The sequence below is a fragment of the Streptomyces yaizuensis genome, from assembly GCF_034961445.1.
In the GTDB taxonomy this organism is placed as follows: Bacteria; Actinomycetota; Actinomycetes; order Streptomycetales; family Streptomycetaceae; genus Streptomyces; species Streptomyces yaizuensis.
In genome coordinates, this window is sequence record NZ_BSBI01000002.1 from 458046 (window position 1) to 514569 (window position 56524).

At 72.9% G+C, this 56524-nt stretch carries 49 protein-coding genes and 2 pseudogenes (2 of these 51 only partly in view); 35 read left to right on the top strand and 16 right to left on the bottom strand.

Features of this window, described 5'->3' with window-relative positions:
• Positions 1-60, top strand: a pseudogene (locus SYYSPA8_RS05760) (ComEC/Rec2 family competence protein) (its annotated part extends 2277 nt beyond the left edge of the window); the annotation flags it as partial.
• Positions 61-213: 153 nt separating this feature from the next.
• On the opposite strand, the gene SYYSPA8_RS05765 reads toward SYYSPA8_RS05760, so the two are convergent.
• Together SYYSPA8_RS05765 and SYYSPA8_RS05770 are read right to left on the bottom strand one after the other, a co-directional pair.
• On the bottom strand, positions 214-684 hold the full coding sequence (locus SYYSPA8_RS05765; RefSeq protein ID WP_323445843.1) for a pyridoxamine 5'-phosphate oxidase family protein: 471 nt from the start codon (positions 682-684) through the stop codon (positions 214-216).
• 105 nt (positions 685-789) lie between these two features.
• Complete coding sequence (locus tag SYYSPA8_RS05770) at positions 790-1035, bottom strand: hypothetical protein (RefSeq protein ID WP_323445844.1); 246 nt, start codon at positions 1033-1035, stop codon at positions 790-792.
• Between the two features lie 56 nt (positions 1036-1091).
• Between SYYSPA8_RS05770 and holA the strand changes: the two genes are divergently transcribed.
• Entirely contained in the window at positions 1092-2078 is a 987-nt protein-coding gene (gene holA, locus SYYSPA8_RS05775) for a DNA polymerase III subunit delta (RefSeq protein ID WP_323445845.1), read from the top strand.
• An 847-nt stretch (positions 2079-2925) separates the two neighbouring features.
• Here the strand turns inward: holA and rpsT are convergent.
• Positions 2926-3192, bottom strand: coding sequence for a 30S ribosomal protein S20 (rpsT, locus tag SYYSPA8_RS05780; protein ID WP_323445846.1), 267 nt, complete (start codon positions 3190-3192; stop codon positions 2926-2928).
• 212 nt (positions 3193-3404) lie between these two features.
• Between rpsT and lepA the strand changes: the two genes are divergently transcribed.
• The 3 genes from lepA (at position 3405) to hemW (ending at position 8905) form a co-directional block, all read left to right on the top strand.
• Complete coding sequence (gene lepA, locus SYYSPA8_RS05785) at positions 3405-5270, top strand: translation elongation factor 4 (protein WP_323445847.1); 1866 nt, start codon at positions 3405-3407, stop codon at positions 5268-5270.
• 251 nt (positions 5271-5521) lie between these two features.
• A complete protein-coding gene (locus SYYSPA8_RS05790; RefSeq protein ID WP_323445848.1) occupies positions 5522-7411 on the top strand; it encodes an AMP-dependent synthetase/ligase in 1890 nt (629 codons plus the stop codon).
• A gap of 252 nt (positions 7412-7663) precedes the next feature.
• Positions 7664-8905 (top strand): radical SAM family heme chaperone HemW, encoded by a 1242-nt coding sequence (gene hemW, locus SYYSPA8_RS05795; RefSeq protein WP_323445849.1) that lies wholly within the window; start codon positions 7664-7666, stop codon positions 8903-8905.
• Between the two features lie 42 nt (positions 8906-8947).
• On the opposite strand, the gene SYYSPA8_RS05800 is transcribed toward hemW, so the two are convergent.
• Entirely contained in the window at positions 8948-9769 is an 822-nt protein-coding gene (locus tag SYYSPA8_RS05800; RefSeq protein WP_323445850.1) for a DUF3097 domain-containing protein, read from the bottom strand.
• Between the two features lie 210 nt (positions 9770-9979).
• Between SYYSPA8_RS05800 and SYYSPA8_RS05805 the strand changes: the two are divergent.
• Positions 9980-10417, top strand: a pseudogene (locus SYYSPA8_RS05805) (RNA-guided endonuclease InsQ/TnpB family protein); the annotation flags it as partial.
• Positions 10418-10432: 15 nt separating this feature from the next.
• Here SYYSPA8_RS05805 and SYYSPA8_RS05810 read toward each other — a convergent pair.
• Positions 10433-11158, bottom strand: a complete 726-nt coding sequence (locus SYYSPA8_RS05810; protein ID WP_323445851.1) for an MBL fold metallo-hydrolase — start codon at positions 11156-11158, stop codon at positions 10433-10435.
• Positions 11159-11341: 183 nt separating this feature from the next.
• Here SYYSPA8_RS05810 and hrcA point away from each other — a divergent pair, with 183 nt between their 5' ends.
• The 21 genes from hrcA to era all read left to right on the top strand — a co-directional run bounded on the left by hrcA (position 11342) and on the right by era (position 34285).
• Positions 11342-12367: a heat-inducible transcriptional repressor HrcA gene (gene hrcA / locus SYYSPA8_RS05815; RefSeq protein ID WP_323445852.1), complete on the top strand. Its 1026-nt coding sequence runs from the start codon at positions 11342-11344 to the stop codon at positions 12365-12367.
• The gene (gene dnaJ / locus SYYSPA8_RS05820; RefSeq protein ID WP_323445853.1) at positions 12368-13504 is read left to right on the top strand and encodes a molecular chaperone DnaJ; all 1137 of its coding nucleotides are present in this window, start codon (positions 12368-12370) and stop codon (positions 13502-13504) included.
• Positions 13505-13612: 108 nt separating this feature from the next.
• On the top strand, positions 13613-14833 hold the full coding sequence (locus tag SYYSPA8_RS05825) for a nitronate monooxygenase (protein ID WP_323445854.1): 1221 nt from the start codon (positions 13613-13615) through the stop codon (positions 14831-14833).
• A complete protein-coding gene (locus SYYSPA8_RS05830) occupies positions 14830-15579 on the top strand; it encodes a 16S rRNA (uracil(1498)-N(3))-methyltransferase (RefSeq protein WP_323445855.1) in 750 nt (249 codons plus the stop codon). Before SYYSPA8_RS05825 ends, SYYSPA8_RS05830 begins: the two co-directional genes overlap by 4 nt.
• Positions 15580-15681: 102 nt before the next feature.
• On the top strand, positions 15682-16389 hold the full coding sequence (locus tag SYYSPA8_RS05835) for a hypothetical protein (RefSeq protein ID WP_323445856.1): 708 nt from the start codon (positions 15682-15684) through the stop codon (positions 16387-16389).
• A gap of 145 nt (positions 16390-16534) precedes the next feature.
• Complete coding sequence (locus tag SYYSPA8_RS05840; RefSeq protein ID WP_323445857.1) at positions 16535-19768, top strand: S41 family peptidase; 3234 nt, start codon at positions 16535-16537, stop codon at positions 19766-19768.
• Between the two features lie 125 nt (positions 19769-19893).
• Positions 19894-20253, top strand: a complete 360-nt coding sequence (locus SYYSPA8_RS05845) for a histidine triad nucleotide-binding protein (RefSeq protein WP_323445858.1) — start codon at positions 19894-19896, stop codon at positions 20251-20253.
• A 12-nt stretch (positions 20254-20265) separates the two neighbouring features.
• Positions 20266-21177, top strand: coding sequence for a ribonuclease Z (locus SYYSPA8_RS05850; RefSeq protein ID WP_323445859.1), 912 nt, complete (start codon positions 20266-20268; stop codon positions 21175-21177).
• Positions 21178-21232: 55 nt separating this feature from the next.
• Positions 21233-22240 carry an adenosine deaminase gene (locus tag SYYSPA8_RS05855; protein ID WP_323445860.1) on the top strand — a complete coding sequence of 336 codons (1008 nt, stop codon included), beginning with the start codon at positions 21233-21235 and terminating at the stop codon, positions 22238-22240.
• A gap of 129 nt (positions 22241-22369) precedes the next feature.
• Entirely contained in the window at positions 22370-23728 is a 1359-nt protein-coding gene (locus tag SYYSPA8_RS05860) for an enolase C-terminal domain-like protein (RefSeq protein ID WP_323445861.1), read from the top strand.
• A 249-nt stretch (positions 23729-23977) separates the two neighbouring features.
• Positions 23978-25126 carry a carbohydrate kinase family protein gene (locus SYYSPA8_RS05865; protein ID WP_323445862.1) on the top strand — a complete coding sequence of 383 codons (1149 nt, stop codon included), beginning with the start codon at positions 23978-23980 and terminating at the stop codon, positions 25124-25126.
• 149 nt (positions 25127-25275) lie between these two features.
• On the top strand, positions 25276-26394 hold the full coding sequence (locus SYYSPA8_RS05870) for a PhoH family protein (RefSeq protein ID WP_323445863.1): 1119 nt from the start codon (positions 25276-25278) through the stop codon (positions 26392-26394).
• Between the two features lie 24 nt (positions 26395-26418).
• Positions 26419-26916 carry an rRNA maturation RNase YbeY gene (gene ybeY / locus SYYSPA8_RS05875; protein WP_323445864.1) on the top strand — a complete coding sequence of 166 codons (498 nt, stop codon included), beginning with the start codon at positions 26419-26421 and terminating at the stop codon, positions 26914-26916.
• Positions 26913-28217 carry a hemolysin family protein gene (locus SYYSPA8_RS05880; protein WP_323445865.1) on the top strand — a complete coding sequence of 435 codons (1305 nt, stop codon included), beginning with the start codon at positions 26913-26915 and terminating at the stop codon, positions 28215-28217. The genes ybeY and SYYSPA8_RS05880 overlap by 4 nt, the downstream gene beginning before the upstream one ends.
• Entirely contained in the window at positions 28214-28561 is a 348-nt protein-coding gene (locus SYYSPA8_RS05885) for an MmcQ/YjbR family DNA-binding protein (protein ID WP_323445866.1), read from the top strand. The genes SYYSPA8_RS05880 and SYYSPA8_RS05885 overlap by 4 nt, the downstream gene beginning before the upstream one ends.
• Positions 28562-28666: 105 nt before the next feature.
• A complete protein-coding gene (locus tag SYYSPA8_RS05890) occupies positions 28667-29350 on the top strand; it encodes a hypothetical protein (protein ID WP_323445867.1) in 684 nt (227 codons plus the stop codon).
• Between the two features lie 80 nt (positions 29351-29430).
• Positions 29431-29790 carry a cytidine deaminase gene (locus SYYSPA8_RS05895; protein ID WP_323445868.1) on the top strand — a complete coding sequence of 120 codons (360 nt, stop codon included), beginning with the start codon at positions 29431-29433 and terminating at the stop codon, positions 29788-29790.
• Positions 29791-30187: 397 nt separating this feature from the next.
• Positions 30188-30667, top strand: coding sequence for a hypothetical protein (locus SYYSPA8_RS05900; RefSeq protein ID WP_323445869.1), 480 nt, complete (start codon positions 30188-30190; stop codon positions 30665-30667).
• Between the two features lie 158 nt (positions 30668-30825).
• Positions 30826-32187, top strand: a complete 1362-nt coding sequence (locus tag SYYSPA8_RS05905; RefSeq protein ID WP_323445870.1) for a beta-xylosidase — start codon at positions 30826-30828, stop codon at positions 32185-32187.
• Between the two features lie 72 nt (positions 32188-32259).
• On the top strand, positions 32260-33261 hold the full coding sequence (locus SYYSPA8_RS05910) for a COG1470 family protein (RefSeq protein WP_323445871.1): 1002 nt from the start codon (positions 32260-32262) through the stop codon (positions 33259-33261).
• A gap of 70 nt (positions 33262-33331) precedes the next feature.
• Positions 33332-34285 carry a GTPase Era gene (gene era / locus SYYSPA8_RS05915; RefSeq protein WP_323445872.1) on the top strand — a complete coding sequence of 318 codons (954 nt, stop codon included), beginning with the start codon at positions 33332-33334 and terminating at the stop codon, positions 34283-34285.
• A 19-nt stretch (positions 34286-34304) separates the two neighbouring features.
• Here era and SYYSPA8_RS05920 read toward each other — a convergent pair whose 3' ends face one another.
• Entirely contained in the window at positions 34305-34580 is a 276-nt protein-coding gene (locus SYYSPA8_RS05920) for a protealysin inhibitor emfourin (RefSeq protein ID WP_323445873.1), read from the bottom strand.
• Between the two features lie 111 nt (positions 34581-34691).
• Complete coding sequence (locus tag SYYSPA8_RS05925; RefSeq protein WP_323445874.1) at positions 34692-35759, bottom strand: M4 family metallopeptidase; 1068 nt, start codon at positions 35757-35759, stop codon at positions 34692-34694.
• A 504-nt stretch (positions 35760-36263) separates the two neighbouring features.
• Here SYYSPA8_RS05925 and leuA point away from each other — a divergent pair.
• Both leuA and SYYSPA8_RS05935 read left to right on the top strand, forming a co-directional pair.
• Positions 36264-38093 carry a 2-isopropylmalate synthase gene (leuA, locus tag SYYSPA8_RS05930; RefSeq protein WP_407705910.1) on the top strand — a complete coding sequence of 610 codons (1830 nt, stop codon included), beginning with the start codon at positions 36264-36266 and terminating at the stop codon, positions 38091-38093.
• 257 nt (positions 38094-38350) lie between these two features.
• Entirely contained in the window at positions 38351-39028 is a 678-nt protein-coding gene (locus SYYSPA8_RS05935) for a tellurite resistance TerB family protein (protein ID WP_323445875.1), read from the top strand.
• A 62-nt stretch (positions 39029-39090) separates the two neighbouring features.
• On the opposite strand, the gene SYYSPA8_RS05940 is transcribed toward SYYSPA8_RS05935, so the two are convergent.
• Complete coding sequence (locus SYYSPA8_RS05940) at positions 39091-40551, bottom strand: S28 family serine protease (protein WP_323445876.1); 1461 nt, start codon at positions 40549-40551, stop codon at positions 39091-39093.
• Between the two features lie 301 nt (positions 40552-40852).
• Between SYYSPA8_RS05940 and recO the strand changes: the two genes are divergently transcribed.
• Both recO and SYYSPA8_RS05950 read left to right on the top strand, forming a co-directional pair.
• The gene (gene recO, locus SYYSPA8_RS05945) at positions 40853-41599 is read left to right on the top strand and encodes a DNA repair protein RecO (RefSeq protein ID WP_323445877.1); all 747 of its coding nucleotides are present in this window, start codon (positions 40853-40855) and stop codon (positions 41597-41599) included.
• 27 nt (positions 41600-41626) lie between these two features.
• The gene (locus tag SYYSPA8_RS05950; RefSeq protein ID WP_323445878.1) at positions 41627-42439 is read left to right on the top strand and encodes an isoprenyl transferase; all 813 of its coding nucleotides are present in this window, start codon (positions 41627-41629) and stop codon (positions 42437-42439) included.
• Between the two features lie 149 nt (positions 42440-42588).
• Here SYYSPA8_RS05950 and SYYSPA8_RS05955 read toward each other — a convergent pair whose 3' ends face one another.
• The 4 genes from SYYSPA8_RS05955 to SYYSPA8_RS05970 form a co-directional block, all read right to left on the bottom strand.
• On the bottom strand, positions 42589-43017 hold the full coding sequence (locus tag SYYSPA8_RS05955) for a Fur family transcriptional regulator (protein WP_323445879.1): 429 nt from the start codon (positions 43015-43017) through the stop codon (positions 42589-42591).
• Positions 43018-43080: 63 nt separating this feature from the next.
• Complete coding sequence (locus tag SYYSPA8_RS05960) at positions 43081-43992, bottom strand: metal ABC transporter permease (protein ID WP_323445880.1); 912 nt, start codon at positions 43990-43992, stop codon at positions 43081-43083.
• 55 nt (positions 43993-44047) lie between these two features.
• A complete protein-coding gene (locus tag SYYSPA8_RS05965) occupies positions 44048-44809 on the bottom strand; it encodes a metal ABC transporter ATP-binding protein (RefSeq protein ID WP_323446324.1) in 762 nt (253 codons plus the stop codon).
• Between the two features lie 50 nt (positions 44810-44859).
• Entirely contained in the window at positions 44860-46095 is a 1236-nt protein-coding gene (locus tag SYYSPA8_RS05970) for a metal ABC transporter substrate-binding protein (RefSeq protein ID WP_323445881.1), read from the bottom strand.
• 218 nt (positions 46096-46313) lie between these two features.
• Here SYYSPA8_RS05970 and SYYSPA8_RS05975 point away from each other — a divergent pair, with 218 nt between their 5' ends.
• The 3 genes from SYYSPA8_RS05975 (at position 46314) to SYYSPA8_RS05985 (ending at position 49534) form a co-directional block, all read left to right on the top strand.
• A complete protein-coding gene (locus tag SYYSPA8_RS05975) occupies positions 46314-47699 on the top strand; it encodes a glycine--tRNA ligase (protein ID WP_323445882.1) in 1386 nt (461 codons plus the stop codon).
• A gap of 241 nt (positions 47700-47940) precedes the next feature.
• Complete coding sequence (locus tag SYYSPA8_RS05980; protein ID WP_323445883.1) at positions 47941-48141, top strand: DUF6243 family protein; 201 nt, start codon at positions 47941-47943, stop codon at positions 48139-48141.
• 187 nt (positions 48142-48328) lie between these two features.
• Positions 48329-49534 carry an RNA-guided endonuclease InsQ/TnpB family protein gene (locus tag SYYSPA8_RS05985; RefSeq protein ID WP_323445884.1) on the top strand — a complete coding sequence of 402 codons (1206 nt, stop codon included), beginning with the start codon at positions 48329-48331 and terminating at the stop codon, positions 49532-49534.
• 119 nt (positions 49535-49653) lie between these two features.
• On the opposite strand, the gene SYYSPA8_RS05990 is transcribed toward SYYSPA8_RS05985, so the two are convergent.
• The 4 genes from SYYSPA8_RS05990 to SYYSPA8_RS06005 all read right to left on the bottom strand — a co-directional run bounded on the left by SYYSPA8_RS05990 (position 49654) and on the right by SYYSPA8_RS06005 (position 56100).
• Complete coding sequence (locus SYYSPA8_RS05990) at positions 49654-50865, bottom strand: hypothetical protein (RefSeq protein ID WP_323445885.1); 1212 nt, start codon at positions 50863-50865, stop codon at positions 49654-49656.
• 26 nt (positions 50866-50891) lie between these two features.
• The gene (locus SYYSPA8_RS05995) at positions 50892-51632 is read right to left on the bottom strand and encodes a dioxygenase family protein (protein WP_323445886.1); all 741 of its coding nucleotides are present in this window, start codon (positions 51630-51632) and stop codon (positions 50892-50894) included.
• A gap of 411 nt (positions 51633-52043) precedes the next feature.
• Positions 52044-53183: a tectonin domain-containing protein gene (locus SYYSPA8_RS06000; protein ID WP_323445887.1), complete on the bottom strand. Its 1140-nt coding sequence runs from the start codon at positions 53181-53183 to the stop codon at positions 52044-52046.
• Positions 53184-53415: 232 nt separating this feature from the next.
• Positions 53416-56100: an ATP-binding protein gene (locus SYYSPA8_RS06005; protein WP_323445888.1), complete on the bottom strand. Its 2685-nt coding sequence runs from the start codon at positions 56098-56100 to the stop codon at positions 53416-53418.
• A gap of 224 nt (positions 56101-56324) precedes the next feature.
• Between SYYSPA8_RS06005 and SYYSPA8_RS06010 the strand changes: the two genes are divergently transcribed.
• Positions 56325-56524, top strand: partial view of a hypothetical protein gene (locus tag SYYSPA8_RS06010; RefSeq protein WP_323445889.1) — the beginning only. 691 nt of this gene lie beyond the right edge of the window; the window shows 200 of its 891 coding nt (coding positions 1-200); its start codon is at positions 56325-56327; its stop codon lies beyond the right edge, outside the window.

Below are 56524 nucleotides of genomic sequence, written 5' to 3' on the forward strand. Positions count from 1 at the left end.
CTCCGCACGGACCGGCACGGGCCGATCGCGGTCACCGGGACGGGCCCGGGGCTGCGGGCGCATGTCCGCCGGGGCGACCCGCGCGCGGACCGGAGCCGTCGGAACGCCGACGGCGACCCGGCCGCCCGGAGCGCCCACAGCTCACACAATGACCGGAGCGCACGGAGCGACCGGACCTCCGCCTCCCCGGGGACAGGCGGAGGCGGGCCACCGTCAGACGAGCCAGGCCCCGGCACGCATCAGCTGCCGCGTCCCCAGCTCGTTCTCCTCCCGCCACGCCTTCATGGAGTCGGGGGTGAGCCGGATGAACACCCAGGGCGGGGTGGTACGCGGGTCCCAGCCGTCCATCTTCGCGACGAAGGCCTCGCCGGCCTCCCGGTCCAGGGCGGCGCTCTCCACCACCTCCGCCGTGCCCTCGATCAGCACCACGTCCCGGGTCTGCCCCAGCGAGACCACCATGGGCCCGGACGGGGCCACGTTGCGCGCGGTCGGGTTCGTCCGGCGGGTGGACATCAGCAGGGCGCCCCCGTGCCACAGGAACGACAGCGGCACCATGGTCGGCGCACCGGTGGAGGAGGCGGTCGCCACCCAGAGGTCCACATCGCCGTCGAGCCGGGCCAGGACGTCCCGCTTGCGCTGCTCCGGTGTCCGGGACGGCGCGGGGTTCGGATTCGGGTCACTCATGATCGCCACGGTAGGTGGTGGACGCCCGCGGCCGCACCCGTTCCGGGAGACAGGGCCCGCGGCCCGATCCGGGGGAGAGGGGCACCGGCGGCCGGACCGAGGGGGCTACGGCGTCTCCAGCCAGCCGTCGAACTCGGCCGCGAAGCCGTCGAGCGCGGCGGGGTCCAGACGCTCCGCCGGGTCCTCCACGACGACCAGCCACTGGGCGTCCTCGGCATCGTCCTCGCCCGCCAGCGCGTCCCGGAGGAGCTGGGGCTCGTCGGTGACCCCGAAGCGGTCCGCCAGCTCCCGCGCCACGTCCTCGGCGGCGTCGCGGTCGGGCAGTACCAGTACATGACGTCCTTCACTCATCCGCTCATTCTCCGGCACGGACGGGAGTGTCCGTGGCCCGTGGGATGCTGGACGCGATGGCCACCAGGAAGAATTCGACCGACGATCCGCTCGCCCCCGTCACCCTCGCCGTGGGCCAGGAGGATCTGCTTCTCGACCGCGCGGTCCGGCAGGTGGTGGCGGCCGCGCGGGCCGCCGACCCCGACACGGACATCCGCGACCTCACCGCCGACCAGTTGCAGCCCGGCACCCTCGCGGAGCTGACGAGCCCCTCGCTCTTCGCGGAGCGCAAGGTCGTCATCGTGCGGAACGCGCAGGATCTGTCCGCCGACACGATCAAGGACGTCAAGGGGTATCTCACGGCACCGGCCGAGGAGATCACGCTCGTCTTCGTCCACCCCGGCGGGGCGAAGGGCAAGGGGCTGCTGGACGCCGCGCGCAAGGCGGGGGCCCGGGAGGTCGCCTGTCCCAAGACGACGAAGCCGGCGGAGCGGCTGACCTTCGTCCGGTCCGAGTTCCGGGCGCTGAGCCGGTCCGCGACGCCCGAGGCCTGCCAGGCGCTCGTGGACTCGATCGGCAGCGATCTGCGGGAGCTGGCGAGCGCGGTCTCGCAGCTGACGGCCGACGTCGAGGGCACGATCGACGAGGCCGTCGTGGGGCGCTACTACACGGGCCGCGCCGAGGCGTCCAGCTTCACCGTCGCCGACCGGGCGGTGGAGGGCCGGGCCGCCGAGGCACTGGAGGCGCTGCGATGGTCGCTGTCCACGGGGGTCGCCCCCGTGCTGATCACCAGCGCGCTGGCGCAGGCGGTGCGGGCGATCGGCAAGCTCTCCTCCGCGCGGGGCGGCCGTCCGGCCGATCTGGCGCGTGAGCTGGGGATGCCCCCCTGGAAGATCGACCGGGTGCGGCAGCAGATGCGGGGCTGGACCCCGGACGGGGTCGCGGTCGCGCTGCGGGCGGTCGCCGAGGCCGACGCGGGTGTGAAGGGGAGAGGGGACGATCCGGAGTACACGCTGGAGAAGGCCGTCGTCACCATCGCCCGCGCGGCCCGTTCCCGCCGCTGAGCCGTCCGGGACGGTTCCGGCCGGGCCGGGTGGCCCTGACCCGAGCCGGGTGCTCCTGACCAGGGTCGGGTGGCCCTGACCTGGGTCGTACGGCCTGCGCCCCCTGCGGTGCAGCCCGTGGCCGACGCGGGATGCTCCGCTCCGGGGCCGGGTCCCTGCCGGTGCCGAGCCGGAGCGGTCCGTACCGGCCGGTTCCTGGGTTTCCGGGCAGTCCGCCCTGCCCGGCTCCTGCCCGGCGGCGGCCGGAGGCTCGGGCCGGGCCGTTCCCGGTCTGCGTCTGCCCGGGTCCGGGCCCTTCCGCAGCCGTTGCACGGCCGGTGCGGCCGTCTTCGTGTCCGGCGGCGGGGGCAGGTCGGATCCGGGCAGGTCGGGCCGGGTCCGGTTCGGTGTGTTCGGCCCCGGGCCCCGGGAGTCGTCGTGCGCCGCCCTTGAGCCGTTCGGGGCGGGCCGGGGCCGCCGGGCGCGGTCTCCGTCTCCGTCTCCGGCGGGCAGGGATCCGGTCCGGTCGGGCCCGGTCGGGTGCGTCCGGAAGCGGAGTGCCCCGCCGCAGCCCCGGGCGTCGCCGCCCGTGTCCGTCCGGACATACCGAAGGCCCCGGTCGCCGCTTCCCGCTCGCCCTGGGGAAGGGCGGACGGGGAACGGGGCCGGGGCCTCGGAGAGGTACCGCTGGGTGGGCTCGCACCCGCGTGGCGAACGCAGGTCCAAGTGCGAGTCCGGTCATGCCGGACGGGGAGCGGATGAGAGAGGGCCCGCTCGGATCCGTACGGCGATCAAGTGGCCCGGCGGGCCGGTCCTCGCGGACCGTCGCCGGATTCCGGGGTCACCCCCGGAGCCACCGCGGAAGTGCTCAGCCCTGCAGGGTGGCGACCTTGGAGGCCAGCGCCGACTTCTTGTTGGCGGCGGCGTTCTTGTGGATGACACCCTTCGAGACGGCCTTGTCGAGCTTGCGGGTGGCCTCGCGAGTGGCCGCGGTGGCCTTCTCGACGTCACCGGCTGCGACGGCCTCACGGGCCTTGCGGATCGCGGTCTTGAGCGACGACTTGACGGCCTTGTTGCGCAGGCGCGCCTTCTCGTTCGTCTTGTTCCGCTTGATCTGGGACTTGATGTTCGCCACGAAAGAGCCTTTTCAGCTTCGAATGATCTCTGAGGTATGTCCCGTGCACCTGGCAGGTACCACGACACGAGACACAGCTGTCTACGCTACCAGCAGCTCTCCCGACGGCCCAAACCGGTCGCAGTCCCGCGCCCGTGGGACGATGGAGGCTACGTATCGATCCGCCATCGCCCGAGACGAGACGCCCCGCGTCTCAAGAATCAGGACCCTGCGTGCCCGCGACTCCTCTCAACGTGCCCGAGCCGAGCCGTACCGACCCGGCTCTGATCCGCAATTTCTGCATCATCGCGCACATCGACCACGGCAAGTCGACGCTTGCCGACCGGATGCTCCAGCTGACCGGTGTGGTCGAGCAGCGGCAGATGCGCGCGCAGTACCTCGACCGGATGGACATCGAGCGCGAGCGTGGCATCACGATCAAGTCTCAGGCCGTCCGGCTGCCCTGGGCCCCCACCGAGGGGGAAGGCCAGGGCCGGACCCACATCCTGAACATGATCGACACCCCTGGGCACGTGGACTTCACCTATGAGGTCTCCCGTTCCCTGGCCGCCTGCGAGGGCACGGTCCTGCTGGTGGACGCGGCCCAGGGCATCGAGGCCCAGACCCTCGCCAACCTCTACCTGGCGATGGAGAACGACCTCACCATCGTCCCGGTGCTCAACAAGATCGACCTTCCGGCCGCCCAGCCGGAGAAGTTCGCCGAGGAGCTGGCGAACCTGGTCGGCTGCGAGCCCGAGGACGTGCTGCGGGTCTCCGCCAAGACCGGCCTCGGCGTCGAGGCGCTGCTCGACCGGGTGGTCCGCGAGGTGCCCGCGCCCGTCGGCGTCGCCGACGCGCCCGCCCGCGCCATGATCTTCGACTCGGTCTACGACTCCTACCGGGGCGTCGTGACCTATGTCCGGGTCGTCGACGGCACCCTCGGCAAGCGCGAGCGGATCCGGATGATGTCCACCGGCGCCACGCACGAGCTGCTGGAGATCGGCACCAACTCGCCCGAGATGCTGGCGGCCGACGGGCTGGGCGTGGGCGAGGTCGGCTATCTGATCACCGGTGTGAAGGACGTCCGCCAGTCCAAGGTCGGCGACACCATCACCCAGCAGAGCAAGGGCGCCACCGAGGCGCTGGGCGGCTACAAGGACCCGAAGCCGATGGTGTTCTCGGGCCTGTACCCGCTGGACGGCTCGGACTACCCCGAGCTGCGGGAGGCCCTGGACAAGCTCCAGCTCAACGACGCCGCGCTGGTGTACGAGCCGGAGACCTCGGCCGCGCTCGGCTTCGGTTTCCGCGTCGGCTTCCTCGGCCTGCTCCACCTGGACGTGGTCCGGGAGCGGCTGGAGCGCGAGTTCGGTCTCGACCTGATCGCCACCGCCCCCAACGTGGTCTACCGCGTGATCATGGAGGACGGCACCGAGCACACGGTGACCAACCCGAGCGAGTTCCCCGAGGGGAAGATCGCGGAGGTGTACGAGCCGGTGGTCCGCGCGACCGTCCTGGCGCCCAGCGAGTTCATCGGCTCGATCATGGAGCTGTGCCAGAGCCGCCGGGGCACCATGCTCGGCATGGACTACCTCTCCGAGGACCGGGTCGAGATCCGCTACACCCTGCCCCTCGCGGAGATCGTCTTCGACTTCTTCGACCAGCTGAAGTCGAAGACCCGCGGTTACGCGTCCCTCGACTACGAGCCCACCGGCGAGCAGGCGTCCAGCCTGGTCAAGGTGGACATCCTGCTCCACGGCGACAAGGTCGACGCCTTCTCCGCGATCACGCACAAGGACGCCGCGTACGCCTACGGTGTCCGGCTCGTCGCCAAGCTGCGGGAACTCATCCCCCGGCAGGCGTTCGAGGTGCCGATCCAGGCCGCCATCGGCTCCCGGGTGATCGCCCGCGAGACCATCCGCGCCATCCGCAAGGACGTCCTCGCCAAGTGCTACGGCGGTGACATCTCCCGTAAGCGGAAGCTGCTGGAGAAGCAGAAGGAAGGCAAGAAGCGGATGAAGATGGTCGGCAGCGTCGAGGTGCCGCAGGAGGCGTTCATCGCGGTGCTCTCCAGCGACGAGGACGGCAAGAGCAAGAAGTAACGAGAAGTGACGAGAAGTAATAAGTAGTAACAAGTAGTAAGTCGGGTACGAGGGAGCGGCGCCGGGAAGGCGCCGCTCCGCCGGGTGTCGGCGCCCGGCTCCCGGCGGGAAGCCGTCCCCCGTTTCCGAAGCGGGGGTCCACAGACCCTTACGCACCGGGACAGGGCCCTCTACCCTGATCACGGCTCGATGGTTACTCGCCAGTTTTAAACCGCCAGTCGTGCAGTGCTGCCGCAGGCCCGGAGGATGTCGTGACCGACACACAGACCCTGATCGAGAACCGCCCGCCCTCCGTGGCGGCCCTCTTCACCGAGCGCGTGTCGGCCACCCCGGACGCCGAGGCGTTCCGCTATCCGGTGCCGTCCGCCTCCGGCCAGGGTCCGGACGAGTGGAAGTCACTGAGCTGGGGCGGGACCGCGGAGCGGGTCTACGCCATCGCCGCCGGTCTGATCGGCCTCGGGATCGGCCCCGAGGACCGGGTCGCGCTCCTGGCCGCCACCCGCGTCGAGTGGATCCTCAGCGATCTCGGGGTGATGTGCGCGGGCGGTGCCACCACCACCATCTACCCCTCGACCAATGCCGAGGAGTCCGCGTTCATCCTCTCCGACTCGGCCAGCAAGGTGCTGATCGCGGAGGACGCGGTGCAGCTCGCGAAGGCGCGGGAGCACCGCACCGAGCTGCCCGAGCTGCAACACGTCGTCGTCATCGACGCCACGGGTGTCGAGCCCGCCGAGGGCGACCCCGAGGGCTGGGTGCTCACCCTGGCCGAGCTGGAGAAGCGCGGCGCCGCGCACCTGGAGACCCGCCCGGCTGCCGTCAAGGAGCGGATCGGGGCGATCACCGCCGACCAGCTGGCGACCCTGATCTACACCTCGGGCACCACCGGCCGCCCCAAGGGCGTACGGCTGCCCCACGACAACTGGTCTTACATGGCCAAGGCGATCGCCCAGACCGGGCTGGTCGGCAAGGACGACGTGCAGTACCTGTGGCTGCCGCTCGCCCACGTCTTCGGCAAGGTGCTGACGTCCGGGCAGATCGAGGTCGGCCATGTGACCGCCGTCGACGGCCGCATCGACAAGATCATCGAGAATCTGCCGGTCGTCCAGCCCACCTACATGGCCGCCGTGCCCCGGATCTTCGAGAAGGTCTACAACGGGGTGGCCGCCAAGGCGCGGGCCGGCGGCGGCGCCAAGTACAAGATCTTCCGCTGGGCGGCCGGGGTGGCGCGCGAGTACGCCAAGGTCAGCCAGGACAACTTCCGCCGTACGGGCAGCCGCACCGTGCCGTTCCGGCTGGGCGCCCAGCACAAGATCGCCGACGCGCTCGTCTACTCCAAGCTGCGGGAGGCGTTCGGCGGCCGGCTGCGGGCGGCCGTCTCCGGTTCCGCCGCCCTCTCGCCCGAGATCGGCTACTTCTTCTCCGGCGCGGGGATCCACATCCTGGAGGGGTACGGGCTGACCGAGTCGAGCGCCGCGTCCTTCGTCAACCCGGGCGAGGCGTACCGCACCGGCACGGTCGGCAAGCCCCTCCCCGGCACGGAGGTGCGGATCGCCGACGACGGCGAGGTCCTGCTCCGCGGCCCCGGGATCATGCAGGGGTACCACGGACAGCCCGAGAAGACCGCCGAGGTGCTGGAGGAGGACGGCTGGCTGCACACGGGGGACATCGGCGAACTCTCCCCCGACGGCTATCTGCGGATCACCGACCGCAAGAAGGACCTGATCAAGACCTCGGGCGGCAAGTACATCGCCCCCACGGAGGTCGAGATCCAGTTCAAGGCGGCCTGCCCCTTCGCCTCGAACATCGTCGTCATCGGCGCGGACCGCAACTTCTGCACGGCGCTGATCGCGCTGGACGGGCCCACCCTGCTCGGCTGGGCCGAGGAGCAGGGCATGGGCGGCAAGCCGTACGCGGAGGTGGTGGCCGCCCCCGCCACCCGTGAGCTGATCCAGGGCTATGTGGACCGGGTCAACGGCGGGCTCCAGCGCTGGCAGACGATCAAGAAGTTCCGGCTGCTCCCCCGCGATCTGGACGTGGAGCACGGCGATCTCACCCCGAGCCTCAAGCTGAAGCGGCCGGCGGTGGAGCGGCAGTTCCGGCACCTCATCGACGAGATGTACGAGGGCACGCGCGAGGCGTGAGTGCCCGGGGCGGCCGGGGCGCCGGGACATACCTGTAACGGTTACCGGTACGTCCCGGTGGCAGGGCCCGGCCCGGCGGGTACGGCAGCGGCGGGGCCGCACGGCTCCGCCGCGTACCGCTCCGGCCCCGTCACAGGCCGGTGCCCCGCCACCGTACGTCCGCGCCCGTGACCCCGCGCGCCGGCCCCGGGCCGGACCCGCGCCGGAGCCGTGCACGGCGGGCGGCCGAGGACACCGCGCCGGTGACGGACAATGGAGGACATGCCTTCCGTACTGCCCGACGGCGAGCCCGTGCCCGCGGACGGGTCGCTCCCGGCCTCCGCGCTCGACGGAGCCGGCGACCGGCCCCTCGCCTTCTATCTGCATGTGCCGTACTGCGCGACCCGCTGCGGCTACTGCGACTTCAACACCTACACCGCCAGTGAGCTGCGCGGTTCCGGCGGTGTCCTCGCCTCGCGGGACAACTACGCGGCCACCCTCGCCGACGAGGTCCGCCTCGCCCGCCGGGTCCTCGGCGACGACCCCCGCCCGGTGCGCACCCTCTTCGTCGGCGGCGGCACGCCCACCCTGCTGCCCGCACGCGACCTGGTGGCGATGATCACGGCGGTACGGGAGGAGTTCGGCTTCGCCGACGGCGCCGAGATCACCACCGAGGCCAACCCGGAGTCCGTCGACCCCGAGTACCTGGCCGAGCTGCGGGCCGGCGGCTTCAACCGGATCTCCTTCGGCATGCAGAGCGCCCGGCAGCACGTCCTGAAGGTGCTCGACCGCACCCACACCCTCGGCCGCCCCGAAGCCTGTGTGGCCGAGGCGCGCGCGGCGGGCTTCGACCACGTCAACCTGGACCTGATCTACGGCACCCCGGGCGAGAGCGACGACGACTGGCGCGCCTCCCTGGCCGCCGCCGTCGGCGCGGGCCCGGACCACGTCTCCGCGTACGCCCTGATCGTCGAGGAGGGCACCCAGCTCGCCCGCCGCATCCGCCGCGGCGAGGTCCCGATGACCGACGACGACGTGCACGCCGACCGCTATCTGATCGCCGAGTCCGTCCTCACGGAGGCCGGCTACTCCTGGTACGAGGTCTCCAACTGGGCCACGTCCGAGGCGGGCCGCTGCCTCCACAACGAGCTGTACTGGCGGGGCGCCGACTGGTGGGGCGCGGGCCCCGGGGCCCACAGCCACGTCGGCGGGGTGCGCTGGTGGAACGTGAAGCACCCGGGCGCGTACGCCGCCGCGCTCGCCGAGGGCCGCTCCCCGGGCGCCGGCCGGGAACTGCTCTCCCACGACGACCGCCGGGTGGAGCGGATCCTGCTGGAGCTGCGGCTCCTGGACGGCGTCCCGCTGTCGCTGCTGCGCACCGCGGGGCTCACGGCCGCGCGCCGGGCGCTGGACGACGGCCTGCTGGACGAGGCGGCGTACGGGAAGGGGCGCGCGGCGCTGACCCTGCGGGGCCGGCTGCTCGCGGACGCGGTGGTACGCGACCTCGTCGACTAGCCGGCGAGGGCCTGTCCGACGGGAACACCCGGCCGGGGGCGCTCAGCCGCCCTCGGCCGGCCCCGGCGCGGTCACGAAGTCGATCAGCTCCTCGACCCGTCCCAGCAGCTCCGGCTCCAGATCCCGGTACGAGCCCACCCGGGACAGGATGTGCCGCCAGGCCTCGCCCGTCCGCTCCGGCCAGCCCAGCGCCCGGCACACGCCCGTCTTCCAGTCCTCGCCGCGCGGCACCCGGGGCCAGGCCGCGATCCCCAGCGACGACGGCTTCACCGCCTCCCAGACGTCGATGTACGGATGTCCCACCACGAGCACGTCCGCGCCCGTCACCGCCGCCGCGATCCGGGACTCCTTCGACCCCGGCACCAGATGGTCGACCAGCACCCCGAGCCGCGCGTCGGGGCCGGGGCCGAACTCCGCGACCACCGCCGGCAGGTCGTCGATCCCCGCCAGGTACTCCACCACCACGCCCTCGATCCGCAGATCGTCGCCCCAGACCCGCTCCACCAGCTCGGCGTCGTGGCGGCCCTCCACGTAGATCCGGCCCGCCCGCGCGACCCGGGCGCGCGCGCCGGGGAGCGCGACCGAGCCGGACGCGGTGCGCGCCGGTGCGGCGGGCGCCCGCCCCGGGCGGACGAGGGTCACCATCCGCCCCTCCAGCAGGAAACCGCGCGGGGCCAGCGGGAAGACCCGCTGCCGGCCGAAGCGGTCCTCCAGGGTCACGGTCCCCGCCTCGCAGCGGATCACCGCACCGCAGTACCCCGTGGACACCTCCTCGACCACCAGATCGGGTTCGGCGGCCACCTCCGGTACCGGGGCGGGCTTCTTCTTCCACGGGGGCGTCAGATCGGGGCTGTAGCTGCGCATCCGGCCGACGCTACCTGAATTGATCGCAGTGCATCGGGTCTCAGCTCGGTGGTGAAGCGATTCCGAGAAGTGTCTTGACTCGCAGGTCGGAGCAGACGATTTCGCTGCCCGGTGTACTGGATGGACGATGGACGACGGAGCCCCACCGGCCGGTCCGGCGAAGTATGAACCGGTCGATTTTCGCGGTCCTCTCGGACGGTACGAAGATCGACAGCCCGCGCTTCCTCTGAGAACCAAGCGGTTGCCGTGGAGGATCTGGCGGTCAAGGGGCTCGCCCGCACGCGCCTGGCCAAGTCCGTCCACGACGCGGGATGGTCCGCGTTCGTGACGATGCTGGAGTACAAGGCGGCCCGGTACGGGCGCACCTTCATCCGTATCGGCCGGTTCGAGCCGACCTCGCAGGTCTGCTCGCAGTGCGGCGTCAAGGACGGCCCCAAACCCCTCCACATCCGTGTGTGGACATGCGGGGCGTGCGGGGCCGTCCTCGACCGGGACATCAACGCGGCGGTCAACGTCGCCAGGGCCGCCGGACTGGCGGTGCCGGCCTGCGGAGCGCGGGTAGGACCGGGACTCGTCCCGGCACCGCGCGGTGAAACAGGAACCCACCGAGATGGTCACCCGACCGTGGCAGGAATCCCCACCCTTTAGGGAGGGGAGCGGAAGTCACGACACCGGGAACCGCTCCGCCAGCGTGTCGCGCTGGGCGCGGACGAAGGCCGCGTCCACGACCGCGCCGTGCCCCGGCACGTACACCGCGTCCTCGCCGCCCAGCGCCAGCAGCCGGTCGAGGGCCGCGGGCCAGCGCACACCGATGGCGTCCGGACCGGCCTGCGGCTCGCCCGACTCCTCGACCAGGTCCCCGCAGAAGACGACCTCGGGTTCGCCGGGCACCAGGACGGCGAGGTCGTGGCCGGTGTGCCCGGGGCCCACGTTCGCCAGGAGCACCCGCCGTCCGCCGCCCAGGTCCAGCATCCGTTCCCCGGTCACCAGATGGTCCGGGGTCACCAGGACGGCGGCGGAGCGGGCCGCCTCCTCCTCGGGGACCCCGAACCGCACCGCGTCCGCCCGGAGCACGTCCCGCTCCCGCAGCAGCAGCGCATCGAGGCCCACCGCGCCGAAGACCTCCGCGCCCGGGAACGCGGCCGTCCCCAGCACATGGTCGAAATGGGGGTGGCTGAGTGCGATATGCGTCACGCGCCGCCCCCCGAGCAGCGCCTCCACCTGCACCCGCAGCTCGGTGCCCTCCGTCAGGGTGGAACCCGTGTCGCAGAGCAGAACCCCCTCCGCGCCGACGATCAATCCACAGGTCGCGTCCCAGCCGGGCAGCCGCCGCCGGCCCACCCCCTCGGCCAGCCGCTCCCAGCCGAGGTCTTCCCAACTCACGTTCATACCGCGACGCTACTGGCAACGACCAGCGCAGGCGCGCGGTAGCGTGGTCGGTCGCCCTTGCTAGGGGCGTACCCCACGGCCGTACACTGGCACGGGGAAACTGGCACTCGCCACCGTTGAGTGCCAAGCAGTGTCAGGCAGTGACCGCGGAACGACCGAGGAACACCACTGGAGGTGCGCGCGATGCTCAGTGAACGCAGGCTCGAAGTGTTGCGTGCCATCGTCCAGGACTACGTGGGCACGGAGGAGCCGGTCGGCTCCAAGGCGCTCACCGAGCGGCACAAGCTCGGGGTCTCCCCGGCGACCGTCCGCAACGACATGGCGGTGCTGGAGGAGGAGGGCTTCATCGCCCAGCCGCACACCAGCGCCGGGCGGATCCCCACCGACAAGGGCTACCGGCTCTTCGTGGACCGGCTGGCCGGGGTGAAGCCGCTGTCGGCGGCCGAGCGCCGCGCGATCCAGAACTTCCTGGACGGCGCGGTCGACCTCGACGACGTCGTCGGCCGTACGGTGCGGCTGCTGGCGCAGCTCACCCGTCAGGTCGCGGTCGTGCAGTACCCCTCGCTCAGCCGTTCCACCGTCCGCCATGTCGAACTGCTCTCGCTCGCGCCCGCGCGGCTGATGCTCGTGCTGATCACGGACACCGGCCGGGTCGAGCAGCGCATGATCGACTGCCCGGCGCCGTTCGGGGAGAATCCGCTCGCGGATCTGCGGGCCCGGCTGAACAGCCGGGTCGTGGGCCGTCGCTTCGCGGACGTGCCCCAGCTGGTGCAGGACCTGGCGGAGTCCTTCGACCTGGAGGACCGCCCGGCGGTCGCGGTCGTGCTCTCCACCCTCCTGGAGACGCTGGTGGAGGAGACGGAGGAGCGGCTGATGATCGGTGGTACGGCCAACCTCACCCGTTTCGGTCATGACTTCCCGCTCACGATCCGGCCCGTCCTGGAGGCACTGGAGGAGCATGTGGTGCTCCTCAAGCTGCTCGGCGAGGCCAAGGAGTCGGGCGGTATGGGCATGACCGTCCGCATTGGTCATGAGAACGCCCATGAAGGGCTCAACGCAACCTCCGTGGTCTCGGTCGGCTACGGTTCGGGCGACGAGGCAGTCGCCAAACTCGGCGTGGTCGGACCGACCCGCATGGACTACCCCGGAACGATGGGAGCGGTACGCGCAGTGGCACGTTACGTCGGACAGATCCTGGCGGAGTCGTAAGTGGCCACGGACTACTACGCCGTACTCGGCGTACGCCGCGACGCGTCCCAGGACGAGATCAAGAAGGCATTCCGGCGGCTCGCGCGTGAGCTGCACCCGGATGTGAACCCCGATCCGAAGACCCAGGAGCGGTTCAAGGAGATCAACGCCGCTTACGAGGTGCTGTCGGACCCGCAGAAGAAGCAGGTCTACGACCTCGGCGGCGACCCGCTCTCCCAGTCGGGCGGCGCGGGAGCCGGCGGCTTCGGCGCGGGCGGCTTCGGGAACTTCTCGGACATCATGGACGCGTTCTTCGGAACGGCCTCCCAGCGCGGGCCGCGTTCGCGCACCCGCCGGGGCCAGGACGCCATGATCCGCCTGGAGATCGAGCTGAGCGAGGCCGCCTTCGGCACGACCAAGGACATCCAGGTCGACACGGCCGTCGTCTGCACCACCTGCTCCGGTGAGGGCGCCGCGCCCGGGACCTCCGCGCAGACGTGTGACATGTGCCGTGGTCGCGGTGAGGTCTCCCAGGTCACGCGGTCCTTCCTGGGCCAGGTCATGACCTCGCGGCCGTGTCCGCAGTGCCAGGGCTTCGGCACCGTCGTGCCGACCCCCTGCCCGGAGTGCGCGGGCGACGGCCGGGTCCGCTCCCGCCGTACGCTCACGGTGAAGATCCCGGCCGGTGTCGACAACGGCACCCGCATCCAGCTCGCGGGCGAGGGCGAGGTCGGCCCCGGCGGCGGCCCCGCCGGCGACCTCTATGTCGAGATCCACGAGCTGCCCCACCCGGTCTTCCAGCGGCGCGGCGACGATCTGCACTGCACGGTGACCATCCCGATGACCGCGGGCGCCCTCGGCACGAAGGTGCCGCTGGAGACCCTGGACGGCATGGAGGAGGTCGACATCCGGCCCGGTACCCAGTCCGGCCAGTCGATCCCGCTGCACGGCCGGGGCGTGACCCATCTGCGCGGCGGCGGCCGGGGCGATCTGATCGTCCATGTCGAGGTGATGACCCCGAGCAAGCTGGACGCCGAGCAGGAGCGGCTGCTGCGGGAGCTGGCGAAGCTGCGCGGCGAGGAGCGGCCCACGGGTCAGTTCCAGCCGGGTCAGCAGGGCCTCTTCTCCCGGCTGAAGGACGCGTTCAACGGCCGCTGAGCGGCGCTGACCCCCGGGCGGGGCGGGTGCGCCCGCCCCGCCCGGGGGAGATCCGCCCGGCGGGGGGCGTGCGGCGACCCCCGGCAGGGGGCATGGGACGATGCAGGCATGTCCTCCGTACTGACCGATCTCTGCCGATACCCCGTCGTGCAGGCCCCCATGGCCGGCGGAGCCTCCTGCCCCCAGCTGGCGGCCGCCGTGTCCGAGGCGGGCGGGCTGGGTTTCCTCGCCGCCGGGTACAAGACCGCGGACGGGATGTACCAGGAGATCAAGCAGATCCGGGCGGTGACCTCCCGTCCCTTCGGGGTCAATCTGTTCATGCCGCAGCCGGCGACCTCCGACCCCAGCGCCGTCGAGGTGTACGGCCAGCAGCTGGCCGGCGAGTCGTCCTGGTACGGGACCCCGCTGGGCGACCCCGACTCCGGCGGCGACGACGGGTACGAGGCCAAGCTGGCCATACTGCGCGACGATCCGGTGCCGGTGGTCTCCTTCACCTTCGGCTGCCCCCCGGCACAGGTCCTGGAGTCCTTCGCCCGCGCGGGCACGCTCACGGTCGTCACCGTCACCACCCCCGACGAGGCGCTGGCCGCCGAGCGGGCCGGCGCGGATGCCCTGTGCGTCCAGGGCGTGGAGGCCGGCGGCCACCAGGGCACCCACCGGGACGACCCGGCGGCCGACGGTGCCGGCATCGGGCTGCTCACCCTGATCGCGCTGATCCGGGACACGGTCCGGCTGCCGGTGATCGCCACCGGCGGGCTGATGCGCGGGGACCAGATCGCCGCCGTGCTCGCCGCCGGGGCGAGCGCCGCGCAGCTCGGGACCGCGTTCCTGGTCTGTCCCGAGTCGGGCGCCCACACCCTGCACAAGCGGGCGATGACCGATCCGCTGTTCGCCAGGACGGAGCTGACCCGGGCGTTCTCGGGGCGGCCCGCGCGCGGTCTGGTCAACCGGTTCATGCGCGAGCACGGCCCGTACGCCCCCGCCGCGTATCCGCAGGTGCACCATCTGACCAGCGGACTGCGGAAGGCCGCCGCCAAGGTGGGCGACGCGCAGGGCATGTCCCTGTGGGCCGGGCAGGGCCACCGGATGGCGCGTGCGCTGCCCGCCGGGGAGCTGGTGGCGGTGCTCGCCGCCGAGATCGACGCCGCGCGGGCCGGGATCGACGCCGCGCGGGCCGGGGGCGCGCCGGACGGGCCCGCCGGTCCGCCGGCCCTCCCCGGCCAGGAGTCCGGAGCCCCGTACTCCGAGGACGCCGCCGGAGCCCGGTACTCCGAGGACGCCGCCGCCCCCGGGACCCTCGCCGAACGCACCTCTGGAGACCCCGCGTGACCGCCCCCGTCTTCCTCGTCACCCCGGCGGCCCTCGACGGCGCCGCCCCCGGCACCACCCTCACCCTCGACGGCACCGAGGGACGGCACGCCGTCTCCGTACGCCGTCTCCAGCCCGGCGAGGAGATCGTCCTGACGGACGGTCTGGGGCGGGGCGCGGCCGGCACCGTCCTGCGCACCGAGGGCAAGGACACCCTCGTGGTCGACGTACGCGAACGGCCCGACGAGCCCGAACCCCGGCCCCGGATCACCGTCGTCCAGGCGCTCCCCAAGGGCGACCGGGGCGAACTCGCCGTCGAGACCATGACGGAGACCGGCGTCGACGCGATCGTGCCCTGGTCCGCCGCCCGCTGCATCACCCGCTGGAAGGGTGAACGGGGCGTCAAGTCCCTGGCCAAATGGCAGGCCACGGCCCGGGAGGCGGGCAAGCAGTCCCGCCGGCTGCGCTTCCCGGAGGTGGCGGGCGCCGCGACCACCCAGCAGGTCGCCGCGCTGCTCGCCGCCGCCGACTTCGCCGCCGTCCTGCACGAGGAGGGCGCGGAGCCGCTGGCCACCGCGGACCTTCCGGCGGAGGGCTCGATCGTGCTGGTGGTGGGGCCCGAGGGAGGCGTGTCGCCGGAGGAGCTGGAGGCGTTCGCGGCGGCCGGTGCCCGGCCCTACCGGCTGGGGAGCACGGTGCTGCGGACGTCGACGGCGGGTACGGCGGCGGTGGCGCTGCTGCTGGGCCGTACCGGCCGCTGGTCCTGACCGGGAAGTACCGCGGGGCCCTGGGGCGGGTCGCCCGTTCGGGCGATGTGTGGCCGCAACCGCTCTTCCACCGACGGGCGTTGTGATGCCACCCTGCCGTGCATGAACGGCATGACCCCCAGAGGCAGCGGCAGCATTTCCGGACGGCCGATTTTCCGCGGGATCGGCGGGATCGGCGGGCCCGGCAGGTTCCGCGGGCCCGCCGCGCTCGCCGTCGTGGCGGTGGTCGCGGCCGGGCTCACCGCCTGTGAGCCCGCCGGTGACGGACGACTCCGCTCCGGTTCCGTCGCGCACACCACCGACCGCATGACCACCCGGACCTTCGAACGGCTCGGCGTCCCCGTCAAGTGGTTCACCTGCACCGCGCGGGTGGCCGGCGAGGGGGCCGCGCCGTCCCCGGCGTCCCGGGCACCCCGGCCCTCGCACGCCACCGTCGACTGCGAGGGCGAGACCGACGCCGGCAAGCGGATCACCCTCACCGGGCGGGTGACGGAGGAGCGTTCCGGCCTGTGCGTACGGGGCGACCTGACCGCCCGGATCGGCGCCCGGACCGCGTTCGACGCCTCCTACCTCGGCGACTGCGACGGCCGGCGGACGGACCCGCCCGGCTCCGCACCGACCCGTCCCGCCACCGGGCCCACGGCCAGGCCCACGGTCGGATGGACCGCCGGGGTGGTGCGCAGGCCCCCGCGCACCACCCCGTACACCCCCCACACCCCGCGCACCACCCCGTACAAGACCCGCGAACGGCCCCGGCCCACCGTCACGGTCACCGTGACCGCGACCGTGCCGCCCGCCCCACGGGGCTGACCACCGGCCCGCTCCCGCGGGTCCCGCCGCCGGGGCGCGCGGAAGCGGAAGCGGCGCCCGCGCCCTGCCGCACCCCCGTCCACCGCAGGGGTCCGATCACGTAAAACCCCTGACCGGACCCCTCCGGCCTGCCTAGGGTGACCATGTGACGCACCCTGCCTACCTTCGGTATCCGCATATTCATGGTGAGTTGATCGCCTTCACCGCTGAGGACGACGTCTGGGTCGCACCGCTCGACGGCGGCCGCGCGTGGCGTGTCAGCGCCGACGACGTCCCGGTCGACCACCCCCGTTTCTCCCCCGACGGCACCCGGCTCGCCTGGGCCTCCCGCCGCGACGGAGCGCCCGAGATCCACACCGGGCCCGTCGACGGCGGCCCCACCACCCGCCTCACCCACTGGGGCAGCAGCCGCACCTCCGTCCGGGGCTGGACCCCCGGCGGCGAGATCCTGGCGATCTCCAACCACGGACGCCACACCCTGCGCCACACCTTCGCGCGCGCCGTGCCGCTCGACGGCGGCCCCGCCTCCGTCCTCCCGTACGGCATCGTCGGCGACGCCGCCCACGGCGGGACCGGTGTCCTGCTGCTCTCCGGCACGATGGGCCGCGAGGCAGCCGCCTGGAAGCGCTACCGGGGCGGCACCGCGGGCAAGCTGTGGATCGACGCGGACGGCAGCGGCGAGTTCACCCGCGTCCACCAGGACCTCGACGGGAACATGGAGTACCCGCTCTGGGTCGGCGACCGGATCGCCTTCCTCTCCGACCACGAGGGCGTCGGCGCCGTCTACTCCTCCCTCCCCGACGGCTCGGGGCTGCGCCGCCACACCCCCCTCGACGGCTTCTACGCCCGCCACGCCGCCACCGACGGCACCCGCGTCGTCTACGCGTCGGCCGGCGCGCTGTGGCTCCTCGACGACCTCGGCGAGGGCACCGAACCCCGCCCGCTGGAGGTCCGCCCCTGCGGCCAGCGCACCGACCTCCAGCCCCGGATCATCCACGCCGCCCACCACCTCGGCTCCGCCGCCCCCGACCACACCGGCCGGGGCAGCGCCGTCGTCGTCCGGGGCGGACTGCACTGGGTCACCCACCGCGAGGGCCCCGCGCGGGCGCTCGCCGCCGACCCCGGGGTACGGGCCCGGCTGCCCCGCACCTTCCGCGTCGACGGCGAGGAACACGTCGTCTGGGTCACCGACGCCGAGGGCGAGGACGCCCTGGAGTTCGCGCCCGCCACCGGCACCCCCGCCGGCGCCACGCCCCGCCGCCTCGGCACCGGGCAGCTGGGCCGGGTGCTGGGGCTCGCCGTCGCCCCCGACGGCAGCCGCGCCGCCGTCGCCTCCCACGACGGCCGCGTCCTGATCGTGGAGCGGGAGAGCGGCGAGGTCCGCGAGGTGGACCGGGGCGAGGACGGCGAGGCCACCGGGCTGGCCTTCTCGCCCGACTCCGCCTGGCTGGCCTGGTCGCACGCGGGCCTGCCGCCGCTGCGCCAGCTGAAACTGGCCAACATCGCCGATCTCGCCGTCGCCGAGGCGACACCGCTGCGGTTCCGCGACTACGCGCCCGCGTTCACCCTCGACGGCAAGCACCTGGCGTTCCTCTCCGAGCGCTCCTTCGACCCGGTCTACGACACCCACGTCTTCGACCTCGCCTTCGTCGGCGGCTGCCGGCCGCACCTGATCACCCTCGCGGCGACGACACCGTCCCCGTTCGGGCCGCAGCGGCACGGCCGCCCCTACGAGGCGGACAAGGACCCGGCGGTCGGCGACGGACCGTCCGGCAGCGACGGCGGCGGCAGCGGCGGCGACGGCGGGCCCCCCGTGACCCGTATCGACTTCGACGGCCTCGCCGACCGGATAGTGCCGTTCCCGGTGGAGGCCGCCAGCTACTCCACCCTGCGCGCGGCCAAGGACGGCGTGCTGTGGCTGCGCCACCCCGTCCAGGGCGTCCTCGGCTCGACCAAGGCCACCCCGGAGGCCCCCGGCCCCCGGACCACCCTGGAGCGGTACGACCTCGCCCAGCGGCAGGACGAGGAACTGGCGTCCGACGTCACCGGCTACGCGGTCAGCGGCGACGGCAAGCGCGTGCTGCTGCGTACCGACAACGGTCTGCGGGTCGTCCCCAGCGACCGGCGCGCGGCCCGCGAGGAGGACGGCGACAGCCATATCGCCGTGGACCTCTCCCGGGTGCGGCAGCCGCTGGACCCGGGGGCCGAGTGGCGCCAGATGTACGACGAGGCCGGCCGGCTGATGCGGGACAACTTCTGGCGGGCGGACCTCGGCGGCGTCGACTGGGACGGGGTCCTCGACCGCTACCGGCCGCTGCTGTCCCGGGTCGCCACCCACGACGACCTCGTGGACCTCCTGTGGGAGGTGCAGGGCGAACTCGGCACCTCGCACGCGTACGTCACCCCCCGCGGCTGGTACGGCACCCGCGCCACCCGGCAGGGCCTGCTCGGCGCCGACATCTCCCGGGCCGGCGACGGCACCTGGCGGATCGACCGGGTGCTGCCGTCCGAGACCTCCGACCCCGCCGCGCACTCGCCGCTGGCCGCGCCCGGGGTCGCCGTGCGCGCGGGCGACGCGATCCTCGCCGTGGACGGCCGCCCGGTCGACACGGTCGCCGGGCCCGGCCCGCTGCTCATGGGCGCGGCGGGCAAGCCAGTGGAGCTGACCGTGGCCCCGGCGGGCGGCGGCGAGCCCCGGTACGCGGTGGTGGTGCCCCTCGCGGACGAGGAGCCGCTGCGCTACCACGCGTGGGTGGCCGACCGGCGGGCCCATGTCCGCGAGCGCTCCGGTGGCCGGCTCGGCTATCTCCACGTCCCCGACATGCAGGGCGCCGGCTGGGCGCAGATCCACCGCGATCTGCGGTGCGAGGTCGTGCGCGAGGGCCTGATCGTGGACGTCCGGGAGAACCGGGGCGGCCACACCTCCCAGCTGGTGATCGAGAAGCTGACCCGCCGGATCGTGGGCTGGGACCAGCCGCGCGGGATGCGCCCGTACAGCTATCCGCAGGACGCGCCGCGCGGGCCGGTGGTGGCCGTGGCGAACGAGTTCTCCGGCTCCGACGGGGACATCGTCAACGCGGCGGTCAAGGCGCTGGGCATCGGCCCGGTCGTCGGGACCCGGACCTGGGGCGGCGTCGTCGGCATCGACAACCGCTACTCGCTCGTCGACGGCACGCTGGTGACCCAGCCGAAGTACGCGTTCTGGCTGGAGGGGTACGGCTGGGGCGTGGAGAACCACGGCGTCGAGCCCGACGTCGAGGTGGTCGCGACCCCCATGGACCAGGCGGCCGGACGCGACCCGCAGCTCGACCGCGCCATCGACCTGGCCCTCGAAGCCCTGACCACGACCCCGGCGAAGACCCCGCCGGCCCTGCCCTGACCGTGATGGCCGGGCGGGGGCCCATCCTCGCCCGGCGCGGTCACGAACCGAGCCTCAAAAACCAGCCGATAGCATGGCGGGAATATTCGGACGATCTGTACGAGGACTGTAGGAGGAGCCCCGGTATGGCGGGAGAACCCCAGACGGACTGCCTGTTCTGCAAAATCGTCGCCGGCGATGTGCCGGCCACCGTGGTGCGGGAGACCGACACGGTGGTCGCCTTCCGTGACATCAATCCGCAGGCGCCGTCGCATGTGCTGGTGATCCCGAAGGCCCACTACCGGGACGCCGCCGCGCTCGCCGCCGCGGAGCCCGCGCTCGCCGGTGAGCTGCTGCGGCAGGCCGGTGAGGTCGCCGCGCAGGAGGAGACGGTCGAGCCGGGGTACCGGATCGTGTTCAACACGGGCACCGGCGCCGGGCAGACCGTCTTCCACGCGCATGCCCACGTGCTGGGCGGCCGGGGCCTCGCCTGGCCTCCGGGATAGTCGGGTCCGGCCTTGTCCGTACGCGAACTCGTCGTCCTCGGCACCGCCAGCCAGGTTCCCACGCGGCACCGCAACCACAACGGCTATCTGCTGCGCTGGGACGGCGAGGGCCTGCTCTTCGACCCCGGCGAGGGTACCCAGCGGCAGATGCTGCGCGCCGGGGTCGCCGCCCACGACCTGAACCGGATCTGCGTCACCCACTTCCACGGTGACCACTCCCTCGGGCTCGCCGGGGTGCTCCAGCGCGTCAATCTGGACCGGGTGCCGCACCCGGTCACCGCGCACTATCCGGCCAGTGGGCAGCGTTTCTTCGACCGGCTGCGGTACGCCACCGCCTACCGCGAGACGGTCGGCGTCACCGAGGCGCCCGTCGCCGCCGACGGGGTCCTCGCGAAGACCTCCTCGTACACCCTCGAAGCCCGCAGGCTCTCGCACCCCGTCGAGGCGTTCGGCTACCGCGTCAGCGAGAGCGACGGCCGGCGGATGCTGCCCGAGCGGCTCGCCGCCCACGGCATCACCGGCCCCGACGTCGGACGGCTCCAGCGCGCGGGCGAGCTGAGGGGCGTCACCCTGGACGAGGTGAGCGAGTTCCGGCGGGGGCAGCGGTTCGCGTTCGTCATGGACACCCGGCTCTGCGACGGCGTCCACGCCCTCGCCGAGGGCTGCGACCTGCTCGTCATCGAGTCGACCTTCCTCGACGAGGACGAGCATCTGGCCACCGAGCACGGGCATCTGACCGCCGGGCAGGCGGCCCGGGTCGCGCGGGACGCGGGCGTCCGGCATCTCGTGCTCACCCACTTCTCGCAGCGGTACGGCGACCCGGGGGAGTTCGAGCGCCAGGCCCGCGCCACCGGGTTCGACGGCGAGCTGACCGTCGCCGCCGATCTGCTGCGGGTCCCCCTCCCGCCGCGTCACCACCCCTGACCCGTTTTCGTACCCCTGGCCCACCCGTACACCTCTTCTGAACGAGACCGGACCCGTGCCCCTTCCCAAAGCCGAACTCCACGTCCACATCGAAGGCACCCTGGAGCCCGAGCTGGCCTTCGCGCTCGCCCGGCGCAACGGCGTCGAGCTGCCCTTCGCGGACACCGAGGAGCTGCGCCGCGCCTACGACTTCGAGGATCTCCAGTCCTTCCTCGACCTCTACTACGCGCTGATGGCGGTGTTGCGCACCGAGGACGACTTCGCCGAGCTGACCGACGCCTATCTCGCCCGTGCCGCCGCCCAGGGCGTCCGCCACGCCGAGATCTTCTTCGATCCGCAGGCGCACACCGTCCGGGGCGTCCCCATCGCCACCGTGATCGAGGGCCTGGCCCGCGCGCTGGACGACAGCGAGCGCCGCCACGGCGTCTCCACCCGTCTGATCATGTGCTTCCTGCGGGACCAGTCGGCGGCGTTCGCGCTGGAGACCCTTCAGGCGGCCCGGCCCCATCTGCACCGGATCACCGGTATCGGCCTGGACTCCGCCGAGGTCGGCCATCCGCCGGCGAAGTTCCGCGAGGTGTACGAGGCGGCCGGCGCGCTCGGTCTGCGGAAGGTCGCCCACGCGGGCGAGGAGGGCCCGGCCTCGTACATCACCGAGGCGCTGGACGTCCTCGGCGTCGAGCGCGTCGACCACGGGCTGCGCTGCCTGGAGGACACGGACCTGGTGGAGCGGCTGGTACGGGAGCGGATCCCGCTGACGCTGTGCCCGCTGTCCAATGTCCGGCTGCGGGCCGTGGACGTCCTGGAGGACCATCCGCTGCCCCGGATGATGGACGCGGGTCTGCTCTGCACCGTCAACTCCGACGACCCGGCCTACTTCGGCGGGTACGTGGGCGACACCTTCCACGCGGTGCGCGAGGCCCTGGGGCTGGACGAGGAGCGGCTGCGGGAGCTGGCGCGGAACTCGTTCACCGCCTCCTTCCTGGAGGACGACGAGGAGCGGCGGGCCCGGCTGATCGCCGAGGTCGACGCGTACGACTTCGCGACGGAACTCCAGGAGTAGACGGAACTCCAGGAGTAGCGGAGGTCCGCAGGGGCCAGCGGGGGCATTGACCGGTCCCCGCCGGCTTCCTAGGCTCGATTCCCGCTCGTGCACGCCGTTCACATCCGTAGACCGGCAGGGAGTCGTGGCATGCCCCAGGACCCGACGATCGACACTGTGCGCCTCACGCCCGTACTGATCGCGGACCCCCCGCTCCTCAACACCCAGGGCGTCCACCAGCCGTACACGCCACGGCTGATCGTGGAGGTGGTCACCGAGGACGGCGTGTCCGGCGTCGGCGAGACCTACGGGGACGCCCGCTACCTCGGCGCCGCCGCGTCGCTCGCCGCCGCGCTCCCGGGCCGGCGGGTCACCGATCTGAACGGGCTGCACCGCCTCGCCGCCCTGCTCCCCCTCGCGGAGCCGAACGGTCCGGACGACCACCCCGGTACTCCGAAGGGCCCCGCTGCCGGGCCGGCCGTGTCGCCCGCCGCCGGGCCCGCCGTGTCGCCCGCCGCCGGGCTGCGCGGGGCGAGCACCCCCGGCAAGCTCCGCCGTTCGGTCGTCTCCGCCTTCGAGGTCGCCCTGCTCGACGCCCTCGGCCGGACCACCGGCCTCCCCGTGCACGCCCTGCTCGGCGGCAAGGTCCGCGACACCGTCGAGTACAGCGGCTATCTCTTCTACCGCTGGGCCGCCCACCCCGGCGGCAGCGGCGAGCCCGACGACTGGGGCGCGGCCCTCGACCCGGCCGGGATCGTCGCCCAGGCCCGCCGCCTCGCCGACCGGTACGGCTTCGCCTCCTTCAAGCTCAAGGGCGGGGTCCTCCCGCCGGACGAGGAGATCGCCGCCGTCCGGGCGCTGGCGGACGCCTTCCCCGGCGCCCCGCTGCGGCTCGACCCCAACGGGGCCTGGTCGGTCGCGACCTCGCTGCGCGTCGTCCGCGAACTCGCCGATGTGCTGGAGTACCTGGAGGACCCCGCCGCCACCGTGGGGGAGATGGCCGAGGTCGCCGCCGGCACCCCGCTGCCGCTCGCGACGAACATGTGCGTCACGGCCTTCGAGGAGATACCCGAGGCGTTCGCCCGGGGCGCCGTGCGGGTCGTGCTCTGCGACCACCACTACTGGGGCGGGCTGCGGGCCACCGGCGAACTGGCCGCGATCTGCCGCACCTACGGCGTCGCGCTCTCCATGCACTCCAACACCCACCTCGGGATCAGCCTGGCCGCGATGACGCACGCGGCGGCCGTGCTCCCCGGGCTCCAGCACGCCTGCGACACCCACTACCCCTGGCAGACGGAGGACGTGCTGACCGAGCGTCCGGTCTTCCGCGACGGCCGGCTCGCGGTGGGCGACCGGCCCGGACTCGGCGTGGAACTCGACCGGGGCCGGCTCGCCGCCCTGCACCGGCGCTGGCTCGACGACGACGGGCGCCACCGCGACCGCGACGACGTCGCCGCGATGCGCGTCCACGACCCGGACTGGGTCACTCCGGCGGTGCCCCGCTGGTAGCGCCGCGGGGGCCCGGACCGTGCGGACCACGGGGGACCGCCCGGACCGCGTGGACGGCGGCGGACCGCCCCGACTGCGTGGACCTCGTGAAGCCCCCCGGCAAGTACATCCGTCCCACCCCCGGCCTTTGGCACACTGGCCTTGATCCACGATCCACCGGGGCACATTCACGGCCGGCCCCGGCGGACCGGCGCCCGCACCGGGCAGCGGGGAGCGGGCACCGGCGACAGGCACAGCGACAGACAGCGCATGCGCAGGAGCGGCGGCACAGTGAGCACTCGGCACGGCACCCCCCACGGCACATCGGCGACCGGCGCCCGGCCCCCGTGCCTGGACCCGCTCGCGCGGCTGCGCGCCCCCGGGGACCCCGACCGGGACGTCTATCTCACCGGCACCGTCTTCCTGGACATCATCCTCACCGGGCTCGACTCCGCCCCCGTGCGCGGCACCGAGTCCTGGGCCCGCGGCATGGGGTCCAGCCCCGGCGGCGTCGCCAACATGGCCACCGCCCTCGCCCGCCTCGGCCTGCGCACCTCGCTCGCCGCCGCCTTCGGCGACGACCACTACGGCGACTACTGCTGGGACGCCCTGGAACAGGGCGAGGGCATCGACCTGTCGCTGTCACGCACGGTCCCCGGCTGGCACTCGCCCGTCACGGTCTCCATGGCGTACGAGGGCGAGCGCACCATGGTCTCCCACGGCCACGAGGCCCCGCAGCCGGAGCCCGCCCCCGCCTGCCCGCCGCCCGCGCGGGCCGCCGTCGCCTCGCTCACCCCCGGCCGCCGCGACGAGTGGATCGGACAGGCCGCCGCCGAGGGCACCCGCGTCTTCGCCGACGTGGGCTGGGACGAGACCGGCCGCTGGGATCCGGCCGACCTCGCCGACCTGGAGCACTGCGAGGCGTTCCTGCCCAACGCGGACGAGGCGATGCGCTACACCCGCACCGAATGCCCGAAGGCCGCCGCCCGCGCGCTCGCCGACCGGGTGCCCGTCGCCGTCGTCACCCTCGGCCCCGAGGGCGCGTACGCCGTCGACGGGGCGACCGGCGAGTGCGCGCGGGTCCCGGCGATCGCGGTGGAGGCCCTGGACCCCACCGGCGCGGGGGACGTCTTCGTCGCCGGCTTCGTCACCGGGACCCTCGCCGGCTGGCCGCTCGCCGACCGGCTCGCGTTCGCCGGGCTGACCGCCGCGCTCTCCGTGCAGGAGTTCGGCGGCTCTCTCTCCGCCCCGGGCTGGCTGGAGATCGCGGCCTGGTGGCAGCAGGTCCAGGGGCTCACCGGGCAGGCCCCGGCGGCGCTGCGGCGGTACGCCTTCCTGGACGGGCTGCTGCCCGCCCCCGCCCGGCCCTGGCCGCTGCGCCGGGCCGTCCCGACGATCGGCTTCCGCGCCCCCGCCTGAGCTTCCGGACGGGGCCCGGGTCCGCGGAAGGCCCGCCCGTAAAAAGCCCTCGGCCCTTGTCACCGCGGCGTCGTACGCTTGGTATCCAGAGGTTGTCGAGCGGCGAGAACCCTGCAACGGGAGGTATGCGCAGGCCAGACGGCCGGCCCATGACTCAGACACCCACAGCCCAGAACAGGTCCGAGCGCTCCGCCCACGCGGGGGGACAGACCGTGCCGGGTCAGTCGCGAGCCGAGTTCACCGTTCCCGCCAAGCACCCCATGGTGACGGTCCTCGGTTCCGGCGACTCCCTGCTCCGTGTGATCGAGACGGCCTTCCCGGCGGCCGACATCCATGTCCGGGGCAATGTGATCAGCGCCGTCGGCGACGAGACGGAAGTCCGTCTCGTCCAGCGGCTGTTCGACGAGATGATGCTGGTGCTCCGCACCGGGCAGCCGATGACGGAGGACGCGGTGGAACGCTCGATCGCCATGCTCCGGGCGAGCGACAACGGCAGCGGGGACGGCCCGGAGACCCCCGCCGAGGTGCTGACGCAGAACATCCTGTCCAGCCGGGGCCGCACCATCCGCCCCAAGACGCTCAACCAGAAGCGGTACGTCGACGCGATCGACAAGCACACGATCGTCTTCGGCATCGGCCCCGCCGGCACCGGCAAGACCTATCTCGCCATGGCGAAGGCGGTCCAGGCCCTCCAGTCCAAGCAGGTCAACCGGATCATCCTGACCCGGCCGGCCGTCGAGGCGGGGGAGCGGCTCGGCTTCCTCCCCGGCACCCTCTACGAGAAGATCGACCCGTATCTGCGCCCGCTCTACGACGCGCTGCACGACATGCTCGACCCCGACTCGATCCCCCGGCTGATGGCCGCGGGCACCATCGAGGTCGCGCCCCTGGCGTACATGCGCGGCCGGACGCTCAACGACGCCTTCATCATTCTGGACGAGGCCCAGAACACCAGCGCCGAACAGATGAAGATGTTCCTGACCCGGCTCGGCTTCGACTCGAAGATCGTCGTCACCGGCGATGTCACCCAGGTCGACCTGCCGACCGGGACGAAGAGCGGTCTGCGCCAGGTCCAGGAGATCCTGGACGGCGTCGACGATGTCCATTTCTCCCGGTTGACGTCCCAGGATGTCGTCCGGCACAAGCTCGTCGGCCGTATTGTCGACGCGTACGAGAAGTACGACGTGCGCGACGGCGGCCACCACGGCGGCGGCCGGGGCGGCGGACAGGACGCCGCCCGCCATGGGCGCGGTGGCAGCGGCAAGTAAACGGAAGCAGCGGTACAGCACACCATGTCGATCGACGTCAACAACGAGTCCGGCACCCAGGTCGACGAGCGGGCGATCCTCGACATCGCCCGCTACGCCCTCGCCCGGATGCGCATCCACCCGCTCTCCGAACTGTCGGTGATCGTCGTGGACGCCGAGGCCATGGAGCAGCTCCACATCCAGTGGATGGACCTCCCCGGCCCCACCGACGTGATGTCCTTCCCGATGGACGAGCTGCGGCCGCCCGCCAAGGACGACGAGGAGCCGCCGCAGGGCCTCCTGGGCGACATCGTGCTCTGCCCCGAGGTCGCGACCCGGCAGGGCCAGGAGGCACCCACCGGGCACTCCATGGACGAGGAGCTCCAGCTGCTCACCGTCCACGGAGTGCTCCACCTGCTGGGGTACGACCACGAGGAGCCCGACGAGAAGGCCGAGATGTTCTCCCTCCAGGCCGCGATCGTCGACGGCTGGCGTGCCGAGCAGGGGCTGACCGGTCCCTCCCCGGCCCCGACCGTCTCATGAGCGTCCCCCTCGTCCTGGGCGCGGTCGCGCTGGTCGTCGTCGCCTGGCTGGCGGCGTGCGCCGAGGCGGGCATCGCCCGGGTCTCCAGCTTCCGCGCCGCCGAGGCCGTGCGCTCCGGCCGGCGCGGGGCGGCCCGCCTGGCCCAGGTCGCCGCGGACCCCACCCGCTATCTCAATGTCGCCCTGCTGGTCCGGGTGGCCTGCGAGATGGCGGCCGGGGTGCTCGTCACCTACGCCTGCCTGCAGGAGTTCCCCGAGACCTGGGAGGCGCTGCTCGTCGCCATCGCCGTGATGGTCCTGGTCTCCTATGTCGCCGTCGGGGTCTCCCCGCGCACCATCGGCCGCCAGCACCCGCTGAACACGGCCACGGCCGCCGCGTACGTCCTGCTCCCGCTGGCGCGGATCATGGGCCCCATCCCGCAGCTGCTGATCCTCATCGGCAACGCGCTCACCCCCGGCAAGGGCTTCCGCAAGGGCCCCTTCGCCAGCGAGGCCGAGCTGCGGGCCCTGGTCGACCTCGCCGAACAGGAGTCCCTGATCGAGGACGACGAGCGCCGCATGGTGCACTCCGTCTTCGAACTCGGCGACACCCTGGTCCGCGAGGTGATGGTCCCGCGCACCGATCTGATCTGCATCGAGCGGTACAAGACCGTCCGCCAGGCGCTCACCCTGGCGCTGCGCTCCGGCTTCTCCCGCATCCCCGTCACCGGGGAGAACGAGGACGACATCGTCGGCATCGTCTACCTCAAGGACCTCGTCCGCAAGACGCACATCAACCGTGACGCCGAGGCCGATCTCGTCTCCACGGCGATGCGGCCCGCCGTCTTCGTCCCCGACACCAAGAACGCCGGGGACCTGCTGCGCGAGATGCAGCAGAAGCGCAACCACGTCGCCGTCGTCATCGACGAGTACGGCGGCACGGCCGGGATCGTCACCATCGAGGACATCCTGGAGGAGATCGTCGGCGAGATCACCGACGAGTACGACCGCGAACTGCCGCCCGTCGAGGACCTGGGCGAGGGCCGGCACCGCGTCACCGCCCGTCTCGACATCGGCGACCTCGGTGAGCTGTACGGGGTGGACGAGCTGGACGACGAGGACGTCGAGACCGTCGGCGGCCTCCTCGCGAAGTCGCTCGGCCGGGTGCCGATCGCGGGCGCCAGCGCCGTCGTGGAACTGCCCGACGGCCGGACGCTGCGGCTCACGGCGGAATCCCCGGCGGGCCGCCGGAACAGGATCGTCACCGTCCTGGTCGAGCCCGCCGGCGGCCCCGGATCACCCCGGGGGGAGCGCGCGGCATGAGAGCGGACCGGCTGCGGGCCTTCTGCCTGGAGTTCAACGACGCGGTCGAGGACTTCCCCTTCGGCCCGGGGGTCTCGGTCTTCAAGGTCGCGGGGAAGATGTTCGCGCTCTCCTCGCTGGACGCGACGCCCCTGACGGTGAACCTGAAGTGCGAGCCGGAGAACGCGCTCCGGCTGCGCGCCGCGTACCCGGCGATCGTCCCCGGCTGGCACATGAACAAGCGCCACTGGAACACGGTGACGGTCGGTGAACTGCCCGACCGGATGGTCAGGGAGCTGATCGAGGACTCCTACGACCTGGTGGTGGCGGGCCTGCCCCGGGCCCTGCGGCTCCGTCTCGGTTAGCGTCCGGCGGTTTCCCCCCAAACAGTTATTCTCGGACAGTTCGGCGGGGAGGGGGGAAGCTCCCCAGCACCACGTCTCCACGGGAGTGTCACCATGCGTCACCGAATGCGCCGAGGCGCCGGCCTCGTACTCGCCCTCTCCGCGCTGGTCCTCACCGCCGCCTGCGGCTCCGGCGACGAGAAGAAGACCGGCACCGACAGCACCGCGCAGGGCGAGAAGGGCGGCATCCGCACCGAGGGGATGCCCGCCGTGCTGCTGGCCGTCGAGGATCTGCCCCCGGGGTACAAGCCCGGTCAGCCGGGGCCGACCGGTGGCGCGACCACCAAGGCGGCGAAGCCCGAGTGCCAGCCGATCGCCGCCTTCCTGGACGAGCGGATCGCGGGTGCCACCCTGGGCGGGTCGGTCGACTTCGAGGGGCCGGGCGGCAGTACCCAGCTCTCCCAGCAGATGTTCACCCTCCCGGGCACCGGGTCCGCCGATCTCGTCCGTGACATCGGTGCCGCCGTCGGTCAGTGCGCCCGCTTCGACGCGACCGTCGGCGGCGAGACGATGACGATAGGCGTGCAGCCGATCGACGGCCCGAAGGTGGGGGAGGAGTCGCGGACGCTCAATCTGACCACCGAGATCAAGCAGCTCCAGATGACGTTCGACATCCAGGTGCTGGTGGCCAGTGAGGGCGTCGGGCTGACCCGGCTCACGCATGTGCCCGGGAAGCCCGCCGACCGGAAGAACTTCGCCGACCTGGCGCGGCGCGCGGGCGACAAGTTCGTCCGGGGCATGCGGGGCTGACCCCCGCCGGACACCACGGGAGCGGACCCCACCGGGCCGCCCCCGGCGGGCCGTCCGGCCGTTCGAACTATGCTCGGGCCATGACGCAGAGCACCGACACCGGAGAGCCCGGCCCCGAGGACCGCAAGATCATCACGCTGGCGCGCAGCGCGCGGGCCCGCAACGGAGTGCCCGAGGGCGCGGCGGTACGGGACGAGACCGGCCGGACCTATGTCGCGGGCACGGTCGCGCTGCCCTCGCTGGAGCTGAGCGCGCTGCGGACCGCGGTCGCCATGGCCGTCGCCAGCGGGGCCACGTCCCTGGAGGCCGCCGCCGTGGTCTCCGAGTCGGACGCGGTGCCGGAGGCCGACCGCGCCGCTGTCGCCGATCTGGGCGGCTCCGGTACGCCGGTGCACCTGGCCGGCCCCGACGGCGCGCTGCGGGCCACCCTGCCCGCCTGACCCCGTTCCCGTACCGAACCGGGCTCCCCGCCCGCCGGGGGGCCCGGGACCGGCCGTAGGAATCAGCCGGGGGAATCGGCCGCAGGAATCGGCCGTAAGAATCAAGCGGCCTTGTCTTGCAATCGCCGCCCGGGTGCGCATCAATGAACAGCAGTTCAACCGACGGACCGTCAGCCCCACCGGACGGACCGGCCGGGACCCGAGCCGCACCCCCGTCCCCGACCGGCCGCCTGCCCCATCCGTACGGCGTGCGCACCCCGCCCGCGGAATCCATCGACGGTCCCCGACGCACCTGAGCCGTGGTCCGCCCCGTCCCCCTGCCCGCCTGCTCCGGCAAGGGTCCCGGCGGCGGTCCGTCGTGCCCGCCACCATCCCTGACCGGGAGAGGGGAACCCCCATGCGAGGCAGCACACCATTCATCGGCACGGCCCTGGCGGCGGGAGCGCTCGCCGTCGGCGCCCTCGTCTTCGCCCCCGCCGCCGCGGCCGTCACCCCCGGCACGGCGCAGGCGGGTTACGACTGCGGCACCTGGGGCGCCGGTACGGCCACCCTCGCCGCCACCCAGAGCGGCACCTCGGCCACGATCACGCTCACCTCCGCGGTGACGACGCCCGTCGCCGTCGGCAGGGACACCATCAACGCGACGCTCACCTTCGCCAGGGCGGGCGGCGGCACGGTGAAGTTCACCGGGAAGCGGAACCCGGCGCTGCCCGCCGGCGGCGCGGTGAAGATCGGTCCGCTGGCCGGGACCGTGGCCCCCGGCATGAGCCTGAACTCGTACTTCGCGGGTCCCGCGCTCACGATGAACATCTTCGGGTTCCCGGTGAGTTGCGACGCCGTGACCTCGCAGACCCCCGGCCCCTTCGTCTTCAGCTGATCCGCCGGGCCGGTGCCGCTCCCCCCGGCGGCACCGGCCCGTCCACCCCGCGCGGCCAAGCGATATGACGATGTGTCAGCAAGGGTCTGCGGCGCCATTGACTTCTCATCGCCCCCACCCGTCAATGGCCCCCTGCACACCTTGGAAGGGGGCATCCCATGGCCTTGCCCGCCCGACCGCCCACCGCCGCCGGCGCAGCAGGCCCGGCCCGGTGGCGCTGGACCGCCGCCCTCGGCGCGCTCGCGCTCGTCGCCACCGCGGCGGCCCTCACCGCACCCGCCACCGCGCTGACCGCCGCACCCGTACCGGTGAACTTCGCGACCCGCTGCGTACCGCCGCCGGTGGCCGGGCTGCCGCCCATCAACGGCACCACCACCGCCGAGATCTCCGTCGACAACGCCACCCCGAAGGTCGGCGACACGGTCACCGTCACCTACAAGGTCACCAAGCCCGCGGCCAGCAACCCGGTGGACCTCGCGCTGCCCGCCGACATCATGACCCCCTCGGGGAAGGCGGTCCTCGGCGGCGCCCAGAGCGGCCGGATCACCGTCACCGGGCCGAAGAAGAACCCGCCCGTCCCCGGCAAGGGCGCCTTCCCGCCGTTCTCGATGACCGGCACCTTCAAGGTCACCGCCGCCGGCGAGATCACGCTCTCCCCGGGCGACTACACCATCCACACCAGCTACATCATGGAACTGGACACGCCCTGCGCGGTGAGCGGCCCGCCCGCGCCCGTCTCCCTCACCATCACCGCGAGCGGCGGCCCCGTCGCCAACGAGCGCGCGCTCTCGCTGGGCTCGGCCACCGGCGAACCGGGGGCCCGTGTCACCGTCACCGGCACCCGGTTCACCCCGCTCACCGAGGTCACCGTCGCCGGGCGGGCCGGGGCGGCGCAGACCGCCGACCGGATGACCCTCACCACCGACACCGACGGCGGCTTCACCGCCCGTCTCAAGGTCAACGACAGGGCGACCACCGGGATCGTCGCGTACGAGGGCGCCTCCTGGTCCGAGAGCCGGGGCGCGGGCCCGGCCGCGTACACCGTCGAGGACGACACCCCGCTGCCGAAGAACACCCAGAAGATCAACGCGCTCGTCGCCAACGGCACCCTGTCCATGTCCCAGGACGGCGACACCGTCCAGCTGTCCACGGTCGACTTCGGCAGCGGCGGGGACGCGGAGGGCGCCCTGCGGACGGTCACCGTCCGGGACTTCCGGGGCGGCCCGGCGGGCTGGTCCCTCACCGGCCGGGTCAGCGACTTCGCCGGACCCGGCGGCACCGCCATCGACGCCGAACGGCTCCACTGGGCCCCCGCCTGCACCGCCAGCCCCGGCAGCCCCAGCGACTGCGTGGCCGGATCCGAAGGGCCCGTCGGCAGCTCCGGCGCCACCCTGGCCTCGGCCCCCGACGCCGCCCTCACCGGTGGCGAGTTCACCGTGGACGCGGGGCTCTCGCTGAAGGTCCCGGCCTTCGCCGCCCCCGGCGCCTACTCCGGGGTGCTCACCCTGACCCTCACCTGACCACCGCCGCACGGCGGGCCGCCCGGGCGCGCACCCGGCCGGCCCGCCCCGACCGAGGGACCCCACGGCACCATGCCCCGACCGCACCCCCGCCGCGCCGCCCCCGCCGCCGTCACCGCGCTGCTCACCACCTTCGCCGCCCTCGTGCCCCTCACCGCCCCGGCGCCCGCCGCCCACGCCGCCGACAACGGCCACTGGTCGGTCTTCCCCGCCTCCTCCCGGCTCGGCAGCCGCCCGTACTTCCATCTCGCCGCCGACCCCGGCCGACGGCTCCGCGACAAGGTCACCATCACCAACAGGACCTCCGCGCCGCTCACCCTGAGGCTGTACGCCGCCGACGCCCACAACACGGTCCGTGACGGCGGCTTCGCCGTGCGCTCCCCCGAGGAGCGCCAGCGCGGTGTCGGCGCCTGGGCCAGGCCGGACCGTACGCGGGTGACCGTGCCCGCACGCGGCTCGGTCACCGTCGCGTACACCGTCACCGTCCCCGACACCGCGCCGCCGGGCGACCACCCCGGGGCCCTCGTCGCCCTCGACGAGCGGGTCGCGCGCCCCGGGGCCGCCGTCGGCATGGGGGTGCGCCAGGCCGTCGGCGCCCGGCTCTATCTGCGCGTGAACGGCCCGGCCGTGCCCGCGCTCACCGTCGAGGACGTGACCGTCGACCAGGACCGGCCCCTCCTGCCGGGCACGGGCACCAGCCGCGCGACCGTCTCGTACACCCTCCACAACCGGGGCAACGTCACCCTCAGCCCCCGGGTCCGGCTCCGGGCCACCGGGCTCTTCGGCCGGGAGCTGCTGGAGCGGCCGGGGCGGGTCCCGTCCGAGCTGCTGCCCCGCCAGCGCATCCGGCTCACCGAGCGCTGGGACGGCCCGCCCGCCCTGGACCGCGGGAAGGTACGGATCACGGCGACCGCGCACGGCACCCGGGACGCGGCCGGCGCCTCCTTCCTCGCCGTGCCCCGGCTCGCGGCCGGACTCCTGGCGGCGGCCCTGGCCCTGGCGCTCCTGTGGTGGCGCACCCGCCGCGCCCGGCGGACGCGGGAGGCGTCCGGGCCGGCTGCGGCACCCGTCTGAGCTGCCGCTTGTCCGGCGATCATGGCGCGTGGGGCCCTCGCGGGCAGCGAGCCCCCCGGCATCAGGGAGAATGGGCGGCATGAGCGTTCGCACCCAGTCCTCCGAGCCCGTCCCCCACCGGTCGGGCTTCGCCTGCTTCGTAGGCCGCCCCAACGCGGGCAAGTCCACCCTGACGAACGCTCTGGTCGGCCAGAAGGTGGCGATCACCTCCAACCGGCCCCAGACCACCCGGCACACCGTGCGCGGCATCGTGCACCGCCCCGACGCGCAGCTGATCCTGGTCGACACCCCCGGCCTGCACAAGCCGCGCACCCTCCTGGGCGAGCGGCTCAACGACGTGGTCCGCACCACCTGGGCCGAGGTCGACGTCATCGGCTTCTGTCTGCCCGCCGACCAGAAGCTGGGCCCCGGCGACCGCTTCATCGCCAAGGAGCTGGCGGGGATCAAGAAGAGCCCCAAGGTCGCGATCGTCACCAAGACCGACCTGGTCGACTCCAAGACCCTCGCCGAGCAGCTGATCGCCGTCGACCGCCTCGCCCAGGAGCTGGGCTTCGAATGGGCCGAGATCATCCCGGTCTCGGTGGTCGGCGACCAGCAGGTGCAGCTCGTCGCGGATCTGCTGATCCCGCTGCTGCCCGAGGGCCCGCCGCTCTACCCCGAGGGCGACCTCACCGACGAGCCCGAGCAGGTCATGGTGGCCGAGCTGATCCGGGAGGCCGCGCTGGAGGGCGTCCGGGACGAGCTGCCGCACTCCATCGCCGTCGTGGTCGAGGAGATGCTGCCGCGCGAGGACCGCCCGGCGGACAAGCCGCTGCTGGACATCCACGCCTACGTCTACATCGAGCGGCCCAGCCAGAAGGGGATCGTCATCGGCCCCAAGGGCAAGCGGCTCAAGGAGGTCGGAGTGAAGTCCCGGCAGCAGATCGAGGCGCTGCTCGGTACGCCGGTCTTCCTCGACCTGCATGTGAAGGTCGCCAAGGACTGGCAGCGCGACCCGAAGCAGCTGCGCCGCCTCGGCTTCTGAGTCCTGTGCGCCGAAGGGGTCAGGCCCCGGTGCGCAGCACGCGGGAGATCAGTTCGCGCTGGTCGTCGCTGATGTCCGGTTCGGCGCAGTACACGGTGCGGCCGTCCACGGTGATCTCGTAGCCGAAGCCGTCGGGGACCCCCCGGGGCGGGACGGCCCCGGCGCCGGTCACGACCCGCCCGGCCAGCTCCCGCCAGCCGGCCGGATCGGCCGTGTCGGGCAGGTCGTCGGTGTCGATCCCGGCGTGCCGCTCGATCCCGGCGAAGCCGCCGGTCCGGGTCACCTCGATACGCATGGCTGGGGGTCTCGCTCCCACTCGTTGTCCTGTGCGTCCGGCCGCCCGGTCCGCCGGGCCGGCCGGGACCGCCCGTGCGGACGGGCCCGGCGCGGTCGGTACCCGCCGGGGTCAGCCGGTCGGCACCTTCACCGTCTGCCACGCCTTCTGGACGGCCTGGAGCTCCTCGCCGTCACCGTAGCGCTCCCGGGCCGCCTTCAGGGTCAGCTGCGCGAACTCCCCGAAGTCGGCGTAGTCGGGCAGTTCGCCGCCGGTCAGCGTGTCGAACCAGATCTGCCCGGCCCGCTCCCACGACTTGCCGCCGAGTTCGGTGGCGGCCAGGTAGAAGGCGTGGTTGGGGATGCCGGAGTTGATGTGCACCCCGCCGTTGTCCCGGCCGGTACGGACGTACTTGTCCATCGTGGCGGGCTGCGGGTCCTTGCCCAGGATCTCGTCGTCGTACGCGGTGCCGGGCGCCTTGAGGCTGCGCAGCGCGACCCCGTTGACGCGCGGCCCCAGGATCTCGGCGCCGAGCAGCCAGTCGGCCTGGTCGGCACTCTGGCCGAGGACGTACTGCTTGACCAGCGACCCGATCACGTCCGACACGGACTCGTTGAGCGCGCCCGGCTGCCCGTAGTAGGTGAGGTTGGCGGTGTACTGGGTCAGGCCGTGGGCCAGCTCGTGGGCGATGACGTCGACGGAGTTGGAGAAGTCGACGAAGACCTCCCCGTCCCCGTCGCCGAAGACCATCTGCTGACCGTTCCAGAAGGCGTTGGAGTAGTTCCTGCCGTAGTGGACGCTGGCGACCAGGGGCAGCCCCTCGCCGTCCAGGGAGCTGCGGCCGTAGCTCGCGAGCAGCAGCTCGAAGGTGGCGCCGAGGCCGGAGTAGACGCGGTTGACGGTGGCGTCCCGGCCGGGGTCCTCGCCTTCGCCGCGGACCTTGACCCCCGGCAGCGCGGTGGTGCTGTGGCAGTCGTGGATCGACCGGGTCGGGTGGTCGGTGGGGCCGCTGCCCTTGATGACGGAGACCTCGTCCGGGACGCCGAGGGCGATGTTCAGCTGCCGGCGCGTGCGCTGCTTGGCGTCCGTCTCCAGGGTGTGGCGGGCGACGGGTGCGAGATCGGGGTCCCCGGAGGTCGCGACCTTGTCGAGGACGTGGGGCGGGATGATCGTGCAGAACGTGGGGTGGAAGTTCGCCATTCCCGCAATGTGGCACTGCGTGATGGCATTGTCGCGAGAAGTCACGCTGATTACCGATATGGAGTGAGTCGGGTGTTCCGGCTTGACGCGCCGGGGTGACGGCCTCGACGCGCCGGGGGGACGGCGGGGGCGCCGGCCGGAGGGGCGGCGAAACGGTAGTGACGGAGAGGTCGGTGGGGCTGGTGGGGGCCGGGTGACGGGAGGAGTCCGATGCGCGGGGCGGCCCGGCGCGTCCGCCGCGTAACCATGACGCGTCCCGCATAGTGAAATGCCGGGCGCGTACCCCGGGAACCTCGGTTAGGCTTCGGCCCATCATGTACTTCGGGCTGCTTCTTCTTAGCCGCCGCGGCGAGGGCCTGTAGTCGTAGGCCGACCCCCTCCCCGCGGGTTCTGGTGCTGCTCGACTCCGTCGGCCTCGACCCATCGCCCCCGCCGCCCCGTGTGGCGCCGCCGGGGGCGTGGCAGTCGCCAGATCACCGCCGGAACCCGAGGAGCCCCCCGTCCATGACTGATTCCGTTGCGCCCGCCAAGCCCGCCAAGCCCGCCGAGGCCAGTGAGGCCGTCGTGACCGCCGATGCCGAGTACCGCGTCGGCCGCGCCACCCCCGTCACCAACGCGACCCACACCCAGCGCCCGTCCGGGATGCCGATCCGCAAGTACCGCCCCTTCGAGGCCGTCGACATCCCCGACCGCACCTGGCCCGGCCGGCGGATCACCCAGGCGCCCCGCTGGCTCTCGACCGATCTGCGCGACGGCAACCAGGCGCTGATCGACCCGATGTCCCCGGCCCGCAAGCGCGAGATGTTCGAGCTGCTGGTCCGCATGGGCTACAAGGAGATCGAGGTCGGCTTCCCCTCCTCCGGCGAGACCGACTTCGCGTTCGTCCGCTCCATCATCGAGGAGGGGCTGATCCCCGAGGACGTGACCATCTCCGTCCTCACCCAGGCCCGCGAGGAGCTGATCGAGCGCACGGTCGAGTCGCTGCGCGGCGCCCACCGGGCCACGGTCCACCTGTACAACGCCACCGCCCCCACCTTCCGCCGGGTCGTCTTCCGCGGCTCGAAGGAGCAGGTCAAGCAGATCGCGGTGGACGGCACCCGGCTGGTGATGGAGTACGCGGAGAAGCTGCTGGGCCCCGAGACCGTCTTCGGCTACCAGTACAGCCCGGAGATCTTCACCGACACCGAGCTGGACTTCGCGCTGGAGGTCTGCGAGGGCGTCATGGACGTCTGGCAGCCGGAGGCCGGCCGCGAGATCATCCTGAATCTGCCCGCGACGGTCGAGCGCTCCACGCCGTCCACGCACGCGGACCGCTTCGAGTGGATGTCGCGGAACCTGTCCCGCCGGGAGTTCGTCTGCCTCTCCGTGCATCCGCACAACGACCGGGGCACGGCGGTGGCGGCGGCCGAGCTGGCCGTCATGGCCGGCGCGGACCGGATCGAGGGCTGCCTCTTCGGCCAGGGCGAGCGCACCGGCAATGTCGACCTGGTGACCCTCGGCATGAACCTGTTCTCGCAGGGCGTCGACCCCCAGATCGACTTCTCCCAGATCGACGAGATCCGCCGGACCAGCGAGTACTGCAACCAGATGGAGGTCCACCCGCGCCACCCCTACGCGGGCGACCTGGTCTACACCGCCTTCTCCGGCTCCCACCAGGACGCCATCAAGAAGGGCTTCGAGGCCCTGGAGGCGGACGCGGCCGCCGCCGGCACCACGGTGGACGACATCGAGTGGAACGTTCCGTATCTGCCGATCGACCCGAAGGACGTGGGCCGCTCCTACGAGGCGGTCATCCGGGTCAACTCCCAGTCCGGCAAGGGCGGTATCGCCTACGTCCTGAAGAACGACCACAAGCTGGATCTGCCGCGCCGGATGCAGATCGAGTTCTCCCGGATCATCCAGGCCAAGACGGACACCGAGGGCGGCGAGGTCACCCCGGCGGCCATCTGGGCCGTCTTCCAGGACGAGTACCTGCCCAACCCGGAGAACCCGTGGGGCCGGATCCAGCTGCGCTCCGGGCAGTCGACCGCCGATACCGACGGGGTCGACACGCTGACCGTCGACGCCGTCATCGACGGAACCGACACCGTACTGACCGGTACGGGCAATGGTCCGATCTCCGCCTTCTTCGACGCGCTGAACGCCGTCGGGATGGATGTACGGCTGCTGGACTACACCGAGCACACCATGAGCGAGGGGGCCTCCGCGCAGGCCGCGTCGTACATCGAGTGCGCGATCGACGGCAAGGTCCTGTGGGGCATCGGCATCGACGCCAACACCACCAGGGCCTCGCTCAAGGCGGTCGTCTCGGCCGTCAACCGCGCGGCCCGCTGACCCGGGCGCGCACCGCGCCACCACCGCCCCCGGCGGCCCGTCCCCTGCGGACGGCCCCGGGGGCGCTCCGTTTCCCGGGGCTTTTCGGCCGTTTCGGGGCACACCCGCCGGCGGCTTGGCCAGGGGGAGTAATCGGCCATGTGCGGGCGTCGGGCCGCCGTGGTGCTGACGGCACGTGGGGCATGTGGCTAACATCACGTCAACGCGGGGTTGGTTGCTGGAGCGTCACGGAGGTCACGGTGCACGCAGACCGGGGTATGTTTGGCCGAAAGCTGATGGTCTGCGGCATTCATACGTCATGGAACACAGTGGGGGACGGCGAGTTCTTCTGTCCCGATTGCGGCGGCGACCGCAACTACCGCCGTCGCACCGGGCGTCGCCGATTCACCCTGCTCGGGGTGCCGCTGCTGCCCCGGGGGGCCACGGGCCCCGTGGTCGAGTGCGCCGCCTGCCAGGGGCACTTCGGCACGGACGCGCTGGACCACCCCACGACGGCCCGCTTCTCCGCGATGCTCCGCGACGCCGTGCACACCGTCGCCCTCGCCGTCCTCGCCTCCGGCGGCACCTCCTCCCGCCCGGTCCGGGAGACGGCGGTCGCCACGGTCCGCGCCGCCGGACTCCACGACTGCACCGAGGACCAGCTCACCGGGTTGATCGAGGCCCTGGCCGCGGACACCGGCCGCTTCGTCACCGACGTCGGCCCCTACGGCGCGGCGCTCGCGATCGAACTGCACGAGGCCCTGGAACCGCTCGCGCCGCACCTGGCCCCGGCGGGCCGGGAATCGATCCTGCTCCAGGGCGCCCGGATCGCCCTCGCGGACGGCCCCTACAGCCCGCCCGAGCGCGAGGTGCTGGCCACCGTGGGCGCCGCGCTCCAGCTGCACCCGGACGACACCGACCGGCTGCTGTCGACCGCCCGCACCCTTTCCCCCTGACCCGGGGGAGGCGGGCCGCTGTCCGGCCCGCCTCCTGGATCACCGCACGGCCGGGAGAGGCGTCAGCGCGGCGGGAGCATCCGCTGCACCCGCTCCTCGCGGCTGTCGTTCGTGTCCAGCCGGACATCGAAGCGGGCCAGCGGCTTCGCCTTCGACGGGTCCTCGCGCACGGCGCTCGGGGCGACCCCGGCCCACCGCTGGATCCGGGCGGTCGCCAGCGCCCGCTGCTTCTCGGGCAGACCCGCGATGTCCGCCATGTGCGACGCCTTCGGCACGGTCAGCACGAGGCTGTCGCGCGAGCCCGCGCCGAGGCGGAAGGGCTCGGCGGCCCACGGGTCCCACTCGCCGTTGACGAAGAGCATCCGGTCCGCGTTGTGCCGCACCCAGCGGTCGATGTCCGCCATCGCCCGGGGCTTGAACGCCATCGGGATGCTCGGGTCGACATAGTCGCGCGGACCCGTCTCCGGGTACTTCAGCAGCCCCTTGAGGTGCTTCGGCGTCTTCACGGACGGCGAGCCCAGCTCGGTGCCGGCCTGGTAGTAGTACGGCTGGAAATCGGCCAGGCTGGCGTCGCCGCCGCCGTAGAAGCCGCCCAGCTCGTTGAGGGCCGTGAACAGCTCCGCGTCGCTGAGCTTCTTCGCGTCGGCGGGCACGGCCGCACAGCCGGCGTCACCCGCGTACTGCCAGAAGCCCCAGGACAGACCGGCGACGGCGCTCTCGTACGCCTGCTCGACCCCACCGAGCCGCTCGAAGGTGATGCCGTCCCGCGCGGCCTGCTGCGCCAGCTTCTCCACCAGCGGCGTGCGCCGGATCAGCCCCTCGCGCTCCAGACCCTGGAGCCTGGTGCGGCACTCCGTGGTCCCGACGGTCCGGAAGAAGCGGTCGTAGGCCGAGTCCTCCTTGTTGTTCACATCGTTGGGCGCGACGTACGCGACGACACCGTCCATGTCGTTCGGGTGGAAGCGCTCGTAGTACGTGGCCGTCATGCCGCCCTTGGAGGCGCCCGTGGAGAGCCACTTCTTCGCGTAGATCTTCTTCAGCGCGGTGAACAGCCGGTGCTGGTCGGCGGCGGCCTGCCGGATGTTCAGCTTCGACCAGTCCGGCGACGCCGGGGACGAGGGGGCGAAGAAACGATGCTCCAGGGAGATCTCGTTGCCGTCGATCAGCCGGGCCGGCTCGGAGCGCTCCGGGTTCGGCCACAGGTAGTAGCCCGAGGTGTGGAAGACGGTCGGGCGGCTGACGTCCTTGTGCAGCAGCGAGAACCGCTGCTGGAAGGTGCCCTTCCGGGGGTTCGTGTGGTCGACCGGCTGGGCGTAGCTCAGCGTGAAGAAGCGGTGCTGACCGACCTGCTCCTCGCTGATGAACGTCATCCCGGGTATCGCGAGCAGCCGCGACTTGATGTCCGCCGTCGCCCCCGCCGAGCCCTTCCGCGGGGTGTCGGCCTCGACCGCCGTGGCGCCGCCGACCGTGACCGTGCCCATGACCAGAGCCAGTCCCACGGCCCCTACGAGCGTTCTGCGCATGTATGTCCTCCCCTGGATCTTCACCGCGTACGCCCGTACGGACTCTGCCGCCGCCAGTGGGGTTGCCCCCGATGTATGTGACATGTACGACTCATCGAACCCCTGGACAGGAGGGCGTGTTCACCCCCCGCCGTCCGCCGCTGGAACCGGAGTCCGGTACGAGGGGGAGCCCCGGGCCGTACCCGCCGATCGGGCCGGACCCGTACGGACCGGGGCGGCCCGGATCCCGGCGGCGGCCGGCAGGGCCCGCGACCGGGCCGTCGGGTGCGGGGCGGGGGCACGGGTGCGGGAGAATGGGCCCATGAGCCTGTTCCGTGATGACGGCGTCGTCCTGCGCACCCAGAAGCTGGGCGAGGCCGACCGCATCATCACGCTGCTCACCCGCGGCCACGGCCGGGTCCGGGCCGTCGCCCGCGGGGTGCGCCGCACCAAGTCCCGATTCGGGGCCCGGCTGGAGCCGTTCTCCCATGTCGACGTGCAGTTCTTCGCCCGGGGCAGCGAGCTGATCGGCCGCGGGCTGCCGCTGTGCACCCAGAGCGAGACGATCGCGCCCTACGGGGGCGGCATCGTCACCGACTACGCCCGCTACACGGCGGGCACCGTCATGCTGGAGACCGCCGAGCGCTTCACCGACCACGAGGGCGAGCCCGCCGTACAGCAGTACCTGCTCCTCGTCGGCGGGCTGCGGGCGCTCTCCCAGGGGGAGCACCCGCCCCACCTCATCCTGGACGCGTTCCTCCTGCGCTCCCTCGCCGTGAACGGCTACGCGCCCAGCTTTGACGACTGCGCCAAGTGCGGTCTGACGGGGCCCAACCGCTTCTTCTCGGTCGCCGCCGGGGGAGTCATATGCGGGGACTGCCGCGTCCCCGGTAGCGTCGTACCCTCAGCCGAGGCCGTCGCACTGCTCAGTGCGCTGCTGACCGGGGACTGGCCTGCGGCGAAGGCGTGCGAGGCGCGTCATGTCAGAGAGGGCAGCGGGCTGGTGTCCGCGTATCTGCACTGGCACCTGGAGCGCGGTCTGCGATCGCTCCGGTACGTCGAGAAGTAAAGAATTCAGCTAGGAGATGTGAGCCGCATGGCACGACGCGGAATGCTCGGCCGGTCCCGCCGCGAGTACCGGACCCCGGACCCGCATCCCTCCGGCGAGCAGCCGCCGAAGATCCCCGGCGAACTCGTCCCGAACCATGTCGCCTGTGTGATGGACGGCAACGGCCGCTGGGCCAAGGAGCGCGGACTGCCCCGCACCGAGGGTCACAAGATCGGCGAGGGCGTCGTGCTCGACGTGCTCAAGGGCTGCCTGGAGATGGGTGTCAACAACCTGTCCCTCTACGCCTTCTCCACCGAGAACTGGAAGCGCTCGCCCGACGAGGTCCGGTTCCTGATGAACTTCAACCGCGATGTCATCCGCCGCCGCCGGGACGAGATGAACGAGATGGGCATCCGGATCCGCTGGGTCGGCCGGATGCCGAAGCTGTGGAAGTCGGTCGTCCAGGAACTCCAGGTCGCCCAGGAGATGACCAAGGGCAACGACGCCATGACGCTGTACTTCTGCGTCAACTACGGCGGCCGCGCCGAGATCGCCGACGCCGCCCAGCGGATCGCCCAGGAGGTCGCGGCCGGCCGGCTCGACCCGGCGAAGGTCAACGAGCGGACGTTCCAGAAGTACCTGTACTACCCGGACATGCCGGATGTGGACCTCTTCCTGCGCCCCAGCGGCGAGCAGCGCACGTCCAACTATCTGATCTGGCAGAGCAGCTACGCCGAGATGGTCTTCCAGGACGTGCTCTGGCCCGACTTCGACCGCCGTGACCTGTGGCGGGCCTGCCTGGAGTACGCCAAGCGGGACCGGCGCTTCGGCGGGGCCATCCCCAACCAGGTCGAGCAGTAGCACCTGCCGGGGACGGTGACCCGCGGGGGTCACCGTCCGGTCGGGCCGTCCGGTCGGGCCGTCCGGTCGGGCCGTCCGGTCGGGCCGTCCGGTCGGGCGATCGGGCGGATCGGGCCGGCCCGGTCAGCCGGCCGGTCGCGTCGGGCCCGTCAGCACTTCGCGGCGCACTCCGCGCACGTACCGAAGATCTCCACGGTGTGGGCGACGTTCACGAAGCCGTGGGCCGCCGCGACCGTCTCCGCCCACTGCTCCACGGCCGGGCCCTCGACCTCGACGGCCTTGCCGCAGATCCGGCAGACCAGATGGTGGTGGTGGTCGTCGGTGGAGCAGCGGCGGTAGACCGACTCCCCGTCGTTGGTCCGCAGCACGTCGACCTCGCCGGCCTCCGCCAGCGACTGGAGCGTGCGGTAGACCGTGGTCAGCCCCACCGAGGCGCCCTGGTGCTTCAGCATGTCGTGCAGCTCCTGTGCGCTGCGGAACTCGTCCACCTCGTCGAGCGCGGCCGCCACCGCGGCACGCTGCCGGGTCGACCGGCCCCGCACAGGGACGGTGTTCTCTCCGCTGGGCGCCGACGCCACAGGTGCCTCCTCGCTTAGCCCCCCACCGAACCTTCTCGGGGCCAATTCTGCCAGGCCGGCCCGTCAGACCCGTACGTCGTCCGCCGACCCGCGCGCGCCCGGCACCGCGGCCGCGCACTCGCCCGGCCGGACCTCCGTGCCCCCGGGGGCCTCGGCCCGCCGGGCCCGGTACCGGGCGAGCGGCCCGGCCACCACCGCCAGCAGGACGAAGATCCCGATGGCGAGCAGCACGATCGTCGCGCCCGGGGGGACGTCCTGGTAGTACGAGGTGCCGGTGCCCGCGAGGGCCACCGTGATCCCGATCCCCACGGCCAGCGCGAAGGTCACCCGGAAGGAGCGGGAGATCTGCTGGGCCGCCGCCACCGGGACCACCATCAGGGCGCTGACCAGCAGCAGCCCCACCACCCGCATGGCGACCGAGACGGTGACCGCGGCGGTCACGGCGATCAGCAGATTGAGCGCCCGCACCGGCAGACCGGTGACCCGGGCGAACTCCTCGTCCTGGCTGACGGCGAAGAGCTGCTTGCGCAGCCCCACCGTGACCAGCAGGACGAAGCCCGCGAGCAGGGTGATCGCCAGCAGGTCCGAATCGGAGACGGTGGAGAGCGAGCCGAAGAGGAAGGAGCCGAGATCGCCGGTGGAGCCGGTGTCGGAGACGTTCACGAGCAGCACACCGCCCGCCATGCCGCCGTAGAAGAGCATCGCCAGCGCGAGATCGCCGCGGGTGCGCCCGTACGTCCTGATCAGCTCCATGGTCACCGCGCCCGCGACGGAGACGAGCGTCGCCATCCAGATGGGGTTGGTGGAGAGCAGGAAGCCGAGACCGACGCCGGTCATGGCGACATGGCCGATGCCGTCGCCCAGCAGGGCCTGGCGGCGCTGCACCAGATAGATGCCGATGGCGGGCGCGGTGACGCCGACGAGCAGCGCGGCGAGCAGGGCCCGCTGCATGAAGGCCGTTTCGAGAATGTCCATGTCGTCAGTCCGTCAGTCCGTCGGTCGGTCCGGGGGGCGAAGGGGGAGCCGGTCGTCAGGTGAGCAGTCCGGTACGGAGCGGCTCGCCCGTGGCGTGGGGGTGCACGTGGTCGTGGCCGGGCAGCGCGTGCTGGCCCACGGCCTCGGGCGGCGGCCCGTCGTGGACGACGCAGCCGTCGCGGAGCACCACGGCCCGGTCGATCAGCGGCTCCACGGCGCCCAGCTCGTGCAGGACGAGCAGGACCGTCGTCCCGGCCGCCACCTGCTCCCGCAGGGTCTCGGCCAGGACCTCCTGGCTGGCCAGGTCGACGCCGGCCATCGGCTCGTCCATGATCAGCAGCTCGGGTTCGGCGGCGAGCGCGCGGGCGATCAGCACCCGCTGGTGCTGGCCGCCGGAGAGGGCGTCGACGGGGTCCCCGGCCCGGTCGGCGAGGCCCACCAGGTCGATCGCCCGGTCCACGGCGGCCCGGTCGGCCCGCGAGAACAGGCCGAAGCGGGCGCGCGAGAGCCGGCCCGAGGAGACGACCTCCCGGATGGTCGCGGGCACCCCGCTCGCGGCGGTGGTCCGCTGGGGCACGTACCCGACCCGGTGCCACTGGCGGAAGCGGCGCAGCGGCGTACCGAAGAGGGAGACCTCACCGCCGGTGAGGGGCACCTGTCCGATCACGGAGCGTACGGCGGTCGACTTGCCGGAGCCGTTGGCGCCGAGCAGGGCCACGACCTCGCCGGAGGTGATGGTCAGATCGATCCCGCGGAGGACCGGGCGGGAGCCGAGGGAGGCCCGCGCCCCCCGGAGGGATATGACGGGCTGCTCCATGGTCCGGTCGCTCACGGTGGTCTCCGGTCGCCGCTGGGTGGTCGTCGTGGTCACTTCGCCCCCAGCGCCTTCTGGAGCGCGGCCAGGTTGGCGCGCATCACTTCGAGGTAGTCCGAGCCGGGGGACTTGTCCGTGATCCCTTCGAGGGGGTCGAGGACGGCGGTCCGCAGCCCGGCGTCGGAGGCCACCGTCTTCGCCGTCCGGTCGCTGGCCAGGGTCTCGAAGAAGACGGTGGTGACCTTGTCCTCCTCGGCGATGGTCTGGAGCTGCTTGATCCGGGCGGGGCTGGGCTCGGCGTCGGGGCTGAGGCCGGAGATGCCCTCCTGGATCAGGCCGTAGCGCCCGGCGAGGTGGCCGAAGGCGGCGTGGGTGGTGATGAAGGTCCTGGTGCCGGTGGAGCTGAGGCCCTCGCGGAAGTCGGTGTCGAGCCGGGCCAGCTCACCGGCGAGGGTGGCCGCGTTGCGGCGGAAGTCGTCCGCGTTGGCGGGGTCGGCCTCGGCGAGGGCTTCGCCGACGCCCCGGGCCATGTCCGCGTACTTCGCCGGGTCGAGCCAGAGGTGGGGGTCGCCGCCGCCGCTGCCGTGGTCGTGGCCGTCGTGACTGTCGTGGCTGTCCTGGCCCTCCTGGCGGTCCTCGGCGGCGGGGGTCTTCTCGGCGGCGGGGCTCTTCTCGACCGCAGGGCTCTTCTCGGTCGCGGGGGTCTCCTCGTGGCCGTCGTGGCTCCCGTGGCCGTCGCCGTGGTCCTCGTGGCCGTCGCCGTGATCACCGTGGTCCCCGTGGTCGCTGTGGTCGGCACGGTGGTCGTCCTGGCCGCTCGCACCACCCTGGGCAGGCTTGGCGGGCTTGGCGGGACTGATGGGCTTGGCAGGACTGATGGGCCTGGCGGTTCCGGCAGGGGTCGGACCCGGGCCCGGTTCCGCCCTCGTCAGCGTCGCCGCGTCCGTCGTGTGCTCCACGCCCGACTGCTCGATGGCCTTGTCCACGGTGGGCTGGATGCCCTTGAGATAGAGGATGTAGCCCGATTCGCCCAGCTCGGCGGTCTGCCGCGGCTTGAGCTCAAGATCGTGCGGCTCGACACCCGGCTTGGTCAGGGTGGAGACCGTCACATGATCGCCGCCGACCCGCTCGGCGAGGAAGGTCATCGGATAGAACGACGCCGTCACCTTGAGCTTCCCGCCCTCCCGGCCGTCGCCGCCGTCCGTGAGCGAGCAGGCGGAGACCGCCGCCAGACCGAGGGCGAGCGCCCCGGCGGTGACGGTGGTGCGTATGTGACGTCGTACGTTCATGACAGTCATTTTCAACAAAAGTGGAAACGATTGTCAACAAGCTGGCTGTCAAGCCCCCGGGCGGGTGCCGTGGGCCCTCCCCGGCCCTCCTCACCCCCCTCTCCCGCACCAGCAGGGCAAACGCCGTCCTTTGCCCGGGCAATCGATTTGGTCCGAGGGGTACGCGCGCCGGTAACCTGAATCAATCGCCGTTCGCCGTCGTCAATGAAGAGAGCACCGTGGCCGCCGACAAGATCGAGACCATCGTCAGCCTCAGCAAGCGCCGTGGCTTCGTCTACCCGTGCAGTGAGATCTACGGCGGTCAGCGTGCCGCCTGGGACTACGGGCCGCTGGGCGTCGAGCTGAAGGAGAACCTCAAGCGCCAGTGGTGGCGCTACATGGTCACCTCCCGCGAGGACGTCGTCGGACTCGACTCGTCGGTCATCCTGGCCAGCGAGGTCTGGGAGGCGTCCGGCCATGTCGCCACCTTCACCGACCCGCTCACCGAGTGCACCTCCTGCCACAAGCGCTACCGCGCCGACCACCTGATCGAGGCGTACGAGGAGAAGCACAACGGCCGCGCCCCCGAGAACGGCCTCGCCGACCTGAACTGCCCCAACTGCGGCAACAAGGGCACCTTCACCGACCCGAAGCAGTTCTCCGGCCTGCTCTCCACCCACCTCGGCCCGACCGCCGACTCCGGCTCGATCGCGTACCTGCGGCCCGAGACCGCGCAGGGCATCTTCACCAACTTCAGCCAGGTGCAGAACACTTCGCGCAAGAAGCCCCCGTTCGGCATCGCCCAGATGGGCAAGTCGTTCCGTAACGAGATCACGCCCGGCAACTTCATCTTCCGGACCCGCGAGTTCGAGCAGATGGAGATGGAGTTCTTCGTCAAGCCGGGCGAGGACGAGCACTGGCAGCAGTACTGGATGGACCAGCGGTGGAACTGGTACACCGGCCTTGGCATGCGCGAAGAGAACATGCGCTGGTACGAGCACCCCAAGGAGAAGCTGTCCCACTACTCGAAGCGGACCGCCGACATCGAGTACCGCTTCCAGTTCGGCGGCAACGAGTGGGGCGAGCTGGAGGGTGTCGCCAACCGCACCGACTACGACCTCGGCGCGCACTCCAAGGCGTCCGGCCACGACCTGTCGTACTTCGACCAGGAGGCCGGTGAGCGCTGGACGCCGTACGTCATCGAGCCCGCCGCCGGTGTCGGCCGCGCGATGCTGGCGTTCCTCCTCGACGCCTACAACGAGGACGAGGCCCCGAACGCCAAGGGCGTCATGGAGAAGCGCACCGTGATGCGCCTCGACCCGCGCCTCGCGCCGGTCAAGGTCGCGGTGCTGCCGCTCTCCCGCAACCCGCAGCTCTCGCCGAAGGCCAAGGGGCTGGCGGCCGACCTGCGCCAGCACTGGAACATCGAGTTCGACGACGCCGGCGCCATCGGCCGCCGCTACCGCCGCCAGGACGAGATCGGCACGCCGTTCTGTGTCACGGTCGACTTCGACACCCTCGACGACAACGCCGTGACCGTGCGCGAGCGCGACACCATGAAGCAGGAGCGCGTCTCCCTGGACCAGATCCAGTCCTACCTGGGCGCGCGGCTGCTGGGCTGCTAGCCCTCTCCGTACGACCACCTCGTAGAGCGCGACCGGGAGGCCGGCCGGGCACATCGCCCGGCCGGCCTCCCGGCGTTCTCGGTGCACCCGCCGCGAAAATCGTGTGCGGTCCTGGGCCCGGCCGCGTACCGTCTCCGGCATGTACGCGTTCTTCCAGTTCTACGAGTGAGAGAGCGGCGGCCCCCCGGCCGCCCTCGTCCGACGAACCCCCAGTCACTTCTCACCACGATGGGAGAGCCCCGTGGCCAAGAGCCGTAACAACCTGCTCGGCGTCGGAGGGCAGCGCAAGAAGCTGTCCCGAGGCGATCAGCAGGGTCATGGACCCGCCGGTCAGGCCGACCGCAAGAGCGCGGCCGAGCAGAAGGCGGAGCTGCTGCGCCGGATGCGCGAGCGGGCGGAGCAGAAGCCCGACACCGCCCCGGGCGGCGCCGAAGCGAAGTGACAGCGGGCCCCCGGACCGGGAATCGGTCCGGGGGCCCCTTCACCGGAATTCTCCCAGGAGGCCCCTTCCTTTAGGGCGGGGAGGAATGGGTCCTTGGCGCGGAGGCGCGAAGCGCCGGAGTTCTCTTCGTATCTGCTCTGACCCGCACTCTCTTCCGTTGTCAGTGGCGGCTGTTAGGTTGCGGATTATGACGACGGCAGCGGTATCCGGAAGTGTGGCCGGGCGTGCCCGGTACACGTTCCGGCTGCGCGTGTCGTCGACCGCGCTTGCCCGGCTCGAAGCCGAGTGGGCGCGGTGTCGTTGGGTGTGGAACGAGTGCGTGTCGATGTCTCGCAAGGTCCACCTGGCGAACAAGGCCACCACGGAGAATTCCACGTGTGGGCCGGCGCAGCTGGACAGGTTGTTGACGGAGGCCCGCGGGGCGATGGCCTGGCTGCGGACGGGCAGTTCGGTTCCGCAGCAGCAGATCATCCGGGACTTCGCGAGGTCGAGGGCGAAGGCGCTGAAGGACATCCAGGCAAAGGTGCCGATGCGGCAGCGCGCCGGGATGCCCCGCATCAAGACGAAGCGCAAGGCGCCGCCCACGCTGAACTACACGCAGCGCGGGTTCCGGCTGAAGGACGGCCGGCTGCGCCTGGCCGGTGGGATCGTCTTGACGGTGGTGTGGTCGCGGGAGCTGCCCGGGCCGCCGTCGTCGGTGCGGGTGTACCGGGACAGTCTCGGACACTGGTACTGCTCGTTCGTCGTCCCCACGGTGACCGAGGCCCTGCCGGAGACCGGTTCGGTGATCGGTATCGACTGGGGCGTGAAGGAGACCGCGACCACCACCAGCGACACCCACGACCTCTCCCACGCCGCGCACGGGAAGACGGCCGCCGTGAAGCTGGCGCACTACCAGCGGCAGATGGCCCGCCGCCGGACCCCGAAGAACCGGCCCGACACCAAGGGATACAAGAAGGCCCGCCGGGCGGCGGCGAAGATGCACAAAAAGATCACCCGGCAGCGGACCGACACCGGCCGCAAGTGGGCCAAGGCCGTCGTCCGCGACTTCGATCACCTCGCCGTGGAGGACTTCCGTCCCCGCTTCCTGGCGAAATCCACGATGGCCCGCAAGGCCGCCGACGCCGCGATCGGCGCCACCAAGACCGCCCTGGTCGAGATGGCCCGCAAACACGGGCGCACCGTGCACCTGGTCAACCCCGCGCACACCACCATGGACTGCGCGCACTGCGGAGCGAGAGCCAAGCACCGCCTTCCCCTCTCCGAGAGAACGTACACGTGCACCGCGTGCGGAACCGTGTCCCCCAGGGACAAGAACTCCGCCCGCGTGATGCTCGTCCGGGCTGGTCTCAACCCGGCTAGTGCCGATCTTGTAAGCGCTGCTCCCTGCTAAGGGTCAGCCGAAGTGAGCTAGGAATCCCCGTCCTTGAGGGCGGGGAGGATGTCAATTCACAACTGCGTACGGTCGCGCTCGGCCGTGCGGGGCCGCGTGGCGGGGTCAGGGGGCCGGGGTCAGCGGGGGAGCCGGGCCGCCGCCGGGATCATGTCGCCCGAGGCGGCGATGCCCACCGTCCACAGACTCCGGCTGCCGGGCACCGCCGTGACCGACCGGACCACCACACCGGGGTCGGCGGCCCTCTCCCAGCGCCGGTCACCGCCGTCCCAGCGCAGCAGCAACGAGGCCGTTCCCTTGCCGCCGGCCGCCCACAGCGTGCCGTCCGAGGTCCGTGTCACCGACCGCAGCCGCCCGTCGGCGGCCTTCGGGGCGGTGGGCTCGGTCCACTTCCTGCCGTCCCACCGGGCGGTGTACGGACGCTCCGACCCGCCTCCCGCACCGGCCGTCACCGCGCCGCCGACCGCCCAGACCTCCCCGGGCCGGACCGCCGTGACCGCGCCGAACCAGCGGTGCTCCGCCGCGGCCGCCGGGAGGGGGACCCGGCGCCAGCTCTCACCGTTCCAGTGCAGCGCCAGCGCCGACTGCCTGCCGCCGCCGGGGGCGTATGCGGCACCCACGGCCCAGATGTCGTCCGCCGCCACGACCGTCACCGCCGACAGCTCGCCCCGGCCGACGTCCGGCAGGGGCTGGCGCTGCCAGGCGGTGCCGTCCCAGCGCTGGATGGCGGGTACGCCGTTCTTGACGGCGCCCGCCGCCGCGCGGCCGGCCACCCAGACCGAGCCGTCGGGGGAGAGCGCCAGCGCGTCCGGGACCACCCGGCCGGCCGGGTCGGCCGCCAGGGGGCGGCTGGTCCACGCGGTGCCGTCCCAGTGCGCGGTGTCGGTACCGGCCGCCCAGATGTCGTCGGCGGCGCGTACCGCCAGGGTCTGCGGCCAGCTGCCCGCGGGCAGTTTCGACTCCTCCTGCCACGAGCTGCCGTTCCAGCGCAGGGCCAGCGGCTCCCCGCCCGAGTCGCCGACCAGCCGGTAGCCGACCGCCCAGACATTGCGGCCGTCCAGCCCGGCCACGGCGGTCAGATCGCCCTTGGCCACGGGGACCGCCGTCGACCGCCAGGGCCCCTTGAGGGGCAGCGGGGCGGCGGCCACCTGGGTGCGGGCCGGGTCCCGCTCCGGGCCGCCGACGGCGACCACCCCGCCGACGGCTATCGCCGCCGAGGTCAGGACGGCGGTGACCAGCACCGGCCGGTGCGGCGTGTGGCCGGCACGGATCCGCTGCCACGCCGTGCGCGCGGTGCGCGCCGTGGGTGTCCTTCTCGTCTTCACGATCACGGTTTCGTTCTCCTCTGCCGGGCCGGCTACGGGGCCGTGGTCTTGACGACGAAGTCGAAGGCGCCGTTGTACGAGCCTTCCGTGGTGCGGGTGAGCGCGATGGTGCAGGCGCGGTTGATGAGCCCGTCGCTCGCGTTCAGGCGGGCGAAGTCCCTCCCGTACGCCCGGGTGTCGTCCGGGAAGTAGAGCTGGGTGATCAGCACCGGGCCGCCGGGGGTCTGCACCTGGGTGTGGATGTGCGGGGCGCGGGTGCCCCAGCGGCCGGTGTAGTCGCGGGGGACGATCGTGCGCAGCCGGAAGGCGCCGCGGCCGTTGGTGTACTGGTGGCCCCGGAGCGAGAAGCCGATGGTGTCGTAGTCGCCGTTCTGGTCGCACTGCCAGAACTCGATCAGGGTGCCGGGCAGCGGGCGGCAGGTGGTGTCGTAGACCGTGCCGGTCAGCTCCAGTCCGACGCCCGTGACCCCGGGGGTCACCAGGTCGGTCCGTTCCGGGGACTCGGGCTTGAAGAGCGGCCCCTCCATCGCGGCGGGCGTCTCGTGGCCGTCGCAGGCGGGGGTGAGGGCGATGGGGCGGCCGGCCAGCCGGGCCGACTCCACGGCGGTCATCGGCACCGCCGAGGCCGGCGCGGTGAGGGCGGCGGACGCCCCGGCCGTGCCGAGGGCGGCGGCGGTCACCGTGAACGAGCCGGTTCGGAGGAAGGATCTGCGGGAGCCGGGCCGCCGGGGAACGGCGGCTCCCTGAGGGCTCTCGGGGTGGTCGTCGCGCATGCGGGGTCTCCTCGTTCGTCGAGGGGCGGTGGAGGGGGAACACCTGCATGGATCCGGTGGTCCGGCGGGATGCCGGCGGATCCGGACAGGTACACCCCGGACCGGGACGCACGGCCCGGGGCGCCCTGCACCGTCAGCATGGCTTCCGGGGTGCGACAGCGGATCGATCAGATGACCGGTCGGGTACGGGGTGACGCGAGCGCGTGACGAAACCGGGGGCCCGGACGGGCTCCCGGAGGCGCCCCGGACGGGCGAGGACCCCCGGAGCGGGGCGGGGGCCGCCGCGCGCCGGGGGTCCGGTGTGCGTGTGGTTCGTCGTTACGGGCCTACGGGCCTACGGGCCTACGGGCCTACGGGCCCACGGGCTTACGGGCGTTACGGATCTACCGGGCTTACCGGGCTCACCGGGTCTCAGGGCCTGAGGCCGCCGTCGATCCGGACCCAGGGGGTCCAGCTGCCGCCCGGGGACGACTGGGCGCGGTGGTAGATCTGCCCGCCCCGGTTCACGCCGAACAGCTCGACGCGGCCGTCCGCGTTGGTCTCCGACGCGACCTGCGTCAGCGCGCCGTCGAGCTGCTGCCAGCCGGCCGGCGGGCCGCCCCGCCACTGCTGCCAGTTGGCGTAGATCGCGTCGCTGGCGTTGCTGCCGAAGAATTCCAGTCGGCCGTCCGCATTGCGCGCCGCGGCGATCGAGTTCAGGGAACCGGGGATCTGGTCCCAGCCACCCCAGTCGCCGCCTGGCCAGATCTGATAGCGGTGCCAGATCTGGCCCGCGCTGTTCACGCCGTACAGCTGGATCCGGCCGTCGGCGTTGGTCTCGGCCGCGACCTGCGTCAGCCCGCCGTCGAGCCGGAGCCAGTCGCTCCAGCCGCCGCCCGCCGAGGTCTGCCAGCGGGTCCAGACGTCCCCGGCGCTGTTCGCGCCGAAGATCTGGAGCCGGCCGTCCGCGTTGCGGGCCGCCGCGATCGAGGTGAGCGCGCCGGGGATCTGCTGCCAGCCCGACCAGGCGCCGCCCGGCGACGTCTGCCAGCGGTGCCAGATCTGGCCCGCGCCGTTCACACCGAACAGTTCGATCCGGCCGTCGGCGTTGGTCTCCGCCGCGACGGCGCGCAGGGCCCCGTCGAACAGGGTCCAGCCGGAGAGCGGGCCGCCCGGGGAGGTCTGCGCGCGGGTCCAGACCTGGTCGGCGCTGTTGGTGCCGAAGATCTGGAGCCGGCCGTCGGCGTTGCGGGCGACCGCGATGGAGGAGCCCCACAGCGGCACGGCACGGGTGTCGGCGCCCGCGGCGGTCCGCGGTGCGGGGCCGGGCGGCGCGGGGGCCGCCGTGGCCGTACCCGCGAGACCCGGTGTGACGACGAGGACGGCGGTGGCGGCGGCGAGCGCGACGAGCCTGCCCGCCCTGCGGGGCCCGCCGGTGGGGGCCGGCCCGCCGAACAGCCGGGCGATGCGCCGGGCGAGGCGACCGGTGATCCGACGGCTGGTGTTGCCGCTGGTGTTACGGCTGGTCCTGTGGTCTGTCCTGCGGTCGGTCCTGCGGTGTGGAGGACGCAATACGGCTGCCCTGCTTTCCGGTTCGGGAACGGAACCCACGGACCCGGGCGCGCGGAGGCGCCCCGGGTGCTGCTGCACGCGCTGAGCCGATGAAGAGAGCTGATGAACGAGCCGGTGCGGGCCGTCCCGAAAGCTGCGATCCCCCTCGGGAGCTGGGGCCCCCTCGGGCAGCCCCCCGACTGCCGCTAAGCAGCGTGGCGGGGCGGCCCCGGCTTGTCGAGTTCCGATCCGGTCAGAAGACGGCCGGCGGCGCGGTGCGACCCCGGGTGACCCAGAGGGCGATCCGGGTACGGGACCGGATGCCGAGCTTGTCGCGGATGTGGTTGAGATGGGTGGCCACGGTGCTCGGGGAGATGCCGAGCCGTCCGGCGATCTCCCGGTTGGTCAGACCCTCGGCGATCAGCAGCGCGACGGCGTTCTCCCGGCCGGTCAGCCGCTGTCCGGAGGCATCGCCCGCGGTGCCTGTGGAGTCGCTGGGTTCCGCCGGGCCGGGGTCCTCGCCCAGCGCGTACGTGCGGAGCTGGGGCCAGCGCAGCCGGCGGCCGCCCGCGCGGGCCCGCTCCCGGGCCGCCGGGAGCAGCGTCGCCTCCGCCCGCGCGGCCGTCGTCCCGACCAGCAGCCGCCAGGCGTCCTCCGACTCGGTGTCCAGCCGGTCACGGGCGGCCGACGCGGCCGAGAACAGCCGTAACGACCGCTGTGTCGCGCCCTGTCGCGCCGCCACCACCGCCAGGCCCTCCAGCGGGTAGAGCGAGTGCCGGCTCAGTTCGGGCACCCGCCGCAGCGACTGTGCGAACAGGTCCCGGGCCCCCGCCGGATCGCCCAGTTCCAGCCGGATCGCACCGGCGGTGTGCAGCGCCGCCGACGCCTTGCACGGGAGGGGCTGTTCGAGCAGTACCGGCAGACACCGGACCATCAGGGCGTCGGCCTCGGCGAAGGCGCCCGTGTGCAGCAGGGCCCAGGCGAGATGGTGCCGGCACCAGGCCTCGTCGGCGGGGCGGTCGAGCGTGGCGACGACGTCCAGGCACGCGGCGAAGTCCGTGACCGCGTCGGTGAAGGCACCCCCGCAGACCCGGGCGGCGGCCCGCGCGTCCAGCGCGTTGGTGAGCAGCGCCGGATCACCGTCCGCGCGGGCCACGGCCACCGCCCGCCCGGCGGCGCGGAGCGCGGCCCCGGCGTCCCGCTGCTGGCAGGCGAGCCGGGCGGCGAGGGCCAGCGCCTCACCCTCGTACGGCGAGCCGGGCGACAGCAGCCCCGAGCCCGTCAGCAGGGCGCGCGCGGCGGTCGGCTGCTCCTGCTGGAAGTGGATCCGGGCGAGTTCGAGCGCGAGCCGGGGGTGGGGGGTGCCGTCGTGGGCGGTGGTGTACGCGACGGCGGCGGCGAGGTTCTCCCGCTCCCGGGTCGCGGGCCCGGGGGAGTGGTCGGGGAAGACCTGCGCCGCGCCGGAGCCGACCAGTCCGGTCAGCCGGTCGACCGCCCGGAGCCAGGTGGCACGGGACTCCCCGGCGGCGGTGAGCCGGGCGAGCCCGTACGCGCGGATCGTGCTCAGCTGCCTGAACCGGGCGGGTCCCGCGGCACCGCCCTCCCCGGCCACCCTGACCACCAGCGACTTCGCCTCCAGCGCGCACAGGGTCCGCAGCACGTCCGCCCGGCCCTCCTCCGGGCGGCCGGTGTCCTCGGAGGGCGGCAGCGGCGGGTGCACGGCAGCGGCGGCGTCCGCGTCGAAGCCGCCCGCCAGGACGGAGAGCCGGCGGAACAGCTCCTGTTCCCGCCGGTCGAGCAGCCGGTGGCTCCAGTCGATCGCTGCGGACAGCTCGCGGTGGCGGCCGGGGCCGGAGCGGCTGCCGTCGGAGAGCAGGGCCAGCGAGTCGTCGAGCCCGGTCAGGATCTCGTGCGGCGGCAGGACACCGGCGCGGCGGGCGGCCAGTTCGATGGCGAGCGGCAGGCCGTCGAGCCGACGGCAGATCTCGGCGACGGTGCCGGCGTCGGTGTGATCGGTGTTGCCGGTGTTGTCGTTGTCGTTGTCGTACGGGCCGGGGGCGCGCTCGGCCGCGCGCTCTCTGAAGAGGCGTACGGCGTCGGCGTCCAGCCCGGGCCCCGCGGGCTCCAGGGCCAGCTCGCCCAGCCGGAACACCACCTCGCCCGGCACCCGCAGCACCTCCCGGCTGGTGGCCAGAACGCGCAGCCGGGGACAGCGTCCCAGGAGCAGTGCCACGAGCCGGGCGCAGGCCTCGGCCAGGTGTTCGCAGTTGTCGAGGACGAGCAGGACCCGGTGTTCGCCGATGGCGTGGGCGAGGGCGTCGGCGCAACTGCGCCCGCCGCGTTCGCCCACCCCGAGGGAGGCGGCGATGGCCCGGGGGAGTTCGTCGGCGGAGGCGACGGAGTCCAGCTCGGCGAGCCGGGTGTGCCCCCGGCAGGAGGCGGCGAACTCCAGCGCGAGCCGGGTCTTGCCGATGCCGCCGGGGCCGGTGAGCGTGAGCAGCCGGGCGGTCCGTACGAGGGTCCGCAGCCGGGCGAGTTCGCGGCGGCGGCCGACGAACGAGTCCAGGGGGCGGGGCGGTGCGAAGCCGGGCAGCGGGCGGACGGGGTGGGTGGCGGGGGTCCGGGCGGGGGGTTCCGCGGCGTACCGGGAACGGGCCGGATCCCCGCCGTGCGGGGCGCGGGCGGGTCTGGTGTCGGCGGGCCCCCGGGACCCGCCGCTCTCGCCGGAACGCTCGACTCCGGGACGGCCGCGGCGCGCTGGTTCCGCCGTGGGGTCCGGTAAGGACTCCGCCGCGGGATCGGGCGTGGTGACGGCGGCCCGGCGGCGGAAGGCCCGCTGACGACAGACACCCGAGCAGTACAGGGCCGGCCGGCCGCCCCGGTCGCCCCGCCCCGGCAGCCCGTTCCCGCACATCTCGCACCTTCGGTCGACCCTCATCCCACGCATCCTCGCGGAGCGGACCGGAGAGGACCAGCACGGCGCCGCGGCTGTTGGCCGTCCGACGCTCCGTCCGTGCCTCGTGCCGGGGCCGTGCCGGTCCCGTAACACCCCTCCGCCATCCCTTGCCGGTGCCGCGGGACCGGGCGTCCCATGGCCTGGGACCCCGCGCTGTCAGTGGCCGGCGTTAGCGTGGGGGCATACGACGAGGGGATCAACTGATCATGAATCGCAAGGCTGTTCGCGTCCTGTCCGTGTCCGTCGCGGTGGCGGCGGCTCTCACCTCCGTGGCCGCGTGCGGCGGCTCCGACGGTGACGCGGAGGGCAAGAAGGGCGGGGAGGGCACGGTGCTGAAGCTGGACCCGATCGCCGCCCTCCGCGAGGTGCAGGCGAAGACGGGCGAGGCCCGGTCCGCCAGGATCGA

What these genes read in the sequence shown, in the direction of transcription:
- SYYSPA8_RS05910 (WP_323445871.1), top strand. Translation starts at nt 32,260, where the DNA reads ATGCCCCGACCGCACCCCCGCCGCGCCGCCCCCGCCGCCGTCACCGCG.
- holA (WP_323445845.1), top strand. Translation starts at nt 1,092, where the DNA reads ATGGCCACCAGGAAGAATTCGACCGACGATCCGCTCGCCCCCGTCACC.
- SYYSPA8_RS05900 (WP_323445869.1), top strand. Translation starts at nt 30,188, where the DNA reads ATGCGAGGCAGCACACCATTCATCGGCACGGCCCTGGCGGCGGGAGCG.
- SYYSPA8_RS05965 (WP_323446324.1), bottom strand. Translation starts at nt 44,809, where the DNA reads ATGGAGCAGCCCGTCATATCCCTCCGGGGGGCGCGGGCCTCCCTCGGC.
- SYYSPA8_RS05765 (WP_323445843.1), bottom strand. Translation starts at nt 684, where the DNA reads ATGAGTGACCCGAATCCGAACCCCGCGCCGTCCCGGACACCGGAGCAG.
- SYYSPA8_RS05870 (WP_323445863.1), top strand. Translation starts at nt 25,276, where the DNA reads ATGACTCAGACACCCACAGCCCAGAACAGGTCCGAGCGCTCCGCCCAC.
- SYYSPA8_RS05825 (WP_323445854.1), top strand. Translation starts at nt 13,613, where the DNA reads ATGTCCTCCGTACTGACCGATCTCTGCCGATACCCCGTCGTGCAGGCC.
- hemW (WP_323445849.1), top strand. Translation starts at nt 7,664, where the DNA reads ATGGAGGACATGCCTTCCGTACTGCCCGACGGCGAGCCCGTGCCCGCG.
- SYYSPA8_RS05890 (WP_323445867.1), top strand. Translation starts at nt 28,667, where the DNA reads ATGCGCCGAGGCGCCGGCCTCGTACTCGCCCTCTCCGCGCTGGTCCTC.
- SYYSPA8_RS05985 (WP_323445884.1), top strand. Translation starts at nt 48,329, where the DNA reads ATGACGACGGCAGCGGTATCCGGAAGTGTGGCCGGGCGTGCCCGGTAC.
- leuA (WP_407705910.1), top strand. Translation starts at nt 36,264, where the DNA reads ATGACTGATTCCGTTGCGCCCGCCAAGCCCGCCAAGCCCGCCGAGGCC.
- SYYSPA8_RS05865 (WP_323445862.1), top strand. Translation starts at nt 23,978, where the DNA reads ATGCGCAGGAGCGGCGGCACAGTGAGCACTCGGCACGGCACCCCCCAC.
- SYYSPA8_RS05895 (WP_323445868.1), top strand. Translation starts at nt 29,431, where the DNA reads ATGACGCAGAGCACCGACACCGGAGAGCCCGGCCCCGAGGACCGCAAG.
- SYYSPA8_RS05935 (WP_323445875.1), top strand. Translation starts at nt 38,351, where the DNA reads ATGTTTGGCCGAAAGCTGATGGTCTGCGGCATTCATACGTCATGGAAC.
- SYYSPA8_RS05920 (WP_323445873.1), bottom strand. Translation starts at nt 34,580, where the DNA reads ATGCGTATCGAGGTGACCCGGACCGGCGGCTTCGCCGGGATCGAGCGG.
- SYYSPA8_RS05950 (WP_323445878.1), top strand. Translation starts at nt 41,627, where the DNA reads ATGGCACGACGCGGAATGCTCGGCCGGTCCCGCCGCGAGTACCGGACC.
- SYYSPA8_RS05770 (WP_323445844.1), bottom strand. Translation starts at nt 1,035, where the DNA reads ATGAGTGAAGGACGTCATGTACTGGTACTGCCCGACCGCGACGCCGCC.
- SYYSPA8_RS05880 (WP_323445865.1), top strand. Translation starts at nt 26,913, where the DNA reads ATGAGCGTCCCCCTCGTCCTGGGCGCGGTCGCGCTGGTCGTCGTCGCC.
- SYYSPA8_RS05960 (WP_323445880.1), bottom strand. Translation starts at nt 43,992, where the DNA reads ATGGACATTCTCGAAACGGCCTTCATGCAGCGGGCCCTGCTCGCCGCG.
- recO (WP_323445877.1), top strand. Translation starts at nt 40,853, where the DNA reads ATGAGCCTGTTCCGTGATGACGGCGTCGTCCTGCGCACCCAGAAGCTG.
- SYYSPA8_RS05845 (WP_323445858.1), top strand. Translation starts at nt 19,894, where the DNA reads ATGGCGGGAGAACCCCAGACGGACTGCCTGTTCTGCAAAATCGTCGCC.
- SYYSPA8_RS05810 (WP_323445851.1), bottom strand. Translation starts at nt 11,158, where the DNA reads ATGAACGTGAGTTGGGAAGACCTCGGCTGGGAGCGGCTGGCCGAGGGG.
- SYYSPA8_RS05885 (WP_323445866.1), top strand. Translation starts at nt 28,214, where the DNA reads ATGAGAGCGGACCGGCTGCGGGCCTTCTGCCTGGAGTTCAACGACGCG.
- hrcA (WP_323445852.1), top strand. Translation starts at nt 11,342, where the DNA reads ATGCTCAGTGAACGCAGGCTCGAAGTGTTGCGTGCCATCGTCCAGGAC.
- SYYSPA8_RS05970 (WP_323445881.1), bottom strand. Translation starts at nt 46,095, where the DNA reads ATGAACGTACGACGTCACATACGCACCACCGTCACCGCCGGGGCGCTC.
- SYYSPA8_RS05860 (WP_323445861.1), top strand. Translation starts at nt 22,370, where the DNA reads ATGCCCCAGGACCCGACGATCGACACTGTGCGCCTCACGCCCGTACTG.
- SYYSPA8_RS05925 (WP_323445874.1), bottom strand. Translation starts at nt 35,759, where the DNA reads ATGGCGAACTTCCACCCCACGTTCTGCACGATCATCCCGCCCCACGTC.
- SYYSPA8_RS05940 (WP_323445876.1), bottom strand. Translation starts at nt 40,551, where the DNA reads ATGCGCAGAACGCTCGTAGGGGCCGTGGGACTGGCTCTGGTCATGGGC.
- SYYSPA8_RS05905 (WP_323445870.1), top strand. Translation starts at nt 30,826, where the DNA reads ATGGCCTTGCCCGCCCGACCGCCCACCGCCGCCGGCGCAGCAGGCCCG.
- SYYSPA8_RS06005 (WP_323445888.1), bottom strand. Translation starts at nt 56,100, where the DNA reads ATGAGGGTCGACCGAAGGTGCGAGATGTGCGGGAACGGGCTGCCGGGG.
- SYYSPA8_RS05835 (WP_323445856.1), top strand. Translation starts at nt 15,682, where the DNA reads ATGAACGGCATGACCCCCAGAGGCAGCGGCAGCATTTCCGGACGGCCG.
- era (WP_323445872.1), top strand. Translation starts at nt 33,332, where the DNA reads ATGGGCGGCATGAGCGTTCGCACCCAGTCCTCCGAGCCCGTCCCCCAC.
- SYYSPA8_RS05800 (WP_323445850.1), bottom strand. Translation starts at nt 9,769, where the DNA reads ATGCGCAGCTACAGCCCCGATCTGACGCCCCCGTGGAAGAAGAAGCCC.
- SYYSPA8_RS05995 (WP_323445886.1), bottom strand. Translation starts at nt 51,632, where the DNA reads ATGCGCGACGACCACCCCGAGAGCCCTCAGGGAGCCGCCGTTCCCCGG.
- ybeY (WP_323445864.1), top strand. Translation starts at nt 26,419, where the DNA reads ATGTCGATCGACGTCAACAACGAGTCCGGCACCCAGGTCGACGAGCGG.